Source organism: Leptospira ainazelensis, from assembly GCF_016918785.1.
Taxonomy (GTDB): Bacteria; Spirochaetota; Leptospiria; order Leptospirales; family Leptospiraceae; genus Leptospira; species Leptospira ainazelensis.
The window spans coordinates 57,672-115,342 of record NZ_JAFFPT010000019.1 but is presented as its reverse complement, the minus strand read 5'-3'; the positions used below and the strand labels follow the sequence as shown (position 1 = coordinate 115,342).

The 57,671-nt window shown below is 40.9% G+C and carries 57 protein-coding genes (2 of these 57 cut by a window edge); 20 read left to right on the top strand and 37 right to left on the bottom strand.

What is annotated here, in order from left to right; genetic code table 11:
• A protein-coding gene (locus tag JWG44_RS05165; RefSeq protein ID WP_205273904.1) for a DUF445 domain-containing protein crosses the window boundary here: on the bottom strand, positions 1–105 show its beginning. The gene continues 1,116 nt to the left of window position 1, outside the view; 105 of the gene's 1,221 nt are visible here — the first part of the coding sequence; its start codon is at positions 103–105; its stop codon lies beyond the left edge, outside the window.
• 175 nt (positions 106–280) lie between these two features.
• Here JWG44_RS05165 and JWG44_RS05160 point away from each other — a divergent pair, with 175 nt between their 5' ends.
• Genes JWG44_RS05160 through JWG44_RS05145 form a run of 4 tightly spaced genes read left to right on the top strand, consistent with a single transcriptional unit; the run spans position 281 to position 2,950 of the window.
• A complete protein-coding gene (locus tag JWG44_RS05160; protein WP_205273916.1) occupies positions 281–760 on the top strand; it encodes an LIC_10042 family TonB-like protein in 480 nt (159 codons plus the stop codon).
• Entirely contained in the window at positions 744–1,283 is a 540-nt protein-coding gene (locus JWG44_RS05155; RefSeq protein ID WP_205273903.1) for a UpxY family transcription antiterminator, read from the top strand. The genes JWG44_RS05160 and JWG44_RS05155 overlap by 17 nt, the downstream gene beginning before the upstream one ends.
• Positions 1,267–2,235: a KpsF/GutQ family sugar-phosphate isomerase gene (locus tag JWG44_RS05150; RefSeq protein WP_205273902.1), complete on the top strand. Its 969-nt coding sequence runs from the start codon at positions 1,267–1,269 to the stop codon at positions 2,233–2,235. Before JWG44_RS05155 ends, JWG44_RS05150 begins: the two co-directional genes overlap by 17 nt.
• 4 nt (positions 2,236–2,239) lie before the next feature.
• The gene (locus JWG44_RS05145; RefSeq protein ID WP_205273901.1) at positions 2,240–2,950 is read left to right on the top strand and encodes a type I 3-dehydroquinate dehydratase; all 711 of its coding nucleotides are present in this window, start codon (positions 2,240–2,242) and stop codon (positions 2,948–2,950) included.
• A 2-nt stretch (positions 2,951–2,952) separates the two neighbouring features.
• Here JWG44_RS05145 and JWG44_RS05140 read toward each other — a convergent pair whose 3' ends face one another.
• From JWG44_RS05140 to JWG44_RS05110, 7 genes are all read right to left on the bottom strand, one after another.
• Positions 2,953–4,455: a tetratricopeptide repeat protein gene (locus JWG44_RS05140; protein ID WP_205273900.1), complete on the bottom strand. Its 1,503-nt coding sequence runs from the start codon at positions 4,453–4,455 to the stop codon at positions 2,953–2,955.
• A 63-nt stretch (positions 4,456–4,518) separates the two neighbouring features.
• The gene (locus JWG44_RS05135) at positions 4,519–6,135 is read right to left on the bottom strand and encodes a GMC family oxidoreductase N-terminal domain-containing protein (RefSeq protein ID WP_205273899.1); all 1,617 of its coding nucleotides are present in this window, start codon (positions 6,133–6,135) and stop codon (positions 4,519–4,521) included.
• Positions 6,136–6,137: 2 nt separating this feature from the next.
• Positions 6,138–6,644: a hypothetical protein gene (locus tag JWG44_RS05130; RefSeq protein WP_205273898.1), complete on the bottom strand. Its 507-nt coding sequence runs from the start codon at positions 6,642–6,644 to the stop codon at positions 6,138–6,140.
• An 84-nt stretch (positions 6,645–6,728) separates the two neighbouring features.
• A complete protein-coding gene (locus JWG44_RS05125; RefSeq protein WP_205273897.1) occupies positions 6,729–8,993 on the bottom strand; it encodes a ribonuclease R family protein in 2,265 nt (754 codons plus the stop codon).
• Positions 8,994–8,998: 5 nt separating this feature from the next.
• Positions 8,999–9,679, bottom strand: a complete 681-nt coding sequence (gene tsaB, locus JWG44_RS05120; RefSeq protein ID WP_205273896.1) for a tRNA (adenosine(37)-N6)-threonylcarbamoyltransferase complex dimerization subunit type 1 TsaB — start codon at positions 9,677–9,679, stop codon at positions 8,999–9,001.
• On the bottom strand, positions 9,676–10,188 hold the full coding sequence (gene tsaE, locus JWG44_RS05115; RefSeq protein ID WP_205273895.1) for a tRNA (adenosine(37)-N6)-threonylcarbamoyltransferase complex ATPase subunit type 1 TsaE: 513 nt from the start codon (positions 10,186–10,188) through the stop codon (positions 9,676–9,678). Before tsaE ends, tsaB begins: the two co-directional genes overlap by 4 nt.
• Positions 10,189–10,195: 7 nt before the next feature.
• Entirely contained in the window at positions 10,196–11,053 is an 858-nt protein-coding gene (locus JWG44_RS05110; protein ID WP_205273894.1) for an Hsp33 family molecular chaperone HslO, read from the bottom strand.
• A gap of 199 nt (positions 11,054–11,252) precedes the next feature.
• On the opposite strand from JWG44_RS05110, the gene JWG44_RS05105 reads away from it, so the two are divergent.
• The 3 genes from JWG44_RS05105 to JWG44_RS05095 are packed head-to-tail and all read left to right on the top strand — an operon-like array spanning position 11,253 to position 15,052.
• Positions 11,253–13,229: a beta-galactosidase gene (locus JWG44_RS05105; RefSeq protein WP_205273893.1), complete on the top strand. Its 1,977-nt coding sequence runs from the start codon at positions 11,253–11,255 to the stop codon at positions 13,227–13,229.
• A 42-nt stretch (positions 13,230–13,271) separates the two neighbouring features.
• On the top strand, positions 13,272–14,183 hold the full coding sequence (locus tag JWG44_RS05100) for an LIC_10030 family protein (RefSeq protein ID WP_205273915.1): 912 nt from the start codon (positions 13,272–13,274) through the stop codon (positions 14,181–14,183).
• 20 nt (positions 14,184–14,203) lie between these two features.
• Complete coding sequence (locus JWG44_RS05095) at positions 14,204–15,052, top strand: inositol monophosphatase family protein (protein ID WP_205273892.1); 849 nt, start codon at positions 14,204–14,206, stop codon at positions 15,050–15,052.
• Positions 15,053–15,104: 52 nt separating this feature from the next.
• On the opposite strand, the gene JWG44_RS05090 is transcribed toward JWG44_RS05095, so the two are convergent.
• The 6 genes from JWG44_RS05090 to fliG all read right to left on the bottom strand — a co-directional run bounded on the left by JWG44_RS05090 (position 15,105) and on the right by fliG (position 19,513).
• Positions 15,105–15,461, bottom strand: coding sequence for a c-type cytochrome (locus tag JWG44_RS05090; RefSeq protein ID WP_408611881.1), 357 nt, complete (start codon positions 15,459–15,461; stop codon positions 15,105–15,107).
• Between the two features lie 4 nt (positions 15,462–15,465).
• A complete protein-coding gene (locus JWG44_RS05085; protein WP_205273890.1) occupies positions 15,466–16,170 on the bottom strand; it encodes a urate hydroxylase PuuD in 705 nt (234 codons plus the stop codon).
• Positions 16,171–16,314: 144 nt separating this feature from the next.
• On the bottom strand, positions 16,315–17,556 hold the full coding sequence (locus JWG44_RS05080) for an LIC10025 family lipoprotein (RefSeq protein ID WP_205273889.1): 1,242 nt from the start codon (positions 17,554–17,556) through the stop codon (positions 16,315–16,317).
• Entirely contained in the window at positions 17,528–18,019 is a 492-nt protein-coding gene (locus JWG44_RS05075) for a hypothetical protein (protein WP_205273888.1), read from the bottom strand. The genes JWG44_RS05080 and JWG44_RS05075 overlap by 29 nt, the downstream gene beginning before the upstream one ends.
• Positions 18,020–18,029: 10 nt before the next feature.
• The gene (locus JWG44_RS22615) at positions 18,030–18,434 is read right to left on the bottom strand and encodes a hypothetical protein (protein ID WP_408611884.1); all 405 of its coding nucleotides are present in this window, start codon (positions 18,432–18,434) and stop codon (positions 18,030–18,032) included.
• A 65-nt stretch (positions 18,435–18,499) separates the two neighbouring features.
• Positions 18,500–19,513 carry a flagellar motor switch protein FliG gene (gene fliG, locus JWG44_RS05065; RefSeq protein WP_069605674.1) on the bottom strand — a complete coding sequence of 338 codons (1,014 nt, stop codon included), beginning with the start codon at positions 19,511–19,513 and terminating at the stop codon, positions 18,500–18,502.
• Between the two features lie 181 nt (positions 19,514–19,694).
• Between fliG and JWG44_RS05060 the strand changes: the two genes are divergently transcribed.
• Positions 19,695–20,051, top strand: a complete 357-nt coding sequence (locus JWG44_RS05060; protein WP_205273887.1) for an arsenate reductase family protein — start codon at positions 19,695–19,697, stop codon at positions 20,049–20,051.
• Here the strand turns inward: JWG44_RS05060 and JWG44_RS05055 are convergent, their stop codons facing one another.
• The 5 genes from JWG44_RS05055 to JWG44_RS05035 form a co-directional block, all read right to left on the bottom strand.
• On the bottom strand, positions 20,052–21,737 hold the full coding sequence (locus tag JWG44_RS05055; protein WP_205273886.1) for an FG-GAP-like repeat-containing protein: 1,686 nt from the start codon (positions 21,735–21,737) through the stop codon (positions 20,052–20,054). It abuts the gene before it with no gap.
• Between the two features lie 134 nt (positions 21,738–21,871).
• A complete protein-coding gene (locus tag JWG44_RS05050; protein WP_205273885.1) occupies positions 21,872–22,480 on the bottom strand; it encodes an L-threonylcarbamoyladenylate synthase in 609 nt (202 codons plus the stop codon).
• Between the two features lie 18 nt (positions 22,481–22,498).
• Complete coding sequence (locus JWG44_RS05045) at positions 22,499–23,242, bottom strand: SDR family NAD(P)-dependent oxidoreductase (protein WP_205273884.1); 744 nt, start codon at positions 23,240–23,242, stop codon at positions 22,499–22,501.
• 6 nt (positions 23,243–23,248) lie between these two features.
• Positions 23,249–23,737, bottom strand: coding sequence for a hypothetical protein (locus JWG44_RS05040; protein ID WP_205273883.1), 489 nt, complete (start codon positions 23,735–23,737; stop codon positions 23,249–23,251).
• 18 nt (positions 23,738–23,755) lie between these two features.
• Positions 23,756–24,646, bottom strand: a complete 891-nt coding sequence (locus tag JWG44_RS05035; RefSeq protein ID WP_205273882.1) for a hypothetical protein — start codon at positions 24,644–24,646, stop codon at positions 23,756–23,758.
• Between the two features lie 60 nt (positions 24,647–24,706).
• Between JWG44_RS05035 and JWG44_RS05030 the strand changes: the two genes are divergently transcribed.
• The gene (locus tag JWG44_RS05030) at positions 24,707–25,270 is read left to right on the top strand and encodes a nucleoside triphosphate pyrophosphatase (RefSeq protein WP_205273881.1); all 564 of its coding nucleotides are present in this window, start codon (positions 24,707–24,709) and stop codon (positions 25,268–25,270) included.
• Here JWG44_RS05030 and JWG44_RS05025 read toward each other — a convergent pair.
• Positions 25,261–25,476 carry a hypothetical protein gene (locus JWG44_RS05025; protein WP_205273880.1) on the bottom strand — a complete coding sequence of 72 codons (216 nt, stop codon included), beginning with the start codon at positions 25,474–25,476 and terminating at the stop codon, positions 25,261–25,263. The two genes, JWG44_RS05030 and JWG44_RS05025, sit on opposite strands and share 10 nt — an antisense overlap.
• Before the next feature lie 86 nt (positions 25,477–25,562).
• On the opposite strand from JWG44_RS05025, the gene holA reads away from it, so the two are divergent.
• Positions 25,563–26,651, top strand: coding sequence for a DNA polymerase III subunit delta (gene holA, locus JWG44_RS05020; protein WP_205273879.1), 1,089 nt, complete (start codon positions 25,563–25,565; stop codon positions 26,649–26,651).
• Here holA and JWG44_RS05015 read toward each other — a convergent pair.
• Both JWG44_RS05015 and JWG44_RS05010 read right to left on the bottom strand, forming a co-directional pair.
• Positions 26,617–27,486 carry a sigma-54-dependent Fis family transcriptional regulator gene (locus tag JWG44_RS05015; RefSeq protein WP_205273878.1) on the bottom strand — a complete coding sequence of 290 codons (870 nt, stop codon included), beginning with the start codon at positions 27,484–27,486 and terminating at the stop codon, positions 26,617–26,619. The genes holA and JWG44_RS05015 overlap by 35 nt on opposite strands.
• A 22-nt stretch (positions 27,487–27,508) precedes the next feature.
• Positions 27,509–29,062 carry an LIC10012 family protein gene (locus JWG44_RS05010; protein ID WP_205273877.1) on the bottom strand — a complete coding sequence of 518 codons (1,554 nt, stop codon included), beginning with the start codon at positions 29,060–29,062 and terminating at the stop codon, positions 27,509–27,511.
• 138 nt (positions 29,063–29,200) lie between these two features.
• Here JWG44_RS05010 and JWG44_RS05005 point away from each other — a divergent pair, with 138 nt between their 5' ends.
• Entirely contained in the window at positions 29,201–29,764 is a 564-nt protein-coding gene (locus JWG44_RS05005) for a lipoprotein LipL21 (RefSeq protein ID WP_100763498.1), read from the top strand.
• Positions 29,765–29,893: 129 nt separating this feature from the next.
• Here the strand turns inward: JWG44_RS05005 and lenA are convergent, their stop codons facing one another.
• From lenA to JWG44_RS04955, 10 genes are all read right to left on the bottom strand, one after another.
• A complete protein-coding gene (gene lenA / locus JWG44_RS05000; RefSeq protein ID WP_205273876.1) occupies positions 29,894–30,637 on the bottom strand; it encodes a lipoprotein LenA in 744 nt (247 codons plus the stop codon).
• Positions 30,638–30,878: 241 nt separating this feature from the next.
• On the bottom strand, positions 30,879–31,835 hold the full coding sequence (gene dusB, locus JWG44_RS04995; RefSeq protein ID WP_205273875.1) for a tRNA dihydrouridine synthase DusB: 957 nt from the start codon (positions 31,833–31,835) through the stop codon (positions 30,879–30,881).
• Positions 31,836–31,839: 4 nt separating this feature from the next.
• Positions 31,840–34,344, bottom strand: a complete 2,505-nt coding sequence (gene gyrA / locus JWG44_RS04990; protein WP_205273874.1) for a DNA gyrase subunit A — start codon at positions 34,342–34,344, stop codon at positions 31,840–31,842.
• A gap of 18 nt (positions 34,345–34,362) precedes the next feature.
• A complete protein-coding gene (gene gyrB / locus JWG44_RS04985) occupies positions 34,363–36,288 on the bottom strand; it encodes a DNA topoisomerase (ATP-hydrolyzing) subunit B (protein WP_205273873.1) in 1,926 nt (641 codons plus the stop codon).
• 65 nt (positions 36,289–36,353) lie between these two features.
• Positions 36,354–36,818, bottom strand: coding sequence for a DUF721 domain-containing protein (locus JWG44_RS04980; RefSeq protein ID WP_205273872.1), 465 nt, complete (start codon positions 36,816–36,818; stop codon positions 36,354–36,356).
• Positions 36,815–37,912, bottom strand: a complete 1,098-nt coding sequence (gene recF, locus JWG44_RS04975; RefSeq protein ID WP_205273871.1) for a DNA replication/repair protein RecF — start codon at positions 37,910–37,912, stop codon at positions 36,815–36,817. Before recF ends, JWG44_RS04980 begins: the two co-directional genes overlap by 4 nt.
• Complete coding sequence (dnaN, locus tag JWG44_RS04970; RefSeq protein ID WP_205273869.1) at positions 37,912–39,033, bottom strand: DNA polymerase III subunit beta; 1,122 nt, start codon at positions 39,031–39,033, stop codon at positions 37,912–37,914. The genes recF and dnaN overlap by 1 nt, the downstream gene beginning before the upstream one ends.
• A 306-nt stretch (positions 39,034–39,339) precedes the next feature.
• Positions 39,340–40,683 (bottom strand): chromosomal replication initiator protein DnaA, encoded by a 1,344-nt coding sequence (gene dnaA / locus JWG44_RS04965; RefSeq protein WP_205273914.1) that lies wholly within the window; start codon positions 40,681–40,683, stop codon positions 39,340–39,342.
• Between the two features lie 303 nt (positions 40,684–40,986).
• Positions 40,987–41,925, bottom strand: coding sequence for a hypothetical protein (locus tag JWG44_RS04960; RefSeq protein WP_205273867.1), 939 nt, complete (start codon positions 41,923–41,925; stop codon positions 40,987–40,989).
• 6 nt (positions 41,926–41,931) lie between these two features.
• Complete coding sequence (locus JWG44_RS04955; RefSeq protein ID WP_205273866.1) at positions 41,932–42,855, bottom strand: branched-chain amino acid transaminase; 924 nt, start codon at positions 42,853–42,855, stop codon at positions 41,932–41,934.
• A 144-nt stretch (positions 42,856–42,999) separates the two neighbouring features.
• Here JWG44_RS04955 and mnmG point away from each other — a divergent pair, with 144 nt between their 5' ends.
• Together mnmG and JWG44_RS04945 are read left to right on the top strand one after the other, a co-directional pair.
• Positions 43,000–44,907 (top strand): tRNA uridine-5-carboxymethylaminomethyl(34) synthesis enzyme MnmG, encoded by a 1,908-nt coding sequence (mnmG, locus tag JWG44_RS04950; protein WP_205273864.1) that lies wholly within the window; start codon positions 43,000–43,002, stop codon positions 44,905–44,907.
• Positions 44,908–46,309: 1,402 nt separating this feature from the next.
• Positions 46,310–46,900, top strand: coding sequence for a DUF1963 domain-containing protein (locus JWG44_RS04945; RefSeq protein WP_205273862.1), 591 nt, complete (start codon positions 46,310–46,312; stop codon positions 46,898–46,900).
• 200 nt (positions 46,901–47,100) lie between these two features.
• Here the strand turns inward: JWG44_RS04945 and JWG44_RS04940 are convergent, their stop codons facing one another.
• The gene (locus JWG44_RS04940) at positions 47,101–47,829 is read right to left on the bottom strand and encodes a hypothetical protein (protein ID WP_205273861.1); all 729 of its coding nucleotides are present in this window, start codon (positions 47,827–47,829) and stop codon (positions 47,101–47,103) included.
• 154 nt (positions 47,830–47,983) lie between these two features.
• On the opposite strand from JWG44_RS04940, the gene JWG44_RS04935 reads away from it, so the two are divergent.
• On the top strand, positions 47,984–49,438 hold the full coding sequence (locus JWG44_RS04935) for a M20/M25/M40 family metallo-hydrolase (protein WP_205273859.1): 1,455 nt from the start codon (positions 47,984–47,986) through the stop codon (positions 49,436–49,438).
• 275 nt (positions 49,439–49,713) lie between these two features.
• Here the strand turns inward: JWG44_RS04935 and JWG44_RS04930 are convergent, their stop codons facing one another.
• On the bottom strand, positions 49,714–50,157 hold the full coding sequence (locus JWG44_RS04930; RefSeq protein ID WP_205273858.1) for a MarR family winged helix-turn-helix transcriptional regulator: 444 nt from the start codon (positions 50,155–50,157) through the stop codon (positions 49,714–49,716).
• Between the two features lie 180 nt (positions 50,158–50,337).
• On the opposite strand from JWG44_RS04930, the gene JWG44_RS04925 reads away from it, so the two are divergent.
• The 4 genes from JWG44_RS04925 to JWG44_RS04910 all read left to right on the top strand — a co-directional run bounded on the left by JWG44_RS04925 (position 50,338) and on the right by JWG44_RS04910 (position 53,956).
• Positions 50,338–51,102, top strand: coding sequence for an RsmG family class I SAM-dependent methyltransferase (locus JWG44_RS04925; RefSeq protein ID WP_205273856.1), 765 nt, complete (start codon positions 50,338–50,340; stop codon positions 51,100–51,102).
• The gene (locus tag JWG44_RS04920; RefSeq protein WP_205273853.1) at positions 51,080–51,841 is read left to right on the top strand and encodes a ParA family protein; all 762 of its coding nucleotides are present in this window, start codon (positions 51,080–51,082) and stop codon (positions 51,839–51,841) included. The genes JWG44_RS04925 and JWG44_RS04920 overlap by 23 nt, the downstream gene beginning before the upstream one ends.
• Positions 51,842–51,843: 2 nt before the next feature.
• On the top strand, positions 51,844–52,716 hold the full coding sequence (locus JWG44_RS04915) for a ParB/RepB/Spo0J family partition protein (protein ID WP_205273851.1): 873 nt from the start codon (positions 51,844–51,846) through the stop codon (positions 52,714–52,716).
• Positions 52,717–52,933: 217 nt separating this feature from the next.
• The gene (locus JWG44_RS04910; RefSeq protein ID WP_205273850.1) at positions 52,934–53,956 is read left to right on the top strand and encodes a metallophosphoesterase; all 1,023 of its coding nucleotides are present in this window, start codon (positions 52,934–52,936) and stop codon (positions 53,954–53,956) included.
• 116 nt (positions 53,957–54,072) lie between these two features.
• Here JWG44_RS04910 and JWG44_RS04905 read toward each other — a convergent pair whose 3' ends face one another.
• The 3 genes from JWG44_RS04905 to JWG44_RS04895 are packed head-to-tail and all read right to left on the bottom strand — an operon-like array spanning position 54,073 to position 55,952.
• Positions 54,073–54,588 (bottom strand): YaaR family protein, encoded by a 516-nt coding sequence (locus JWG44_RS04905; RefSeq protein ID WP_205273848.1) that lies wholly within the window; start codon positions 54,586–54,588, stop codon positions 54,073–54,075.
• Complete coding sequence (locus tag JWG44_RS04900; RefSeq protein ID WP_205273847.1) at positions 54,585–54,932, bottom strand: bactofilin family protein; 348 nt, start codon at positions 54,930–54,932, stop codon at positions 54,585–54,587. The genes JWG44_RS04905 and JWG44_RS04900 overlap by 4 nt, the downstream gene beginning before the upstream one ends.
• On the bottom strand, positions 54,933–55,952 hold the full coding sequence (locus JWG44_RS04895) for a M23 family metallopeptidase (protein WP_205273845.1): 1,020 nt from the start codon (positions 55,950–55,952) through the stop codon (positions 54,933–54,935). It lies immediately after the preceding gene.
• A 119-nt stretch (positions 55,953–56,071) separates the two neighbouring features.
• Between JWG44_RS04895 and JWG44_RS04890 the strand changes: the two genes are divergently transcribed.
• Positions 56,072–56,881, top strand: a complete 810-nt coding sequence (locus JWG44_RS04890; RefSeq protein ID WP_205273843.1) for a TatD family hydrolase — start codon at positions 56,072–56,074, stop codon at positions 56,879–56,881.
• Positions 56,874–57,671: the 5' portion of a serine--tRNA ligase gene (serS, locus tag JWG44_RS04885; RefSeq protein WP_205273842.1), read on the top strand. The gene runs 456 nt beyond the window's last position; only the first 798 of its 1,254 coding nucleotides appear in the window; the start codon lies at positions 56,874–56,876; its stop codon lies beyond the right edge, outside the window. Before JWG44_RS04890 ends, serS begins: the two co-directional genes overlap by 8 nt.

Below are 57,671 nucleotides of genomic sequence, written 5' to 3'. Positions count from 1 at the left end.
GATCATCTTAACGGCGATGAAGTTTGTGACCCAACCCACGAAGGAACATGTAAGTAAAATTGATAGTATCTCAACAAGTCGTGGATATTCGTGAAACCAGTCCATTGGTTAAATCCTTGAAGCCGAAGATGTTCGAAAGTATCGTAAGAATTCAGATTGAAAACGTTAAGACAACAATTTTTTATTTCGCTTGTTCGATTATAATCGAATCCTACTCTGGAAGAAGAGCATCGGTATTTGTATCCATCTCTGTCTAAACGTGGATCGAAAGAGCGACTTTGTGAGTACAAAACTTTCCTTTTTAATTTCTGGTCTTTTACACATTCTAATATTCGCATCTTTTTTATTCTACAGTCCGGATTCTTCCCTTGTGTCGGACTTCGAAATTTTTTTGAAGAAGGGAGGAAGTCCTCAACTCGTGTTCGATCTTTCGAATGAAGGGATCGGTAAGATTTCAAAACCAGCCGAGTTTGAGAATCCGAGCGATTCAGGAACCTTACAAAGAGAAATCGAAAAATTTAAAAATGAAATCCACTTTCCACAGGAAGCCCTGGAACAGAGATTGGAATCGGATTGTTCTTGGGAAGTGGAAATAAAATCTGGCGGTAAGGCAGAGGTTCTTAAAACTTTGCAACCTTGCAGATATTCGGTCTTTGAAATCGAATTCAAGAGAGCGCTGAGAACCTGGAAATTCAATCTCATAGAAGGAACGAACTTAATCATTCCCGTTTCGTTTAAAGTAGATGATAAAGAATTCTGATCACAACGAATGGTATGCGTTGTATACCAATCCCAGAGCTGAAAAAAAACTCAAAAAACTTTTTCAGCAGAGAAAGATTGAATGTTTTTTACCTTTGATTTCAAAAAAGAAAAAATGGTCGGATCGATGGAAGGTCGTCGAAGAACCGATGTATCCCTCTTATATCTTTGTAAAAATCTCATTTTTTGAAGAACGAGTTAAGGTTCTTCAATTGCCGGGCGCTCATCATTTCGTGTTTTACGCGGGAAAACCTTACGTGATACCGGATGAGGACATTCATCTTGTAAAAACTTTTTTAGAAACCTTTCCCGATAAAATTCAAGTTGAGATTCAGGAAAAACTTTCTCCCGGTAAAAAAGTTTTAATCAAAGAAGGACCGTTCGCAGGATATCACGCCGAAATCATACAAAGAAAAAACCAAGAGCAAATTATAGTCAAATTTCCGGGATTGAATTTAATGACTTCGGTGACTGTGGACATTGAAAAGTTAAGACTGGAGGAAAACGTTGGATCCAATTTTTGAAAAAATAACCAAAGCGATCGATATCGAGATAGAGTCCATTCTGCATTTTAGAAAGAATCTGGATCCATCGATTAAGGAAGCAATCGAACTCATTCTTCAATCAAAGGGAAAGCTAATCGTACTCGGCGTCGGTAAATCGGGCGACATCGGTAAAAAAATTTCTTCCACATTGTCTTCCACCGGAACTCCTTCCATTTTTCTTCATCCGGCAGACGCTGCCCACGGTGACGCCGGAATCATCGCAAATGAAGACGTAGTTATCGCCATCGGAAAGTCCGGTGAAAGTGAAGAATTGCTCAACTTGATTCCGACGATCAAAAACATCGGAGCAAAGCTCATAGCGATGACCGCTAACGCAGATTCCAGACTCGCGAAAGAATCCGACGTCGTTTTGTTGACTCCTGTTTTAAAGGAAGCCTGCCCGCTCGAATTAGCTCCGACTTCCAGCACCACAATCGCGCTCATTTTAGGCGATGCGATTGCAATGTGTCTTATGGAACTGAAAAACTTCAAAAAGGAAGACTTTGCTCTTTATCATCCTGCGGGAAGATTAGGAAAACGTCTCAGCCTCAAGATAGACGACGTTATGCGACGTGAAAAGGATTTGGCAAAGGTTTCGCCGGATTCCGACTTAGATCAAATATTAACCGAGATCACCGTGAAAAGACAAGGAGCAACGGGCGTAATTGACGCTAACGGTCAGCTCCTCGGTATTATAACCGATTTTGATATTCGCAAAAAATTAAAGGATGGAGGATTGGATTCTTCCGTCACCGCAAAAGAATTGATGAATTCGAATCCTATCTCGTTTCGTTCCGGTGAAAACGCATACGAAATTTTAAAACAAATGGAATCGCGCCCAAATCCGATTTCGGTAGCGCCGATCATCGACGAGCGAAAGGTCTTGATCGGAATCGTTTCCATTCACGATCTTTTACAAAAAGGTCTCTGAAATCGTGATTCGAAAAGAATTTCATATCGTCTTGACCGTAAGCGAGGAAGATTTTTTCAACCTGACGGAACACCCCGCTTGCGACTGGATCGAAATACGACTCGATCTTTTTTCGCCTCAAGGCTTAAAGGAAAGGCTAACTACTCAAATCGATCGATTAGGCGCGAAGTGTATCTTCACTTATAGACAAAGCGCGGATACGGACCAAACATATCGATCTCAAGAATCCGAAATTGATTTTGAAAGAATTACAAATCGACTGCAAATTCAAAATCATTATCTAGATCTGGAATTAAACCGTCCCAATGATCTATTCGAAAGTTTCGCCGAAAAAGGTTTCGGTTTGATTCGTTCCGTCCATAAATTCGACGGAATTTTATCAGAGCAAGAAATCAGGAATTGGATTCAAAACGATTCTTATCTGACCGGGAAAAAATATAAGGGAATTCTTCCTTTAAATTATAAGTTTGCGGTATTTCCAAACTCGATTAAGGAACTCGCGGATTTTCTTTCTTCTTTTCATAACGTTGCAAACGATTATGAAAAGAACGATATCCGCCTAACAGGAATTTGTATGGGAACGCTGGGAATCCTTTCCAGAGTGTATCCGGAATTTTTCGGTTCTAACTTTACTTATTGTTGTTTGGACGAGCCCAAGGCTCCCGGTCAGGTGGATCTCAAGTCTTTGTTAAAACTGAGAAAGGAAGGAAAATGATCCTAAGTTTTATCCAAAGCTTGAGAATCGAAATTTTTATCTTTTTCCGATCCCTTTGATTCTAAGAATTTTTTAAAAGAAGACTTTCCTTTAAAACGATCAAATTCCTTTTCTTCGGCTGCGGCGGCCCAAATGGAAGGTTTCATATTTGCCGCAAGTCGAATGTATTCCATCGTCTTTTCGAGATCGTCTTTGTTTGCATAACATTTTGCTAAAAGATAATAAGCGCCGGAAGACCCGCCGACTTTTTCCAACATCAGAATCGCTTGATCGATTTTTCCGGTATAAAAATACGCCTTACCGAGATAAAAACGATATTCTCTTTCCTCCTCTTCACTCGATTGGACGGAATGAAAATATCTGAGCGCTTTTTCGTATTCGCCGTGATTTGTATAATAACGCGCTAATTTTAGAATACCGTCGTTGTAAACGTCGGGAAGATTTTTGAATTCGGGATTGTCCTTCTCCAACTTGGAAGCGATTTCCTTGAGGATCGTATATCCCTCGGTCTCTTCCTTGTTCTGTATTTTGCAAAGCGCAAGATACATTCTAATTTCGTGAGTCCTTTCGCCGAATTCCAAAGCTCTTTCTGCGGTTTTGATGGAATTATCACAATCTTTCACTTCGTATTTCAATTTTGTTAAACCGATCAAAGGTTGAACCGTTGCATTTGCGGAGTAAGACTTTCTGTAGTATTTGGCCGCGTCTTCGTAACGTTTCATTTTATGGTAAGCGACGGCTTGGTTCAAGTTCGCATAATAGAGCATCTTTGAATTTCCGGAATCGATTTTACTCTCCAGCTTATCCAAAACTTGGAGCGCGTCCGGATATTTTCCGTTACGAATCAAGATCACCCCGTATTTATAAAGATAATCTTGTTTTTCAGGATGATCTTTTACGAGTCCCTGCAAGAGAGTTTCCGCTTTTTGAAATTCTTTATGATTTGAATAGATTAAGGAAAGATTCCATCTCGCGGATTCGTTTTCTGGGTCCTTACTCAGAATTTTTTGATAGTCTTCTTCCGAGTTAGGTCCGGAAGTTTCGACTTCTTCGGTGTTCCGTTTTGGTTTGTGGTGAACTACATGTCCGGAAGAAAGTCTTTCCTCGGCTGTGGCCCTAATTTTTTGAATGTGGGTTAGGTCAGGATCGATTCTCAAAACCCGATTTGAGTAAGCGATTACTTCGTGATAATCCCTTTGATAGTTAAAATAGAGAATGATCTTTTGATAACAGTTTACGAGATCTTTTTTTGGAAGATTAAGACTAACTGCCTTTTTAAAACTCTGGATCGATTTCGGATAATCCCTTCGATACTCGTAAATGTAACCCATGTACATCCAGGCTTCACCTGAGGACGGATTTCCATTGTTAAACTTTTGAAATTCATCGATCGCCTTTGCGAAATCCTTTCGGGCATAAGCCTTCTTTCCTTCTTTTAGATCCGCAAAAATCGGATCTAAAAAGAAAGTGAGAAGGATGAAAAAAAGGAGAATCGGGAAGCGCATAGGACCAGTTTCAGAGAGGAAGCCTTTTTTAAAAGTGAATTTGCGACCCCTCTCCGCCCCGGTTTATAATAAATTTCCTAATTTTTCCTGTTTTTTGGAAGCAAGCTCTTCCGAAGCCCGCAAAGCAAAACTCATCGTCGTAATCTGAGGATTGACGGACAGCCCGGTTGGATAAACCGAAGCATCGATCACAAAGATATTTTTATGACCGTACAATTCCAAACTCGGGTCGACGGCTCCTTTTTCGGGAGTATCTGCGGCCTGAATCGATCCGTGAGGATGAGCGGAGCCGACTATCAAACTTCCCGGGTTGAATTTTTTTTCCAATACCCAATCAAATTTGGTGTTTCGATCCACTTTCACGGGTTCTTCCATATCCGGAAAAGGAAAAATCAGTTCTTTAGCGCCTGCGGCCGCTTGGACTTCGGCCAGCATTTTTAAACCGCGGAGCATATTCTTCCCATCACCTGGGGTGAGTTCAAAATAAACCTTTCTAGAACCTAAGGACCATTTTACGGAAGCATTCGCTTCTCCATCGGCTCCATCTCGAACAAGGACAATCCCCGCGCTCATGTTCGGATATTTTCCGATCATTTCGAATTGTTTCGGACCATAGAATGGAATCAAAGAAGCGGCTAACGTTGGACGAAAAGGAGCCACTTCCAACCAAAAACCGTATCCCGTGTTGTCTTGATTGTGACCGTCTTTGATCACAGCCGATTGCGGCGGTCCGGAGAACATATTGATTTTTTCTTCAAAGATCGCAAAGATCGAACTCGTAGGATGCACTTTCAAGTTTCTTCCCACCCAATCGTTTCCTAAGCCGGATCTTTGTAAAAGCGCCGGGCCTTCGATCGCGCCGGCGCTTACGATTACGACGGGCGCTGAAATTTTTATCTTTTGAATCACCTGATCCGGCGCTTTTTCATACGCGTCCGGAGTAAACTCGGCGACGACAACTTTTATAGGTCCGTCATGAATTACTTTTGCCTTCATGTTTGCGATCACCGTCGCTCCCGCTTCGATCGCATCCGGAATATAAGTCAAAAACATGGATTGTTTCGCGTTGATCGGACAACCCAAACCGCACCTTCCCAAACCGATACAACCTCGATTGTTGTTGTTCAACACTTCGGGATGAAGACCTAACGTTTTACCGCCTTTCATCAAAGTATTGTTATTCGGATTGATTAGATTCTGAGGAACCGGATGTACGCCGAGTCTTTCATGAACGGAAGAAACGTAAGGATCCATATCTTGTCTGGAATATCCCTTCAGTCCGAATCTTTGATCCCATTCAGAGGTCACGTAGTCCGGAGGATACAAAGAGGTCTGCCAGTTGACGGTCGTCGAACCTCCTACGGTTCTTCCTTGAAGAATACTCAGAGTTTGTTCTTCCGAAACGATAAAACCCGCGTCGCGATAAAGTCTCGCGGAAGCCATAAATTCTTCGCTCGTAAATTGAGCCGGGGTGAAGTAAGAACCTTCTTCGATCAAAACGACTTTCCAACCGTTCCGTGCGAGCGTTGCTGCAGCGACCGCTCCGCCTGCACCCGAACCGATTACCACCGCTTCGGCTTTGAGTTCCCAAGTTCCGTCTTGAATATTTTCTCTTTCGATGATTTCTTTGTGTTTCTTTGGAGTAATAATTTTATCATTTGCCGCTGGAATTCCGCTCATCTTTACGCCTCATATCCCGCTAATTTTTGGATTCGTTTGTCTTTTGAAACAAGGAAGAATGAAATCTGTCTCATGATAGAATACGCGCCGCGTTTCAAATTGAGAGAAGAATTCTTCCAAGACAAAAGACGTTTCTCTCTTTCTTCCACGTTCAAAGAAATCATTGGGGTAAAGGAAAAATCGAGGGCCAATGCGGCAAGTCTCGAAGACGGAATCATACCTAATAAAAGAAGTACGTCTTCCGTATCGATCGGAGTCGGATGACCATAGATATAATCATCCACGGCTATTCCCAAGTCGAAATCAGAGATCGGATTTCCTCTTAAAAAAACCTCGCCGATCGATTTGAAGGAGAGATAGTGATCTTCTTTCAAACCGCGAAGACGAGGAATCGATCCCGTTGAACACGCGCTCAATCCCGGAAGAACAAAGGCCGTGATCGCCATAAATTTTAGACTCAGTTTTAGAAAACGACTCCGTGGAATCGGTTCTTGTAAAAAATTCTCCAAGTTCACCTCCCGTATGCCGAACAGCGGCCACGGTTTTATATATAACAACTGTCCAACAGTTGTACACGAGGCGAATCTCTTTGTCTATACTTTCTTCTGGAATTTTTTCATTTTCACAAAGATCTTTATTTCCTCATAATCGATTCGATCCAGTTCCACTTCGACCTTATCCCCAAGAGTATAAATCTTAGTAAACTTCTTGGAATAGAATGAAAAGTCAGTATCCATTCTAATTTCGCCCTCATCCGTAAATTCGGAAGCGAGCAAACACGCATCTACCATCGGATTTTCTAAATCCACAAAAATGAGGAAGGGTTTGCAGCCTGTGATTGTAGCTGAGAACTCTTTGATCCCGGTTTTTTCCAAATATCTGCAAGCCTTGAGCTTGTAGTAATCTCTTTCCGAATCCGTCGCTTTTCTTTCTTGGTGAGAACAATGGAGACCTGCGGTAATCATATCGTCCGGAGTGTAGAGAGGTTTTTTTCCAAGAAGAATATTTTGCAGAACACGATGACAGATAAGATCCGGATATCTTCGAATAGGCGAAGTGAAATGGCAGTAGTCCTCAAAGCCCAATCCCCAATGACCCAAATGTTCGCCCGAGTAATAAGCCTGCATAAAGGTTCTCAAAAGGAACATATTAAAAAGTCTTTCCGCGGACTTTCCTTCCAAATCTTTCAAAACTGCGCTTATGGATTCGTAACTTGAATCTTTTAGCAGTGTTTTGATTCCATTCAATTTTAAGAATGCGTTGAGAGATTCGATTTTTTCGTCGTCCATCGGTTCGTGCACGCGGTAAAGAGTAGGTTGTTTCTTTTTCCGAATAAACTCCGCCACTTTGATATTCGCCGAAAGCATAAATTCTTCGATGAGAATATGAGCCTGCAGTCGATCTTGAACCGCAATTTCGATCACGTTGTGTTCCGAATCCGTTACAACTTTATTCTCCTTAAGATTCAGATCCACTCTTCCGTTTTCCACTCGTTTCGCTCGAAGAACTTTCGCAAATTCATTCATTCGAAAAATCCAATTTTTCGTATCCCCTGATAGAATTTCGGATTCCGCTCGATTGTATGTATAACGTTCCGCGACCTTAATCACACTTTTGTAAAATTTCGCACTAGTGATTTTACCTGTCCAATCGGCTTCCATCTCCACAGTAAATGCTAGACGATTTTTCCCCGCGACAAGCGAGCAAAGATTTTCCGAAAGCTCCGGCGGCAACATCGGAACCACTCGGCTTCCAACGTAGACAGAGGTTGCACGATTATAAGCCTCTTCGTCGAGTTCGGTTCCCAAACGCACGTAATACGAAACATCGGCGATGTGGACGTAGAAACGGATTTTATTTTTCTCTTCGATAAAACTGATCGCGTCGTCGAAGTCTTTGGAATGTTCTCCGTCGATCGTGATACATTTTAAGCCCCGGAGATCGACTCTGGATTTCCAGTCTTCCACGTTACTTTCATCCACTTCTTCCGGGAGTTCGAGGGTTATATTTTCAGGATAAAGAATGCTGTAATTGTATTTCATGAGCATTCTCATCAGATCCAAATCTTCCTTTGTATCCGATTCGAATCTAAGAAACTGGACTTCGTAGAGATTTCTTTCTTGTTCCGTGTCTTCCTTTAGCTTTACGATCAAAACGTCGCCGGATTTGATTTCATCCTGAAGATCGGTAAGAATCGTTTTGCGAAGAAGGTAACCTTCTTTTTCTTCACCGTCGATATCGAGGAGTTTTCCAAAGATAAACTTAGGATCTTTTTCAGTAATGATCATACGGTAGAGGTCGCGTCCTCTTCTTAAAATCTCCGTGACTTCTCCTTCTAAGCGCCCTTTTTTACCGATACCGTAAGGTTCTACTTCCACAAGATCGCCTTGAATTGCGGATTGAGTATATTGACCGGGAACAAAAATTTCCATTCCCGAAGCCAGTTTTACAAAACCGTCGCCACGTTTGCTGATCGAAATGGTTCCTTGGAGTTTTTGATTGGAATTGACGATGATATTCTTTTTTTCTAATTCAATCAGTCCTTCCGTTTCCAGTAGTTGAAGGGCTTCCGTGATTTCTCTTTCCCTTTCTTGGATCTGCCATTTTTCTCTTTTTTTGCCGTAAGAATTTTGATTGTCGTCTCTGAGAATTTTTGCGGTTAAATCCTTGTATAAAATCACAGAGCCGGCTCTGGATTGAAGGTATTTTAGAATTCTCTTACCTACGTCGTTTTCTCTAAAACCTTCCGATCTTCCGGAAGATCTTTCTTTTTTAGGTCTATCGGATTTTGAGAAGGTTTTCTTTTTCGGTTGAGGAGTTGTCCTCTTTTGATTTGTTTGTTTTTTCTTTTTATTCATAATAACTAAACCGTCGACTTCTCGTCGACATAGGTTCCACGTACATAGTTTGGAACCAATTTCCAATAAGGATAACGATCCGGAAATCTCAGAGCTTCATCGATTCGATCTCTGATTTGACGGATCAAGGCGGAGCCCGAAGGCAAATTTTCTAAAATCGAATTTCCTTCAAAGAATTCTGGGTTGTCCGAATATTTTTGGGAAGTCAAATACGCTTGCAAACGATCTTCGGGAATTCTTTCCATTATATCATCGGGTTTTACGTCGATGGAACCGAAAAAACCTCTTCGATCCTCCATCCCGAAATAAATTTTTTTTTGCTTTGCTTCAATCGCGACAAATACGGGATCTCCCGCTTCTTGAAAATAGAAAGAAGTATAAACGTGCAGGCTATCGATCCCGATCGCGGGAATTTTCCAAAGTTGCGCCAAATTTCTAGCTGTGGCCACCGCGATTCTAAGACCGGTAAAAGAACCCGGACCAAGGGCGCAAACGATCAAATCGGGAGATTTCCAGTTAGATCGTTTGAGAACATTTTGAAGTTCTTGGATCAGAACTTTTGAAGATTCTCTGGGATGAATTCCGGAATACGAAGCGACGTTTTCCAAGTCGCCTTCGTCGGTCAGATGAAAAGATTCCGCCAAAACCCACTGGTTTGTAGCATCAAAGAATAGAATTTTCTTCATGCAGGATGTCCTTCCATTTTTATCCAAAGATCCTTTAGAATCGGATAAGAATCTACATCATCACTTTTGAATGTGATTTTTCTTTCGTCTTCGGAAACGATCTGAAAATCCACTTCGATCTTAAGATGTAAATTTCGGATATCTTCCTTCGCGATTTGCCACCATTCTATGATGGATACGCCGGTTTTTCCCCAGATTTCTTCAAAGCCAAGGTCTTCCAAATCTTGCGAACTTTTCAATCGATGAAGATCAAAATGATAAAAGAAATCTTCGCGACCGGAAATCGGATATTGATTGATCAAAGTATAAGTGGGAGAATTTACGTTAGCAGACGGAGATATTTTTTTCACCAATTTGGAAGTAAATGTGGTTTTTCCGGCGCCCATCGTGCCTGTAAATAAAAGAACCGGAAATAAACTTTGTTCCAAAGATGTTTCGATCAGGGTGGCAAGGAAATGGGCCGGCTTGTCTAATTGTTCCAGTTTTAGATTCTGAAATTCGAGTTCCAATTCTTCCTCAAAATAATTCGTTTACCCTTTCTTTTTCGAAACGGTAGACGGAAGTGCAAAATTCGCAGGTGACTTCGATCATACCGACTTCCTCTAAGATATTCATTGCTTCTTCTTTTCCAAGGGTTTGAATCAATTCTCGAATCTTATCTTCGGAGCAATCGCAACGAAACTCGGGCTGACCTTCCTCTAAAATTTGAACTGCGGAACGTGTCACTTCTCCGATTTTGTTCAAACAGTTATAAATATCCTTTCCTAAAAACTCTGTTGTATTCTCGTTAATCTCGGTGGAAAGACTTTCCATTTTTTGAATGTGTTCTTCCTTTGCTTCGGGAAGGGATTGAAGCAAAATTCCTCTTACGTCCCAGTGAAATCCGTTTTTTTGAATAAAGATCGTAACAAAACAAGTGATCTGCTCCGAACTGTTCAGATAATTTTGAAAATTCTCCTCAAAACCGTTGTTCTGATAAGGGACCACCGACTGATAGATACAAGCTCCATCCTTCCAACGAAAGACTTTCAAAATTCCCGAATAGTCTTCCATAACCTGTCCAGGTTCCACGTCTTCTTCCGGTCGCGCTCTCAAGACCGCCTTCATTCTTCCCTTACGATCGCTGTAAGCAAGAACTGAATGAATGGGAGAATCTTCGTTGAACTGTATTTGTAAACTTACCTTTGTATCTTCCTTAACTTGATCTGCTAGAAAAAAAGCTCCGATCATCGCTCTCGCTAAAAGTTCGGTGTTTGCATCGTCTAAATTGTGTAAATTGGAAGCCGCGGTGACGGAATATGAAATTTCGGTCGCGGAATATCGGAAGTGAACATCCGGTAAAATTCCGTATATCAGTGAGTCCTGGTTGTGCATGGAATCCTTCTGTGGTGGAGTAACTGAGAATTCGGTTACGCGCAGAAGTAAAATAATCTTTACGTCATTTGTATCCTCTCAGACTTTCCCGGGAAAAGACAGTATTTTTTCTTTTAGACTTCCGAGAATTACGGTTTTCTTTCTTTTCAGATTGAACCCATCCATTGAAATCTCTTTCCGGAGCGAAAAGGAGATCGGAATGATATTCGGCGCAGATTACTATCCTGAACAATGGACACAAAAAGATTGGGAAGAAGACATTCGAATCATGAAAGAGATGGGTCTTTCCTCTGTCCGACTCGCCGAATTCGGTTGGGCGCTTATGGAACCTAAGGAAGGGAAATACGACTTTTCCTTTTTTGACAATATCTTAAACCTCATTCAAAAAAACGGAATGACCGCAATCCTCGGAACTCCGACCGCCACGTTTCCACCTTGGTTAGTAAAAAAATTTCCGGACATAATACAAGAACGAGATGGAATCAAAAGAACGATAGGAACTAGAAGACAGGCTTGTTTTTCATCTCCGAATTACAGAAAATCCGCGGTGAAGATCGTGACCGCGATGGCAAAACACTTCGGGAATCACCCCGCAGTCATCGGTTGGCAGATCGACAATGAAATCGGTCACGAGGGTTCCGATATCGATCATTCGATCACATCCCTAAAAGCATTTCGCGTTTGGTTAAAAAATAAATACAATACGATTCAAAATCTGAACAAAACCTGGGGCAACGTCTTCTGGGGAGTTCTTTATGATTCTTTTGATGAAATTCCGATTCCAGGCGCTCACGTTTCCAGCAATTTTCATCCTTCCATGATCCAAGACTTCTATCGATTTCATTCCGATACGATCATTGATTTTGTGAAACTTCAGGCTCAGATCTTAAGAAAATTCTCAGTAGGACGACCGCTTACAACGAATCTTTATCCGTCTCCTTTTCTTCCGATCATCGATATGGCCGAACTTGCGACATACTTGGATTATATCTCCTGGGATAACTATCCTACTTGGGGAGAACAAGAAGAACCGTTTCCACATCCTTTTATCGCGGCTATGCAACAATACAATCGAGGTTTGAAAAATCTTCCATTCACAGTGATGGAACAAATTTCAGGATTCCAAGGACACGATCTTTTGGGTTATCTTCCTGCGCCGGGACAAACAAAACTTTGGATGAAACATTCGATCGTTCACGGTTCCAACGCGATTTATTTTTTTCGCTACCGAACCGCTCGTTTCGGTCAGGAACAACTTTGTTACGGAATTTTAGATCACGATAAGGGAAAAACTGAACGTTATTTCGAACTTCAGAAAGGAATCGAAGAAATGAGCGAACACGCGGATGACTTTGTTGAGGAGTTATTTCCGGCGCAGGTAGCTGTGGTCCACGATATCGAGAATGCGAGAAACTGGAAACATCAACCGATTTCCACGGGACTCAAGTATTCTCCGGTTCCTTGGGCTCAACTCGGATATGACGTTGAAATGGCGACTTGGTTTTCGGGAATGAATGTTCTCAACGTCAACACTCACTTTCGCCCAGCGTCCAAAATCGACTTCGAGGATTATAAGATAATCATACTGCCGATGTACACGATGGTAACCGATTCTATCTTTCAAAAACTTGAGAAGTTTGTAAGGGAGGGGGGAACTCTCGTTTTAGGATATAGAACGGGCGCCAAAGATTTAAACGGCTGGATGTATGAGTCGCAGATTCCGGGACCGTTTACGGAAATGGCCGGTGTAAAAGTTAGGAAATTCGAAGCCGTAGGAAATCAAAAAGTTAAATTCAAATTTCGGTTTCTACCCGGAACGTGTTCTAAGATCTGCGAAATCTTAGAACCTACTACTGCGGAGGTTTGGGCTCGTTATACGGACAATAGGAAGTTCTATAAAGGAGAACCTATAATTACTGCAAATTCTTATCATAAAGGAAGAGTAATTTATATCGGCGCATCACTGGAGCCATTGAGTTTTATGCTTCTCTATCGTCGTATTTTAAGAGAAACGAAGATTCCGTTTACGTTTTACGGATCGACGGTAGAAAAATTAAACCGAACTGGAAGAACACGGAATTACGAAATTTTTATCAATCATTCCGGCAAAAAGAGTTTAGCCGGTTTTAAAATTCTCAATCCCTATGAAGTTAGGATTATTGCTAAAAAGAAGTGAGATCGAACTGTTGTTGAATAGAAGTAAAAAGGAAAAAAATTGTTGGAGTTGAATCAAGTCGAAGAGCTGAACCGGATTCTTACGTCCGCTTCCGGTCAAAATCGTCCTTACGAAATCTTCGTAGATAATTTACACACGCCTTTCCTGAAGTTCGAAGAAAGTTATATTCTTCCTTCCACTTCAGTTTATGGGATTGAATTTTCAGCGGCGAAAGAATTTCTTCTGCAAGCGGAACAACTCATTCCTGAATTGATCGCCGGTTGTCAGGTGCTTCCCGAAGCGAAACCTAAGAAGAATTCGAATCAATTGTTCCTGGTAAAACCGCTTCCTTCGAACGAGGGAGAAAACGGTAAGAAGTTTATCTTCGTCGTGAGCTTTTTTCTTTCTTATCTCGGAGGAGCGCCCGCCTCGATGTTTGTAAAACAACCGGCTCAAGGAAAAACCGCGTCCGTACGCACGCAGAAAATTTATTTCCTAGCGCGAATTCTTCCCTTAGATAGTTTAGAAATCAAAAACGGACAGATTGTCGATTTTGTCTCCCGCCAATACAAAGAGACAGAATTCATGGTGGATGTGGATACCGTTCCCGCCTTTAATAAGATCCAACACACCTATTCCGAACTCTTTGACGATGTCGACTATTCAAAACAAATCTCTCTGATTCATTCGATTCTAAACATAACAAAAGACGTCTGGCAACCTGGTAAAGTTTTCGAACCGATAGACGTTGAATTTCACTCGATCAGCTCTCGATTTTTGGACGGATCTCAAGAAAGAATTTTTAGTCAATTTTCGGACATACGGCATTTGATTGATCTTTTATTGTCGCCGGAAAGCATGACTATAGATTCAGTATTACAGGAACCGTTGCATAACTGGCTTCGTTCATTCGGAACGGAAAGGGACGTAACTCCCTCGGGTAATATGCTCTGGAAAATCCTAAAACGAAAGTAATCTTTTTTGAAGAGAAACCCATGGACCAACCACTTGCCCCTCCCATTGACTTTCCTTTAGAGGAAGTCAAACGCAGGATCAAATCCGTTCAATCTGTCTCCGGAATTTTTATAGAGTCCGCGTTAAAACTTCAGAAGGATTTAAAGGCCTTTGCTTTTTCCACGGAAGCCGAAGAGAAGGATCAAATTCACAAGGCCGACGAAATGATGGGAAAATTCATCGTAGAATATCTCAGACAAAACTTTCCTTCGGATTCGATTCTTTCGGAAGACAATTATAAATACGAAGGAAACAATTCCTTTCGTTGGGTTTTGGATCCGATCGACGGTTCCATGAACTTCGTCCGCGGAATTCCTTTGTACTGTGTTTCGATCGGCTTGGAACACAGAGAATCTCCTGTCGCCGGAGTAGTTTTTGTTCCAGGCTTAAACACGAAATACTCCGCAATTCTTTCTCAAGGCGCTTTTAAAAACGGACTCAGAATCGACGTGTCCAATACCGAATCGCTTGCGCGTGCTATGCTCGTACCAAGCTTTCCTACAAACAGAAAAGAAATATTAAACGAAGTCATCTCCGACATCACCGCTTTTATCAGTTGTGGTCGATCCATGAGAAGAACCGGATCCTTTGTTCTCGACTCTTGTTGGGTCGCCGAAGGTTTGTTAGACGGTATTTGGGAAAAAGGTGTAAAACTCTGGGATACGGCGGCTAGCTCGGTGATTCTTACGGAAGCGGGCGGGAAAGTGACCGACTTCGGCGGAAAAAGATTCTTATCCGGAAACTCGGAAGTAGTCGTCTCGAACGGGAAAGTTCATTCTCAGATCGTGGATATCATGAGAAACGTAAGGGATTCGATCGGGAGAAATTAATACGAAGTCATGTATTAGGGATACTTTTTAGATATCCCTAATATACTTTTCATCAAGGAGTGTTTAAATACGCTTCAAGACTTCGAATCTGCTCGTCGTTGAGCGGAAGCCGAGTCATCAACTGGCTCGAACGTTTCGGGGTATATCCGGGTGGATAGGAGCCGCTTACGATTCTCGCCTTTAATAATTCAAAATTTGAACCTTTGATCGCCGGTCCGACGGCTCCATCCATAGCGGGATTTTGGTTATGGCAAGCCGAACAATTGGCTACATACAGACCTTTTCCCTGAGAAAGAAGCTTTTGTTCCGGACTCAGATTCTCTTCCTTACAATTCGCAATGACCAAAGTCGCAGTTACGAAGAAAAACAGGAGGCGGAAAATTCCGCCTCGAACATTCATTCTTCCCATTGAATTAGAGAAGGACCTCAAGAAGAACGTAAATAATCAGGGTAAGAACAAATCCTGAAGTAATCACACCCTTAACGGTTTTGATCGGTTTAAAGGTCGCGCTCTCCGGTGTTGCGGTTAACGCGTTTGTTTCGACCAAAGCAAGAAGAACCAGAATCACTCCTAAAAATGTATGTGATTCCGACCCGGTTACGTCTACGGAAACGGTCAAGTTTCTCGCGGCGCCCATGAGGAATAACATCGGAATGGATAACAATGTGTTCGTTCTAGAAGCAAGAAGTCCTCTTGCAGCTCTCAGGGCCGGGTTTTCTGCGGTTTCACCCTTTGCCGCTGCGATCACAACTTTTTGAGCGGGCCAGATTACGAACCAAACGTTAAACCACATGAGAGAACCTAAAAGTCCACCACCCAGAATGATAGCGAGCCATTGGCCGGAAGAAAGTGTGGTCCCGTTGTAAAGGGAAATCCCGATCATCGTCCAACCGCTTAAAAATGTAAACATCGCACCCCAACGGAACCACCAGAGAACGCGCGGAACTAATTGTTGAGTCGCTTTTTTCTTTGTATCCGCGTCGGTCTCGGCAAAAAAAGATCCTTGTACGAAGTTAATGTACCAAAGTAGGCCGATCCAGGCAACGCCCGCGAGGAAGTGTATCCACTTGAAGATGAAATACAGACCTTGATTTGTAAAGAGAGCAATCCCTTCCATAATACCTCCAATTCATCGATAGAATTTGATTTTTTAACGCTTAAAGAAATTAAGCACCAGAATTAAAAATAAATCCTGGAATTTAGACACTCAGTCAAGCACTTTAGAAAGATTCTAATTTTAAAGAAGAAATAAAATCCACTTCTAAAAGGATGAGCCCGTTTCCGGAAATTTTTGCAGATCTTCGATTAGAACCTTTTCCAAAATTTCAAAAAACGAAGGTGAATCGTCTTTTTCTCCGTTCGATTGAAAGAGTTTAAAACGTTCTCGAAAAATTTCAGCTTCGGAATTCAGAGTAACCTTCACTTTGTTACCGACTCGAAACGATTCCGAGACAAATCGATTTCCTCCGTTTCCATCGGAGCCGTTAACAAGAAGTGTGAAAAAATTATCAAAGTATTCTTCGATATTACCAGGTATAAACCAGTTCACCATTCCAGGCGGAAAAATTTGCAGGAATCTTCCGCTGATTTTCTTTTCGGGAATTTTCGAAAATTCTCCCGTCATTTTCTCATAATTCTTAGAAGAATAAAAACGAAGTCTATATCCTAAACTACGAATATCAATTTTTAAACCATAGGCTTGGATGAATAGAGAAACACGAATGTGAAGAGTCTCCGGCTTAAGCCAATATCCTGGCGGAGTATCCGGAATTTTTAAGAATGTTTTTGTCTTTTCGTTATACAGTTCGATTCCGCTCAAAAAATCTCCGGATTTAAAAATCGTAATTCGATACGATGCCTGATTTAAAAGTTTGCTCATCCTCTTATAAAATTCGGGGAATTTTTTACCGGTAGTTTCATCTAGCTCATACATAAGCCATGAGGAATTATCGGTCCGACCTATATCGCAGTTGGAAACCGAACAGAGATACTGATGTGCGACTGAGATTTTTTCAAATTTTGAAGAAAGGCCCGTGTTAGAACGGAAATAATTCTGCAACTGATCCACATGAGAAAAAAATTCATGATAACTAAAAGCGGGAAGAATCGATTCCGTTTTTCTTCTCATTCGATACGTTTTTTGATCCTTAAAGGAAGAAGGAACGTAGTCTACATGAATCTTGTAAGGCGAGTGATCTGGAGCCTTTTCGGTAGTTAAGACGGACTGAAATCCGCGATCGGTTTTACGAAGATAGAAATCGATGGAAAGAATTCCTCCTTTCTCCTGAAGAAAGGATTCGTCTGCGGATGTTAAATTTCCGTAGAGTGCGTTTCGAATTCCCCCCGAAGGGTATTCTCTCGAAAGCGCATTTTGAAAGGAAAGATATTCCTTCCAATACTCCGCTTGATTCGGCTTTTTTTGTACACAATTGTATGTTAAGAATACGACAACGATCCAGAGTAAGCCTAGGCGCTTACTTTCTTTGCTTTCGAATGATCTCATACAATTTATCCACCGTGTTATCGTCTACCGTTTGATAGTAAGATTCATAGATCAACTTCTTGTTCCCGGAAAAAATTCTTAACCAGGAAAAATTAGGTTTTATGCCGGAAGATAAAATTCCCGTTTTGTCTAAAAAAACAGATTCGTAATTTTTAGAATGATTCTCATGAATATAGGAATAAACGGCTTCGGGAGCGTTTCGTAAATCGATAAACGCGACAAATTCTACTTTGTCTTTGGACTCATCGATGAAATTTTGCATTCTCCAATAGATCTTACGTCCGTGTTTTCTACACAGAACGATATCTGAAAATCCGCATCCTAAGAATATGGAAGTTTTTCCTTTTAAACTTTTCGAACTGAGTTTAAGATCATTCTGATCCTTGATCTGAAATTCAGGAAGATCCGAAGAAAGGATAGAAAAGGAAAAGAATAAAAGCGTTAATAACAAAAACCGTTTCATTTTCGGATTCTTACTTTGTCTGATAACGAAAGATACCGTCCCAATGAAGTTCGGGCGGTTTTATCGAATAAAGTCTGCATCGTTTTAGATATATCTTAGAAAGATTATCCCTTGGTTCTTCCCGATACAATTGTTTAAAAATACTCGATGCTTGCAAAAACTTCCCGATCGGGAATGAAGTCATCTCCTTCCATTCGGCAGGAGCAAGAGATTCTTTCTCCTTATCCTTCTTTATAGATTGAGAATTGAAGACCGAACGATTTTGTTTTTCGGATTTTAGATCCAGATGTTTTCCCTGGATCGCTTTCCATTCTGCTTTTGTTAAGTCCAGAACGTTGGAATTGGAGTTATCGCCACAAAAAAGAAAAAAGGGTAAAGATAAGTAGATTATAAAGTGCTTTAGAATCCGGATCATGTTACCAGATTTTGACGAAAACAAAAACCTGCGAAGGAAATTTCTTTACTAAATGGAAAATTAAATTACATAACGAGTTCGTCTTCACCGGCACGGGCAACGACGATTTCGCCGGCGTCTTCCAGCTTACGAATGATGTTTACGATTTTTTGCTGCGCGTCTTCCACGTCTTTGATTCGGATTGGACCCATGAAGTCCATATCCTCTCGCAAGAGGTTGGCGGCCCGTTTCGACATGTTTTTAAAGATTTTTTCTTGAACCTCCGTATCCACAGATTTCAAAGCTTTTGCGAGATCGGAGTTATCCACTTCTCGCATGACTTTTTGAATAGCGCGGTCATCAAGGAGGACAATATCCTCGAAGACAAACATTCGTTTTTTAATTTCTTCCGCAAGTTCGGGATCTTCTTCTTCCAGCGCTTCGATGATGGTCTTTTCAGTTCCCCGGTCTACCAAGTTCAAAATTTCGACTACCGAATCGATACCACCGGCAGACGTATAGTCTTCCGAAGCCAAGGTTGAAAGTTTTCTTTCGAGAACTCGTTCCACCTCGCGAAGAACGTCCGGACTTACCCGGTCCATCGTTGCGATTCGTTTTGCGACTTCCGCTTGAATCGTATGCGGTAGGTTGGAAAGAATATTCGAAGCCTTTTGCGGATCCAAATAGGAAAGAATCAATGCTATGGTTTGAGGGTGTTCATTCTGAATAAAGTTTAATAAATGCTGCGGATCCGTTCTTCGAATAAAGTCGAACGGTCTTACTTGCAGCGAAGAAGTAAGGCGATTGATAATATCGATCGCCTTTTGATTTCCGAGCGCTTTTTCCAAAAGACCACGGGCAAAATCGATACCTCCGTTCGAGATAAATTCCTGAGCCATCATCAGCTCGTTGAATTCGACTAAAACTTTTTCCTTATCTTCGGGCGTGATTTTGTCAAGACGGGCGATCTCGAACGTAATCTGTTCGATCTCGTCTTCTCGGAGGTGCTTAAAAATCTCAGAAGACACTTCGCTTCCGACCGCGATCAGAAAAATTGCGGCCTTTTGTCTTCCGGTTAAGTTTGTCTTCTTATTGAGCACTTCCGAGTCTACCTGTATGAATTCTATCGGTTAAAACAGGCCTTTTCAACGAAAAGATTTTTAGGATCGGGGAAGAATTTTGTTTCAACGGAAAGACCGGATTCTCCCTTTTGCTGAAGTCTGTTCTCAGAAAACTTGACCTTTCCCAAGATGCAAAAACAATCGGAACAGGAGAATTCCAGTGAAACTCAAGGTCTATGAATATAAAAACTGCAACACTTGCCGTAACGCTCTTAAATATCTCTCCGGCAAAAAAGTAGAATTGGAAGTCCTTCCGATTCGAGAGACTCCTCCGAAAAAAGCGGAACTCAAAACGATGTTAAAATACCTCGGAAACGATTCCAAAAAACTCTTCAACACTTCCGGCGGTGATTATAAAGAATTGGGTTTGAAAGATAAGTTAGCCGCTATGCCTCTCGAAGAACAGCTGGATCTTCTTTCTAAAAACGGAAATTTAGTAAAACGCCCATTTGTCCTAGGCGAAGGTTTCGGTTTTGTCGGTTTTAAGGAAGAAGAATGGAAAAAGCAGATCCGTTAATCACAAATCCACTGAACTTCCAAAAGCGCCCGTGGCATCAGGATCGCTGAATATTTGCGGAGCTGAAGTGTACCCCGATGCCCCTGCGGAGAGATAGAGATAGGCTTTCCCCACAAACGCCCCGCCTCCGATAGAGTTTGGAGCTCCGACAAGAAAATCCGTGAAGCCGTCTCCGTTGATATCTCCGGCGCTGATCACGTTGCCCATGTTTCCTTGGTTTATGTCCTGAGTTAAAAAGTTCAAGTAAATGGACGCAAGTCCGAAAAGATTCCCATCAAACAAGAATGTCTGAGCGCATCCCTGAGCGGGAAAGGCGCTCGTGTACGAATAACCGCCGGTAAGAATATCAAGAAATCCATCTCCGTTGATATCTCCGGAGGCAACGGAAGTTCCGGATTGAGAACCTAGAAATCCGATTACAGGGCTATTGGTAACGGTGGTAAGAAGTCCGGAGTTCGAAAGATACAGATAAGTTCTCCCCGCAGAGGCCGATTCTTGATAGGCCCCTAGAACCAAATCGGCAAGACCGTCTCGATTTACGTCGGCTGTCGCCGCAGAATTTGCAAACCAAGTATTGGCTACGGAACCCGTAAATACTTGAGACTGTGCTGCGAGCAAAGTCCCCTGAGAAAGATGTACAAACAACGCTCCATTTTGACCGGAACCGACCGCACCTATCAGTACATCCGATTTCTGATCCCCATTGATATCTCCGAGAGCAATCGAATAACCGTAAAACTGGGTACTTCCGGCAAGACCCGGATTATTCATCTGTTGAACGTAACTGACTCCTTGACCAAGGGCGGCATTGGAGGTAAAAAAATAAACAGTCCCGTTGTTTCCCGCGTCGTAAGGAGATCCGACGATGATATCCGAAAATCCATCGGCATTGATATCACCGGCTGCAAGATTTAGAATTCCGGTTCCGACCGTAGTCGGAGTCAGTGCGGTGCTTGAAAGTCCCCCGACTGCACCTAAAGAAAGATAAACGGCAAAGTTAGCGGTGGTATTGGAAATAGTCGCGTCCGCATAACCATCGCCGTCGATATCACTTAGAACTACGGAATATCCAAAACCGGCCGCTCCGTTAATCGTCGTTATAGAAGTTCCGTCCAAACCCCTTTCTTGTCCCAACGAAAGATAAGCTCGCGCGCGGGCTGAATTTTGAGAACCAATTAAGGCATCGGGATAACCGTCTCCATTGATATCCTTATTCAATCCTTTTTGTAGAGTGACCGTGAAAGGAACTGATCTCCGTCCACTGGAAGTAACGGATCGAATGGTGATCGAATGCAAACTCCATTCTTTCCAAATTCCGGATTGCGGAATCGTGGATGGAACTGCCGCCGCAGGAAGTTGAAATTTCCATTGGTTTCCGGATATTTGCGCGTTGATAAACGAACCCGAATCTAAAGAAACCTCCACTCCGGTAATGGAAGAATCAAAATCTCCTGAAATAAAACCGGAATTTAGCAGTCCTCTTGGACCGACGCTCAGAAGACGGGGTTGCGCCACTCCAAAACTTACTCCGCAAGAATTTGCATCACCTCCATTTACGAAATAGCTTACGATTAGCTGTTTATAGAATAAAGAACTGCTTGCATCGCAAAGATTCTCCATCGACTTCAATGCACAAGATGACAAAAAGAAAACGTTTATAAAAATGAATAAAACACCGAATCGCATATATCGAAAGCTAGTTGATAAAATATTTACTATAATTTAAAGCGAAATCCTATCCAGATGGATGATTTTTTCGTATAGAGAAAGATACGAAAAAATTTGAGAAGATTCTACACGATCAAGAACTTCAGAGAGGATTATAAGAGGTCGGAACCTTTTCCTTCCCTTTGGATGATAAGTTCATCTCCGGTAACGTCCAAAATCGTGGAAAGTTCTACGTTAACGATCCCGCCGTCTACGATTCCTTCAACCCGAGATCCGTAGATTTCTTCTAAAGATTCTACTTCGATGATAAACTCGTCGTTTGCAAAGACCGAAGTTGACGTGAGCGGATTCGGATGAATCTTCATCAGTTCTTGCAAGTAGATTGCGTCCGGAATTCTAATTCCGATTTGTTTTTCTTTCTGATTGGAAAAGGAAACCCGAGGCAGATGTTTATTTGCCCGAATGATAAAAGTAAACGGTCCTGGAGTAAGTTTTTTCATCAGCCGAAATGCTTCATTCGGAAGATACTCGATATAATTCGAGGCCACGGAAATACTCGAACAAAGAAGAGAAAGAGGTTGGTTTTTCGGAATATTCTTCAGTTCGTATAATTTTTCCACGCCGGATTTCGATTGGGAATCCGCTACAAGCGCATAGACCGTATCGGTTGGAAATATGTAGACCTTTCCCTCCAACAGATTGTCTGAAATCTGTTGGAGTTTTCTTTTTTCCGGATTGATTGGGTGAAGAGAAACGATCATCAAAGATTAGACTCTTTTTCAGAGTCCTGCCGTAATTCCTCCATCCACAACGATGGTCTGCCCTGTGACATAGGCGGAAGCATCACTCGCGAGATAAATCGCCGCTCCGACCAAGTCTTCGGGCTTTCCCATTCTTCCCATCGGAATCGCTTTCACCATCTGTTCCATTACTTCTGGTTTTTCTTTGATCATCTCGGTCATATCGGTATCGATAAAGCCCGGGCAAATTGCGTTGACACGATAGCCGGATCCGATCCATTCCACAGCTAGAGCTCTGGTCATGTTGATAACAGCGCCCTTGGTTCCCGAATAAACGGAAGCAAACTTTGTTCCTCTCATTCCAAGAATGGAAGCGACGTTGACGATATTTCCGCCTTTCTTTTTATGAATTTTGTAATACGAAGCGCAGGTTCTAAAAACCCCTGTAAAATTCGTCTGGATGATCGATTCGATTTCGTCCTCTTTTAAAAAAGCGGCCGGTTTGTTTGCTGCGATTCCGGCGTTGTTGACCAAAACGTCAAGTTTACCGTGTTCCTTTGCGATGGATTCGATAATAGAAGTCATCGCTTCCGGTTGACGAATGTCCGCAGCGAATCCTTTGATACCTGTGCCTTCGAATTTTTTTACGGATTCTTCCGAAGAACCCGTGCCGAAAACGATGGCGCCCGCGTCCTTAAATCCTTGCGCAAAATGTTTTCCGATTCCTCGAGTGGATCCCGTAACAAGAACCGTTTTATTTTTTAAATTGAATAGATCGCTCAATTGTATTTACTCCTGATTGTATTTTGGTTTCACCGGATAACAAGGTCGTATGTTTTCTATCGATTCTTCGTCGGTCGCGCCTTCCGGACGTTTTCCACGTTCCGTATCAAAAGTGCGAATGAGTTTTCGGGAATCGATTCTGATATTCTTTCCAAAGTCCGAACTTGTATCTCGAGTTTTTTCTTTTTTAGGTTTTTTATCAGAATATGGATCAAAAATTTCGACACGTCTTTCATCTTTTTCGATCGTCAAGTCGTCAACCAGAACTTCTCGATTGATATAGTGCGCTCCGTCGCTTTCATACGTATTGTGCAAAGGATCGCAGTCAAACATATCGATTTTAGTGACGATTTTGTCGCAGAAAAGCAAGTATTCTTTACAAAGATATTGAAAACTCTGCTCTTTCACGCGGTCAAAACTTCCCCTTCTGCACGATGGAAACAAAACAAGCATGAGAAAAATCGAAAGTATTTTTTTTAAATAGGCTGAGTTCATGAGAATAAGTTTAGAATATTATGGTTTTGTACTGTTTTGTTTTTCAGAAGCGGGAAGCTGATTTTTGGATTCGTTTTCTTTTTGAAGTTTACCGGATGAAATTCCGAGTTTCCACTCATAGGATCTTAAAGTTCGAATTCGATCCTTTTTTCTTTCCTCCTCAGAGTCGGCGTGCAGTTTATCTTCTGCGTCGTCCCAATAGATCAAATCTTCGGGTTTTAAATAGTCGGTTTCTAAAATTCTATTTTTTGAAATCCGATCCGAAAGTGAAATTGAAGAATCTTCGCCTTTTCCAAGAAGAATTTTGATCTGATAAAGGGAAATCAAGGCCTGTTTTTGAAAATACAAAGCGGATGTGCGTTCTCCTTTTTCCAATTCACTTACGGAAGCCTTTGCAGTTTCGCCTGAACGAACATAGTATTTTTCTAAAACGGGAAGAATGTTTCGATTTCTATTTTTCTGGTCCAAACGAATCGCTACGATCGTCGGCGCCAATTCTTGCCCGAGTTGAATCGCTTTAGCCTCGTAATCTCTTCTTAAAACTTCTTCCAGAGGAACAAGCGCTTTATAAACGTTTTCAAATCCCTTCGTAGCCGTAGTATATTCCGCTCTGAGATAAGAAGTTTCCGCCTGTCCATAGTCCGAAGTAATCTTATCCAGATCCTGTTTTTTTCCAAAATTCAAAAGAGAAGTTCGGATCCCTTTTAGAGCAAGAAAGGCTTTTTTGCGAACGGATTCTAACTTTCCGGTCTCAATCAATTCTTTCTCGGAGCTGATCTTTGTATTTTCATTCGAATCCTTTGGATCGTTATTTTTTTCTTGGGAGAAAATCGAACCGATCGAAGCGAGAATGAGGAGACTAAAAAAAGCACGGAGACAAAGATTAGATGATTTTTGATTCTCTTTCATCCATACCAATATCGACCGGAAAACGGGTGCAAAGCAAGGCTTTTCTCAAACTGTGGACCTATGATCGTCCTTAGATCCAGATCTCCGCGCAGAAAACAGGTTTTGGAATCGTTGGATCTGGATTTTCGAGTCGAACCGGAAGACGTCGACGAAAGTTCCTTTCCAAGGGAAAGCCCCTTAGAATATCTCAAAAGGATCACACTTTCCAAACTCGGAACAAAGTCCGCATCCGAATTGCTCGTTTCTTGCGATACGATCGTCGTTTACAATCATAGAATTCTTCAAAAACCTGCCGATTTTCAAGAGGCCGTTGAAATTTTGGAAAGTTTATCGGGAACAACTCATATCGTCTATTCGGGTTTAGGAATCTACGATCGCGGTTTAGAACAATTTGCCTTTGATTCTTCCAAAGTAACCTTTCAAGACTGGAATCGAGATCAAATTCGCGAATACGTGAAAATTTATTCTCCGTTTGATAAGGCCGGGAGTTACGGAATTCAGGATACAAACGGTCCGGTCAAAGAATATGAAGGATCTTATACAAACATTGTCGGTTTTCCAATCCGAATGTTTTTTCAATACCACAGATTATGGGAAAAGTATCTGAAGGGAAATCAAGCGTAGAAATCGATGAGACTTCCGCGAGATTGAGGTTGTGCTTCCGCGGAAGGACGAGCGAAATTTTTGCCGGGAAAACTTCGATCCGGGCCAAAATTTTCTCTTTGAATACGATCCACAGCCTCGACCTTTCCTCCAAGGCGAGCGGGACTGACATAAGCCAAACCTTCTCCTGGAAAAGAAATCCTCTGGACTCCGGAACTGATGTTCATATTCTATTCTTCGGAGAATCGATTCCCTAGCTTAAGTTAAATGTTCCGATTTTTTCGGAAACGAAACGGATTCTTCCCTGAAAACAATGGCCGCAAAAACAAAAGAATATAAAAATTCGATCGAGTTTCTTTCCGACTTCGGAAAAAATCTGCCTTCCATCGTTTTCGTGGCCGCGAAAGAATCCTATGAATTCGAAATTCTCGCGGAAAAGTATAAGGAAGCGATTCGAAAAACAGGCGAGTCTATTGAAATCGTAATCTTCGTTTCGGAACCCGGAGACTTTGAAAGATTTCAATCGGAAGCTTTTAATCTCGATATGTTTTCCAACCGGAAATTGTTTATCATCAAATCAGGTTTGGAATTTTTTAAGCCGGTTTCCGGCGGAAAAGGAAAGAATAACGAATCCTTACAAAAACGATTCTCCGATTTTCCCGAATCGATTCAGCTCTTAGTTCATTACAATCACTGGGAAGTTCCGAACAAGGTTTTACAACTTTTCGGCGGAAAAGCGCATCTCATAAAAACCAAAAATTTTTATCCGAACGAAACCAAAGGCGGACTTCTCCAAGCCTGCAAAGAAATCGGCGTTCAATTGGAAGAAGATGCGATGGATGAATTTCTTCACAAAATTCCTCCTTCAATGGGCGCTTATCTGCAATCTCTTTCCAAACTAAAACTGTATCTAAGCAAAAAAGTTTTTAACAAACAAGATATCGAAGACGTCCTTTTTTTTAACTCGGAACTCAATTCAAGCGGCCTCGTTGATTTTTTTATGGAATCGGATCGGATTCGTTTTTTTAAAGAATTTAGAAAGTTTCAAAAAGGAAAAGATTCTCTTCTCCTTTTTTTTACGATCCTCAAAGAAAGAATCGATCAACTTCGAAAATACAAAATCATTTCGAGAAAATACGAGGCTACCCTTTCCGACGAAGAAATTTACGAGTATTTGGACATTCAGTCTTACAGCCCTGCGAGGAAAAATTTTGTTCGGAATCGTCTCAGAAAAGAAGCCACTTTCTTTTCCGATAAGATTATCGGTGAACTTTATGACTTTATCATCGATATGAATATTCGTATCAAAACCGGATCGGAAAAAGAAGAATCCGAATTCCAATTCAATCGGAAGATGGAAGATTTTTTTATTCTGCTTCGCCGGAAAGATCGAATTCTATAATTTTTCTATAAATCGTTCTTTCGGAAATTCCTAAAATTTTTGCTGCCTTCTCTCGATTTCCGTTCACAAGGATCAAATTTTTCTTTATGATTTCTCTTTCATAATCTCTGAGTGGAATCCCCGTTCTGACTTCTATAAATTCTTTATAAATATAAGAGGTTTCGAACATCTGCGGCGGAAGATGTTTTGTGTCGAGGATTCGAACCGGGAATAAAGAAATCATACTCTCCAAAAGATTTCTTAGCTGTCTGATATTCCCTGGAAAATCGTAATTCAAGAGCAGGTGATAGAGTTTTTCACTCAATCGGGTTTCTTTTCTTTTATATTTTTCGGAAAGGATTTCGAGGAAATGTCTGATTAAGAGCGGAATATCCTCTTTTCTTTCTCTGAGGTCGGGAAGATCCAATCTGTAATTTGAAATTTCTAAATACAAGGATTCTAATATATCTCCGGTCTCCAATTTCTGCTTCCATTCTTTACCTGACAAAAAAATGAATCTTGAATCCGTTTGATTTTCGCGAAGCCGTTTCAACAAATAGGCTTGAGCTTCTTTTGGAAATTTCGGAAAATTCTTAAATACAAAATAAATGTTAGAATCTTCTGTAAGGGCTTTTGTAAGCGCGGATTCGTTTTCAAGATTTTCGGAGTCCAAAATTCGGACCGCAGGTTCTTTTCCCGAAAGTTTTGCAATCAACTGAGAAATAAAAGTTTTCCCGGTTCCGGGTCCGCCGGTGACAAAAAGAGGCATTCGATTTTGGGAAAAAGATTTGAGGCGATCTAATATTTTAACCGAGTTCGAGGCGTTGCTGATAAAAATATGTTCGTCGGAATTCAAATGAGGATCCCTTTAGAAAAGTTTATAATCCTTTGACCTGTAGAACTCGACCTCGGACGATACAATCGAAAGAACTTTTGTTGGTATTCTGAAAATAATTTCTTACTTGGATGGGTGTACATTCCAGGATTTGAGGCGGATTCCCTTTATAAACTTCGGTAAGACCCGCAATATTACTCACTCCGTCTACCGATCCATCGGATGGAACATAAGTCGTCTGATAACTGATTTGTTCTTCGGTTTCAGGGACTTTGATTCCCGTCGGTAAAGAGACCCAAAACGCCTTCTCACCCGACTTAACCAAAATTTCAGGGCCGGTCGATTTGAACTCGTCTTTTAAAAGAACCGTGGAAAGTAAAAAACTCAAATTGTCTTTTATGGGTTCCGAGGCTAAAATCGAATCGCCCGTTAGTTCCGCATAAATTTCAGTAAAATTGAGGGGATTGATCGATTCCGATTCGGTATACTTTCCGGAATAAGAAACCTTGTTCAAAGAAGATTCGGAACCCGATTGCCCGGGCGAAAACTCGGAATAGGTAAAATAAATTTGTCTTCCTCGAAAGACCAACGTTTTCGAATCCTTCGCTGTACTCACTTTCCGAGAATAGGTAATCTCATAAAAATTACCTTTCTGAAGAATTCCTTTATAAAACTGGGACTGAGATATCGAAAAATAGGGAGCTGTAAAAAACCGAATTCCATATCCATTCGATTGCAAATCCTGAAGAATTGAAGATAAAGTCGGGTTGGGAATTTTGCCCTTCGCATTAGTAAGAACGATTATGTCTTGAAACGTTTGTGGTTTTGTTCCGGATTGAAGTAGACTTCTTTTTACATGAATCAATGCGGCGGATAAATCCTCCAAAGAGGACTTTCCACTGGACCTTAAGCCGGAAATTTGTGTTCTAAGCTCCGCTAGAGATTCCGCTTTGGCAAGAATTGTAGTCTTTCCTTCCGAAAACGTTGCAACCCGGATTCTAGTCATGGCTTCCCAAGAAGCATTCTTTACAAATTGAACCCATTCCTCTCGCTCTCTTTGAAAAGAAGGAGAGAGGTCGATAACGAAAATCAGTTCTTTCGAAGATTTCTTTAAATAGGACTGAGTTATCTGTCTTTTTTTAGAAGGAATCCAAGGAAACGATTTCTCCGTTATAGAACGCATCAGAGCGAAAAGATCGGATTTTTCCGAAAGATGAATCTCATCCAACTGCTTTTGTGTACAATTATAAACGGCGCGATCAAGAAAAATTTGATTCTGAAAACTCAGTTCGTCACGGACTAAAACATCGACGGAAAACTCTGAGCAAATTTTTAGAAAGTCTTCCTTTCCAAAATGTGCGCTTCGAAATTTTTCATAAATTTCCTTTTCCTGAATTCTTTCAGATGTGTCTACTTTGGCCCTTAAGAGTAGGTTTGCGTAAAAAGCGCCAAATTTGGAAATTTCTTGCGATCTGTCGCTGATTCTTTGAAAAGAATTCGGTAAGTTACCGTCGACCTTTCCGGGAAGGAACATTATACTCGTGGAGAGCAACGGATGAGCCAGGAAAATTAAAAAAAATAATAAATTTCGTAACATAAACAAATAGTGCGACGCAAATCTCTTTCTCATATTCATTTAGGGAAATCGATCTTTCAAAGCAACCTATTAAAAAATGTGTTGCATAAACTCGGCGAAGTATTAGATTTTTTCTTTTAGTAGATCAAGGAGAAAATAATGATCAATAGACTTATCGCTCTATCTGTAGCAACTATGATTTTTGCAGCTTGCTCCAGCACTGACACTGGACAGAAAGATGCAACGACGGTCGGTGACGGCGGATGGACATTTGAAGGATGGGGTGGAGCTCCAGAACAAAGAAACGACGGAAAAACACCAAGAGATACTAATCCGAAAGACTGGTACTATATTAAATTTTCTTCCAGAGCATCCGCTAAAGCAGTAGCTAAGAAAAGCCAAGCTATGATGCAATCAACTTGCCGTGAAGCTTCTAGACTTCAAGGTGCATCTGATGTTGTGAAGAAGATGGTTGGTGAAACTGTAGAAGCTGCTTCCGGTGTATCCGACGGTGAAGCAACCGCTTCCGTAATCGTTTCTCAGTCTCAAGGTGTTGTAAAAGGAGTTGGGGTTTACGAATGTAAAGCAACCGGTTCCGGATCCGATCCAAAAGACGTTTCTAAGGACAACTGGGAAGAATGTCAGTGTGTTATCTATGCAAAATTTCCTGGTGGAAAGGATGCTCTGGTAGCGAAAGCACAAGAAGTTTCCAACAAACAATAATCTGATTTTCCGGATTATCCGTTTAACGAACCCCGCCCTTAAAAGCGGGGTTTTTTATTACCTTTTGACCCGTTCAAATATAAGAATTTTTGAATCAAGATCCGGCCGGAATCGAAGAATGTATTTCGATCACTCCAAGGAAAGATTAAACTTAGTCGCAAGATTATTGATATCGGCGGAAAATTCATCCTGTTTTGAAGCCGCTTTTTTCAAAGCCTCGGTTGCGGAGGTTAGAAGTTTAGTTTTCTCCTCTTCCGTTGCTGAATTGTACTTCGCTAGATCCTGACTCGCTTTCTTTAAAAGTTTAATCGTTTCTCCCAGGAGGGCGTCTTTGCTCAAATGTGGAGAAGCAGTCTTAATCCACACATCATAATAATTGGTGAGTTTATCCTCTTCGAGAATGGAATCGTAACAAGTTACTTTGGAGAATTCTCCGATGACTTCCTGTTCTAAACAATACATCCCTCTTTTTAATTTGCCTTTTGTATTGGCCGTGATCGTAGGTTTTACAAAGGCATCCTCGCTGGCGTTTAGAACAAAGTATACGTTCTCCGAAAAGTTTTTTACGGGAGCAAAACCCTCTTTATTCTCCACCGTTCTAACCTTTAGAAACGTAGCGGAAACGGTTCCTTTTTTATCCTTCGTCGGAATTTGCACTTCGACAGTCTCTAATCCCGTCACTTCTTCCATACCGTAGACGAGAGTGACTTGATCTTCCTTTTTATCAGTGCCAGGAATTTTATAAATCCATTGGTCGTAATTGGCAAACCTAGTTCCGAGGATTTGCGGCGTTTCTTTTTTTTCTTCCTTTTTGCAGGCGTTAAAAACTAACAAAGCAAAAAAGAGAACTAAGAATATTTTTACATGTTTCATAAAGTAATTTCTCCGTTTCGCAAAGTTATTACGGAAGGATCTAAAATCGTCAAGAAAAACGCTTAGAATGGACTTCTAAAACTCGCGTTTACTTCATAACATCTAACGGAAAAAATCGATTTCAAAGGAGTTTTTAAACGGAAGAATTGAGATAAGAAAATTATCGAATTCTTATGGATTGAAAATTTTTTGGGAAAGGAGGAAATGAAAGATTCTTACTTTCCGAATATGGAATGCTGCATCAGCGTAATACTAAGGAACTGTAAGTTCCACGGGATATCAAAAGTTCTTCAAAACGATTGAATTCCCTGATTTCCAAGAGTTGAGATTTCCAGAGTGGGTCGAACTCCAATCCGGAAAGATATTTTACGAGATGTTTTCTAAACAGAACAAGACCGAATTCTTCTCCGAAACTTTCGACCATCCATCTAAGGTGTTCTAAGATTACCTTACTGATTTCTTCCCAGGATAATTCTTCCTTCCTGATTTCCGAAAAAACCCAGGGATTCCCGATCGCGTTTCTTCCGATCAAAACACCGTCGACTTCGTATTCACGAATTTTTTGTTGAGCCTCTTGGAAGGTCTTGATATCTCCGTTTCCGAAAACGGGAATTTTTGAGTTCGATTTCACTTCTGCGATCGCATCCCAATCCGCAAATCCCGTGTAAGCCATTTCTTTCGTTCTTCCATGGACGGTTAACGCATCGATTCCGGAATTTTCCAGGATTTTCGCAACCTCAAGATAATTGCGACTTTCAGAATCCCATCCGATTCTAATCTTAGCGGTCACAGGAACGGAAACCCTTTTTTTGATCGCCTCTATAATCTTTCCCGAATGAGCAGGTCTTCGCAATAAACCGGCTCCCGCCCCACGCAGAGAAACCTTACGCGTAGAACATCCCATGTTAAGGTCGATGATATCCGGTTTTAGTTCCTGAATGATTTCTGCGGCTTCCGCAATAACTTCGAGTCGATTTCCAAAAATCTGAAATGTAATCGGTCTTTCTTCAGGATGAAATAGAAACATTTTTAAGGCCTTCGGCGCCCTGTGGATGATTTCATCCGTGTTTACAAACTCGGTGTAAGAAAAGGAAGCGCCGAATTTTCTACAAATTCTGCGCGTGGGTGAATCGGAAATGCCCGCCATCGGGGAAAGAGAAATTCTTCCCGGGATCGTAACATTTCCGATCTGAATCATATTTTCAACTTTCTCCGAGAGCAGTAAAGTCTTGAACTTTGTCGTTGTCTTTCAAATCGACAAGACGCACACCGACTGCGGTTCTTCCCAATTTAGAAATATCGAATGCGTTGATTCGGATCGTCATTCCTTGTTGTGTGATAAGAATGATTTCGTCCTCCGCGCCGACGGAACCCGTTCCCACCGAGAAGCCGTTTTTATCTGTGACTTTTAAGTAAGCCATTCCTTTACCGCCTCTTCCTTTTGCGGCAAACTCTTCAAAACCGAGACGTTTTCCGTAACCTTCTTCGGAGACGACGAAGATATCCTCGCCTTCTTTGAATTTACTGAGACCTACGATTGCATCGTCCTCAGAAAGTCTCATTCCGGTCACGCCGCTCGCAGTACGGCCTTGAGGACGAATGATATTTCCTTCGATTCTTAACGCCAAACCTTTTCTGGAGAATATGATCACTTCGTCTTTATCGTTGATCGCCTCCACTTTAATAAGATCGTCGCCGTCGCGAAGTCCGATTGCAATAATTCCGGATTTTTTAACGTTACTGAATTCATTGAGATGAATTCGTTTGATAAAACCTTTTCGAGTTACAAGAAGAAGATCCTTATCCATATCCTCTTCCCTAAACGCAAAAATGGAGGAAATATATTCGTCTTCTCTTAAGTTTATGATTGCCTTTAAAGATTTTCCGCGCGCTTCTTTGGAAGCAATCGGAAGTTCGTAGGCCTTCATCACATAAACTTTTCCGATGTTGGAAAAGAACATGATACTGTCGTGAGTCATCGCGGCTTTCATGATTTTGATCACGTCGTCCCGTTTTTGCGAAAGACCTTGAATCCCCTTCCCGCCTCGTTTTTGTCTTTTGAACGTATCGATCGGAAGACGTTTCACAAATTGGTCGTAAGTGATCTGAATTACAATTTCTTCATCCGCGATTAAATCTTCAGCGTTAAAGGAAGAACTTTCGATACTTTCGATGGAGATTTCGGTTTTTCTTTTGGTTCCGTATTTATCGCCGACTTCTTGAAGTTCCGTACAGACGATATCGTTTACTCGGGAAGGTTTCGCGAGAATATCTTTTAAATCCACGATGAGTTTTCTGACTTCTTCCAATTCATCGATGATCTTTTGAACTTCGAGAGAAGTAAGTCTCTGCAATCTCATTTCGAGAATCGCGTCCGTCTGAACGTCGGAAAGGCTGAACTTCAGCATCAATTGTTCTTTTGCTTCGGCCGGATTTTTAGACGCGCGAATTACTTTGATTACGTCTTCGATATTTTCTAAGGCGATTTTCAACCCTTCTAAAATATGAGCGCGTTTTTCCGCCTTGTCTAAATCGAACTGCGTTCTTCTTACGATGACGACCCTTCTGTGAGCCGAATATGCGGTGAGAATTTCCTTAATATTAAATATTTTCGGTTTGTTATCCAGAATCGCGAGCATCGTGATTCCGTAACTTACCTGAAGCTGGGTCATCTTATAGAGTTGATTTAAGATGACCTGAGCATTTGCATCTTTTTTAATATGAATTTCAACTCTAATTCCCTTACGATCGGAAAGATCTAAAATTTCGGAAATTCCTTCGATGTGTTTGTCGTTAACAAGATCTCCGATTTTTTCGAGAAGGACCTTTTTGTTGACTTGATACGGGATTTCCGTTACTACGATTACTTCTCTTCCGTTTTTCTTTTCCTCAATATCAACCTTGGATCGGATTCGAATCGAACCTTTTCCGGTTGTATAAGCGGAAATCAACCCTTCGCCGCCGATGATAATACCGGAAGTCGGAAAATCAGGACCGGGAATAATTTTAAGAATTTCAGGAATCGTAATTTCCGGATTACGAATCACCGCAATCACGGCTTCGATCGTTTCCTTCAGATTGTGAGGAGGGATGTTCGTCGCCATTCCCACAGCGATTCCGGAGGAACCGTTTACGAGTAGGTTCGGGAAATTTGCGGGAAGGACATCCGGTTGCTGCTTCGTATCATCATAGTTAGGCGAGAAACTTACGGTATCCTTTTCGATATCGCGTAAGAGTTCCTCGGCGACTTTTTCAAGTCTTGCTTCGGTATAACGATATGCGGCAGGATTATCCCCGTCGATCGAACCGAAGTTTCCTTGACCGTCGATCAAGGGGACTCTCAAAGAGAAATCCTGCACCATTCTTACGAGCGCTTCGTAAACGGAAGCGTCACCGTGAGGGTGATAGTTACCGATCACTTCACCGACGATCTTTGCGCATTTTACGTAAGGTCGATCGCTTCTCCACGCGCGTTCATTCATCGCATGAAGAATTCTTCTATGAACCGGTTTAAGACCGTCTCTCACGTCCGGAAGCGCGCGTCCCACGATCACGGACATAGCATATCCGAGATATGCTTCTTTCATTTGGTCTTCGATTTCCACAGGAATAACTCGAACTCCGTTTTTCAACGCGTCCGCGATATCAGGTTTTCCTGCGATATTGTAGCTTAGGACTTTTGTTTCGTTTTCCATCTCTTGACTCATTTCTGAATTCCCTTCGGATCAAAGATCCAAGTTTGCTACCTTTGCTGCATTTACTTCGATGAACATTTTTCTCGGATGCACTTCATCGCCCATGAGGACGTTGAAAGTTTCCTCCGCTTCTACGAAGTCGTCTAACTTTACTTTTAAGACCACTCGATTGGAAGGATCCATCGTGGTTTCCCAAAGTTGCTCGGGGTTCATTTCTCCCAAACCTTTATAACGTTGAATTACGACCTTGTCGGTACCGACCGTTTTGAGGAGTTCTTCTTTTTCTTTGTCCGAGTAAGCATAAGTGGAATTTTTCCCGTGTTTGATCAAGTAAAGAGGCGGTTGCGCGACATAGAGATATCCTCTTTCGATCACGGGGCGCATATAACGAAAAAAGAATGTAAGAAGAAGTGTGCGAATATGAGAACCGTCAATATCGGCATCCGTCATAATCATAATTTTGTGATATCGAATCTTATCGATATTGAACTCGTCTTCGCCGATTCCGGTTCCCAGCGCAGAAACCAAAATTCGGATCTCTTCGCTCGCTAAGATTTTATCCAATCTCGCCTTCTCAACGTTTAGAATCTTGCCTTTTAGCGGAAGAATCGCTTGTGTATTTCGATCCCTTCCTTGTTTTGCGGATCCGCCGGCGGAGTCGCCCTCAACTAGGTAAATTTCGGAATGAGCCGGATCCTTTTCGGAACAATCGGCAAGTTTTCCCGGCAAACCTCCTCCTTCCAAAACGGTCTTTCTTCTCGTTAGATCCCTTGCCTTACGGGCCGCTTCCCTTGCCTTAGCTGAAAGAATACATTTCTCTAATATTCTTTTTGTAATGTTCGGATTTTCTTCAAAGAAGAGAGTAAGGCCTTCCGAAGTTAAGGTTTGCATGATCCCTTTGATTTCGGCGTTCACCAACTTTTCTTTTGTCTGCGAGTTAAACTGTGGTTGCGGAATTTTTACGGAAATAACTGCGGTTAATCCTTCTTTTACGTCCTCTCCGGACAAACCGGTCGGATGTTTTTTAGCCATCACAGTATCTTTTTTTAGAAAATCGTTGAGAGTTCTCGTGAGAGCCGCGCGAAATCCTTCCAGGTGTGTTCCACCTAAGTTGTTATTGATGTTATTGGTGAAACAAAAGATACTTTCCGTGTAGGTTTCGGAATACTGAATCGAGATTTCGGCGATCACATCTTCTTTGTTTCTCTCGAAGTGAATCACTTTGTGCATAGGGTGTTTGTTTTCGTTGATATGTTCCACAAAAGAAACGATACCGCCGGAAAACTGAAATTCGTTCTTTAAAAGATTCTCCCCTTCGCTCCCGCGTCTTCTATCTTCAACGGTAAGAATCAAACCTTTATTCAAAAAAGCTAATTCTCTAAATCGCGCGGAAAGTACGTCGAACTGAAAATCTACCGTCGTAAAGATGGACGCATCCGGTTTAAAACGGACGATCGTGCCCCTTTCGGAGGATTCACCCTTTTCTTCCACCGGAGAAACGGGAATTCCCTTTTCATATTTTTGAGTATAAATTTTCCCTTTTTGAAAAACTTCCACAACGAGCCATTCCGAAAGCGCGTTTACGACGGAAACCCCGACCCCGTGAAGTCCGCCGGAAACCTTGTAGGCGTCGTTTTCGAATTTACCGCCGGCATGGAGAATGGTCATTACGACTTCGATCGTGGAAATTTTCTTATCCGGGTGAATGTCCACCGGGATCCCGCGACCATTGTCTCTTACTTCGATGATGTTATCCGGAAGAATGCTGATTTTGATTATGGAACAATGACCGGCCATTGCCTCGTCCACGGAGTTATCAACGACTTCGTAGACCATTTTGTGAAGCCCCGTTTCATCCTGAGTTCCAATGTACATCCCCGGACGTTTTCGAACAGCTTCCAGACCCTCTAAAATTTTAATCTGACCGGCGCTGTAGCTTGCTTCTTCTTGGCTCATTTTTTTCAGACCTCAGGAATAGTTTTCCTGAAAACCATAGGGAGGCAAGGAAATTCATTTATTAATCAAAGATATTGAAGAATCTCGAGATATCGTTTTTTAACTTCCGGATCGGTTTCCTTCTCAAGGATGGCAATTAAATCCTCTTTGCCCTCTAATCCTTTTTTTTCTTTCGTTTCGGGTAGTTTGGAGAAGCCGGAATTCGTTAATTTCCCGATGGAAATTTCCAGAGAACGAACTACACCTTTTCCAAGAAACTGAGAAGCCTGTCTCAGAATTCGGTTTTGAAGAAAAAGCAATTCTTGTTTATAAGCGTTGTGAGAAACGATGATTCTTAATTTGCCGAATTGAATGGAATTGACTTCGGAATGAGAAGCGAAGACCGGACCGACAATTTCTTTCCAACGATTTCGGAGTGTGTTTAGGGAAATTTTTTCTTGGAGACTTTCTTCGGTGATGCCGAGTTGATTGAGGACGGATTTGAATTCGTCAGTTTCAATTTTTTTCGAAGAAATAAGATCGTCTTTCATTCTACCGAACGAACCTCTCCGTCTTTGATCATAAAGATTTGTTTCTGGTCCTCGAGTTTACCGACATAATCCTGAATTCCTTCCAAATCGGTCGTTGTGAAAAAAGCTTGGCCTGCGTTGATGACTAAGTCCACAAAATACTCTCGTCGTTTGACGTCCAATTCTCTGATAACGTCGTCTATCAATAAGACCGGCGTCTTATTTAGAATATTCTTATAATAATTAAAAGTGGCCGCTTTTAAAGCGATTACCGTACTTCTTTTTTGACCCTGGGAACCGAATTCGGTAATGTCCCGCGAATCGGTTCCTATAAAAAGATCGTCGCGATGAATTCCTGCGGAAGTATAACCGAGTCTGAGGTCGCGTCCAAGATTTCGACTGAGTTTTTCGAAAAATTCCAGTTCGTCTTTGACGTCCGGTTTGTAAATCAATGTAAGACCGTCCCTTCCGCCGCTCAATTTGTCCAAATTTGTTTGATAGAATGAATTCAATTCTAAAACGATTTCCCGCCTTTTGTTTAGAATGATCGTCCCTTTTTCCACAAGTCTCTTTTCCCAAATGGAAAGTTGAGAAGAATCCGAATTTCCCGTTTTTAAAAGAGCATTTCTATGCTTTAAGATTTTATTATATTCTAGTAGAGAATCCAAATAAAAAGGATCAAAAGAAGAAATAAACGCGTCGATAAACTTTCGTCTTTCAGCGGGTCCGCCTTCTATGATTTTTAAATCCATCGGCGTTAAAAGTACGGTGATGAATTTTCCGATCAGATCGGTTCGCTTTTTAATATCTTCCTGATTGAATTTTAATTTTCTTTTTACAGTAGGTTTTGCAGTATAACCGATTTCTAAAACTGATTCTTTTTGATTTTCTTGAATTCTGCCTCTAAGAAAATAATTCTCTGCGCCCCAGCGAATTAAATTGCCGTCCTCGGATTCCCGGAAACTTTTGAGCCAGGACAACATACAAATCGCTTCGAGAAGATTTGTTTTTCCCTCTCCGTTATCCCCTACAAAAAAAATAAGCCTGGAATAAAAGTCCAGGCTCAACTCTTCATGACTTCTAAAGTTTTGAAGTGTAAGATGTTTTAAAAACATTAAATTTTCATCGGCATAATCACCGAGATAAATTCGGGGTCGGATGGATCTTTAAAAATTACGGGCGAGCTTGAATCGGAGAATTCGATCCTAACTTCGGTATCGTCGATGGATCGAAAAATATCCATGAGATATTCTCCTTTGAAAGCGATCGTAACTTCGTCTCCGGAATATTCGATCGCCTTATTGATGCTCGCTTCCGAAGCTCCGAGAGTTTGCGCAAAGAAGTTGAGATTGTTTTTTGTAAAGGTCAGTCTTACTTGTCTAGAAGGTTCTTCCGCAGCGGTCATAACTTGTCTAAGAGAAACTTGGAATTCTTCTTTAGAAATCGAAGTGGAGAATTTAGTACTCTTAGGAATGACTTGTTCGTAGTTCGGAAAGTTTCCTTCGATCAACTTACAAAGCAGTTCTATGTTGTTTGCAGATGCGTAAATCTGACTGTCGATCAAACCGATATTACCGGTTTCCGAAGTTGCTATCATTTTTGAAATTTCACGGATGGCTTTTGCAGGAACGATGATCGATTCTTTGAATTGTAAAGGCGCCGGAAGTGTTCTTTCAATCTTGCAGAGTCTGCGGCCATCGGTCCCGACAAAAATTAATTTTGTTTCATTAGGAATCATATAAAGGCCGTTGAAAATAAATCTTTGATCTTCATGAGCGATCGCATACGAAGTTTTACGAATCATATCGTTGATCAAAGTGATAGGGAAAGAAGAAACTTGAGAAGAATTCACTTTGGATATCGTTTTGATTTCTTCAGCGTCCATACCCGAAATTTTAGATTTGTAATCGTTCTTTCCGGATGCGTCCGTAATATATGCGATCGAAGATTCTCCGTCCGATTCTTCCAAAGAAAGAATCGTTTCTTCAAAGTTGATCGTTTTAAAAAAACTGGAAAGCTGTTTTGCGGGTAAGGAAATACTTCCCGGTTGTAAAACTTCCGCCGGAACTGATGTTTTTATGGAGATCTCAAGATCCGTTGCAGAAAGAAAAACCTCTTTCCCTTCCGCTTCTATTTTAAGATTTGATAATACTGATTTAATCTCTCTTGCGGAGATAACTCCTTCAACGGAATGAATTGCTTTTAAGAACTCAGATGTGTTTACTTTGATTTTCAATTTAGATCTCCTAATATCTTACTTAATTAAATAGGTTCTTATTATTGTACAGTTGTAGGAGTAGTACCTGTAAATATGTACATAAAATCGTATTCCTATTGAATACTGAAATATGTCTCATTCTTTTTGAAAAGTGAATTTTCATTTTCGACATAATTCTTTGTAAATTTCTTCACTTGAAGCGACAGTAATTTTGCATTATGTCTTATTTACAGATTTATGAATCTTACTAAACAGGAAAAAGATAGTTTATGCACACATTATTTACAGTGTTTATAAGCCAATACCGGAAACGGATTTAGAATTTTATTGGAGTCGGTATCGAGAGCTGATTCTTTCCACCAAAAATCGCATATCTTTGCTTTTAGAAAGTAAGTCTTCTGCTTTTCTAACGCCGTGGATAACCGTCGTATGCTGGGTTTGAAAAAGTCTTCCCACTTGCGATTTATTAACTTTGAAGATAGTGTGTAGGAGATAAAAGCAAATATGCCGCGGGATGATGAGTTCTTTCTTTCTACTTTTTCCCATAATTTCAGAGGGATCTAAACTGAATTCTTTTGCGACCGCTTCGATGATTCGGTCGTGGGAAAATTCCACGTTCTTCTTTCTATAAAGTCGATTCTTTACGATTTCCTTTACTTTTTCCAAGTTTAGAAATAGTAAAGAATAGGACTTTTTATACAGATAAATATCGTTGAGCGCACCGAGAAGAAGTCTTGTATCTTCTTCGATTTGATCCGATAGAAAATCCAAGATATCCTCGCTCAAACCTAAGTCCATAATCTGAGAATGATGTGCGACGATCCCTCTTCTTATTTCCCTATCCGGATATTGAATGTCTGCCTGAACACCCGTAACGAATCTTGATTTCAATCTTTCGTGGATCGGAAGTTCGGAACTAGGTCGATCGGATGCGATTACGATCTGTCTTCTTCTTTCAAAAAGAAAATTAAATAGAGCGAAGAATTCATCCTGAGTTTTTTCAGCGTTTGTGGAAAGAAGTTGGATGTCGTCTACGAGCAGACAGTTGTAAGACTGGTACTTTATCTTAAAACTTTCGATGAGTTCTCTGGATTGAAGAGCGAAACGAAACTCATTCATAAACGAAGAGATGTCAACGTAACAAACGGTCTTCCATGGATCCTTTTTTAAGAGTTCGGATCCGATTGCATGGAGTAAATGAGTCTTTCCAACTCCGACGCTACCGAATAAGTAGAGAGGATTGATCTCCGCCGGTCTTCTCACACATTCTTTCGCGGCGGTGTAAGCTAAACGGTTGCAATCTCCTACGATGAACGATTCGAACGTATAGTCGGGATTGAACTGAAAATCTTTTTGATCGAAGGATTTTTCAAGAATGGTTTGAAGGGGGGAGACTGGTTTTGTTTCGATTAAAATTTCAACCGGAATTTTATCTCCACAGGCTTCTAAGATCGCACTTTCAATGATGTTTTGATATTTTCTTTCAACGTGAGTTTTGATCGTCGCGGAGGGAGCTATGATCGTACATTTTTCAGAGTTAAGAGTTTCTAATTTTAGGGTATCAATGAACCTTTCAAAGTATTGAGGAGATATTTTCTTGGAAACTTCCTCTAAAATTTTATTCCAAACTAGGTTCAACTCTTCCTCCAAGAAAACAAAAACAAAAATTCTCTCTTACAAGAGATTTTTACGAGTTTGATTTGGATCGTTTTCTCCAAATCGATTGAATAGGGCTATTTTTCACTTTTCCTCCGGAGTCCCGGAGCTTGATGAATGAGAATACACTATTTTTGAAAGAACTCTTGTACTCAAATGAAAATTCCGGAATCGGAATTTTCTCTCGAAAAAAGGAAGGGTTTATGCAATGAATAATAAATTATGTCTCGAAAGAACTTTGGAGTCGTTTTTTGATTTCGTCTAACGTGTGTTTTATAAGATTATAAGAAACTATATTCATAAAGATGAATATTTTTAGAGAGAAAGGTGGAAAAAGAGTCTGGAAAGGGCAAGACTTTCCAATCCGATGATTCTTTTGTGAATCTCTGACTTGAATTGAAAGATCGCTTCTATCTTTGAAAGATGATTCTCGTATCCAGTTTTAGTATATTCGTAAATTAGAAGTAGGCTTACCAGTTCTAGAAATTCTTTATAAGAAAAATTTTCTTTCCATTCGGGGTGTTCGTCTTTGTAGGAATGGATCCAGGATTCTAATTTTAATAAATCGAGCTGTGTTTCGATTCGATCTTTGATCTTTTCCTGCACTAATTCGATCACTTCCTTTGGACATTCAAAGGAAAGCATACTGCCTCCCTGAAAAGGAAGTATCGGAAGATTGAATCGGGAATGAATTTTTTGAAGAGCTTCCTGATTGAGATAATGAAACGGAACACAGATTGCCCTACTTACGATTGTCTCTTTCAGTTTATCTAAATTGTTTACGATAAAGATGAATCGCGAGAATGGAGGAGCCTCTTCCAAAGATTTTAAAAGTGCGGTCTCCGCTTCATGGCCGATCAAAGACGCATCCGGGAAAACGATAAAACGAAATTTAGATAAGTGAGGTCTGTAGTTGAGTCTGGAACGGATCAACCATCGAATCGTAAATTCTTCCGGGTTCTCTTCGTTCCCGATCGGAATGATCTTTCCGCTTTCCTCCGGAAAACGAATGTAATCCGGATGTGAATTGTGCATGAATGCTTTGCAGGAAGCGCAGACCCCGCACGAGGTTCCTTCAAAACAAAGTACTTGTTTGATAAACCTTTCCGAAGCGGATTCTTTTCCGGTTCCATCCGGTCCATGAAGGATCAACAGTGGAGGGATCATCTCGGGTCTGGAAGAATATCTTTTTAGAAAGGTAAGCGCAGTCTCTTGTCCTAAGATATCGTCCAGATGAAATGCGGAAGAACTCATTCTAATTTAATAAACCGGCGTTAACCAATGTCTGTATTTTTCTTCTTTGTTAATCACAAGATTGAAGAATAAACTTTGAATCTTTTTTGTGATGGATCCCATCTCGCCGTTGCCGACTTTTCTGTGATCGATTTCCGAAACCCAAGCGATTTGAACTCCGGTTCCTGAAAAGAAAACTTCGTCCGAGATATAGAGTTCGCTTCGTGAAATATCTCTTTCGATCACTTCGATCCCATTGTCTCTCGCGATCTGAAGAACGCTTCTTCTTGTAATTCCTTCAAGCAAAGAAGAGTTCACTCCGGGGGTTATGATCTTTCCGTCGCGGACAAGAAAGATATTTTCCGCGGATCCTTCGCTTACAAATCCGCGCGCATCCAAAAAGATGGCTTCATCAAATCCGTTTTGAACCGCTTCTGATTTTGCAAGAGCCGAGTTGACGTAACCTCCGGAAACTTTGGAAAGAGTTGGGATTACCGCGTCGTCGAATCTTCTCCAACTAGAAACCATTGTTTTTAAGCCGCGCTTCGTATCTAAGTAATCATTCAATTGAAGAATGTAGATTGCAAGTTCGGTCGGAACGTCGTGAAAACGAGGTGAAAGTTGAAGCGCCGATGTATAAACGAAAGGACGAAGATAGATGTTCTCTTTGTATCCGCACTGACGAATCAACTCGATTGTTATGTCTCTCAATTCTTCCTTTGTCTTTTCCAACTTCAACTGCATGATTTTAGTCGAGTTGATAAGCCTTTGAAAATGGTCTAAGATACGAAATAGATAGATGTTGTCGGTGTCTTTATCGTAATAACCTCGTAAGCCACCGAAGACGGTGGTTCCATATTGAAGGGCGTGCGTCTGGATGCTGATCTTAGCTTCGGATTCGGGAAGGATTTTTCCTTCAAAATAGGATAGTTTCTTGATAGATACTGCCATAGAACAGGAACCTGATAAGTGATATAATTCCATGAATCAATATGTTAGGTCTCTTGTCGATTGCATCTTGTAATCAAAGCGCTCGTTACTTGCGAAACATCTCATTCTTAAATTTGTAATCTATTTTCAGGAAGTTGAATCTCCATGGTTGAATCCAAGACCCCATCCGTTTTTCCAAATCGTTTTGATTGTATCGTGGTCGGCGCCGGTCACGCCGGTTCCGAAGCCGCATATATCGCTTCCAAAGGTGGAGCCAGAACTTTACTCATCACGATGAACCTAGATACGATCGGTCAGATGTCTTGTAACCCTGCGATCGGCGGTATTGCAAAAGGACATATGGTTCGAGAAGTCGATGCCCTCGGTGGAATTATGGGCAAGGTGATCGATCATACCGGAATTCAATTTAAGATGCTCAACACTTCGAAAGGTCCGAGTGTTTGGGCGCCGAGAGCACAGGCGGAAAAGAAAGAATATCAACTCAAAGTAAAACATACTCTTGAGGCTGAAAAGAATCTTTCGATTCGCCAAGACACGGTGGAAGAATTGTTGATCGAAAATGATTCCGTGATCGGTGTGAAGACCGGGCGAGGATTTGAAATTTATACCAATCACTTGATTTTAACTACGGGAACATTCCTGTCTTCACTCGTTCATATCGGAACTTACCAAAATGAAAACGGAAGAATGTGCGAGCCGACAGTAAAAGGATTATCCAAGTCGCTCGCTAAGTATAACTTGAAGCTGGGAAGATTGAAGACAGGGACTCCGCCGAGGATTCATAAAAACTCCGTCGACTTAAGCGTTCTTGCGATCCAAGACGGTGACTTAGTTCCTTCCCCCTTTTCTTTTTCCACGGATAAGATTACACGAAGACAAATTCCTTGTTATATCACTTACACAAATGCGGAAACTCACAAGATCATCCATGAGAATCTAAGTCTTTCACCGATGTATTCCGGACAAATTCAAAGCACCGGCCCGCGCTATTGTCCTTCGATCGAAGATAAGATCGTAAGATTTGCAGATCGAGAAAGACACCAGATCTTTTTGGAACCGGAAGGGTATGAGACGGCGGAAATTTATCTCAACGGAGTTTCAACGAGTCTTCCGGAAGAAGTTCAATGGAAGCTAGTACGTTCTTTGAAAGGATTGGAGAATGCGGAGATTCTCCGACCCGGTTACGCGATCGAATATGATTATGTGGATCCGACGGAATTAAAGCCGACCTTAGAAACTAAAAAGATAAAAGGTCTTTATCACGCAGGTCAGATCAATGGGACTACGGGTTATGAGGAAGCGGCGGCTCAAGGTTTAGTCGCTGCTTACAGCGTCTTGAATTCTTTAAAGAATCAACCTCCTCTTTTGTTCAAAAGAAGTGAATCCTATATCGGCGTTTTGATAGATGATCTTGTTCATAAGGGTGTGGAAGATCCCTATAGAATGTTTACTTCTCGCGCGGAACACCGACTTCTTTTAAGACAAGACAATGCCGACCATCGATTGATGAAATACGGTTACGAACTTGGACTCGTGGATCAAACCTCCTTTGATCGGATGAATGAAAAGTATGATCGAGTCAGTTCTGTTCGTGAAAAGATTTATCAAATTCCGTTAAAACCTTCTGAAGAATTTCAGAATCTTTTGAATCAAAAGGAAATCACGAATTACAAATTCGGGATGAAGTTAGATTCGTTTTTAAAAAGACCGGAAATCAAAATCACCGACGTTGAATTTATGATACCTGAAGTTCAATCTTGGTCGGAGTTGGACAAGGGCATTCTCGAGATGGAAATCAAGTATGAAGGTTATATCAAAAGGGAACTCGAAACAATTCAATGGAAGACCAAGTATTTGGATCTAAGTATTCCGGAAGACTTGAGTTACGATACGATCGCAGGTTTAAAGAAAGAGGCGATTCAAAAATTAAATACTCATCGACCGATGACGCTCGAAAAAGCGGCGCAGATTTCAGGAGTGGATCCAAGCGATATTGATCTGCTCCTTTATCATATCAAAGGAAGAAAGAAACAAGAGGCGGGGACTTCTTAATTCTCCCGACCTACTCTTGTCGGAACTCCGACTGCGTTTCATAGGAAACGTTTTTGAAAAGCCCGGTTCTTGCCGGGTTTTTCTTTTGGGACTCATCTTCTTAGCCGATCACCGATGATTTCTCTAAACTTTTAATTTAGAATATTGCGATCAAAGAAACCCGCCACGCATTTCGAATCTTTGTGGATTATTTTTCTTCTTCCATTGTACGGCTTTGGGAATTGAAAGAATCAGAAGATTTCATTCAAAGGAGAATTCTTTTACTCCGTTTTCTCGGAGTTCCGACCCAAACTGCAACCTGTCCTCTAGTCTACAAAGTGATTCAATCGCTGGATTAAAAAAGGAAACGATTCAAAAGTTAAATACGCTTCGACCGGTGACACTCGAAAGACGGGCAGATTTCAGGATGGATGCAAGCGATATCGATCTTCTTCTTTATCAGATCAAAGAGATAGAGAAACAAGAGGTGGAGACTTCTCAATTTTCCTGACTGACTTTTGTAGGAACTCCGTCCACGTTTCACATGAAACGTTTTTGGAAGTCCGGCGGGATTCGGGCTTTTTCGTGTGAGGGGATTGAGTTTAAATCGAATGATTACTTGTTGAGCTTTTAACATCGAAATGACTTTGGAAAAGAATTCAGATTCCCTGTTGTTTTCTCGTTCAATGAAGAGTTCCTACGTCCCAGAAAATATAAATCGGAACGAGAAATAAATCTCGAGAAATTCAAAGGAAAAGAAAACGAGAATTCTATTTTGAGAATGCTGATGAACTTTCAACTTGATGATTTCAGATTCATTCTTGATACACTCAGGGATTTTCTATTCTTGAGGGTCGAATGTTTCCGAGTGGAAAACAAGAAAGCAGAAATCGAATTTATAAACTTGCAAAAGAATTTCGATTCGGTTGGAAAAATTTCAGAGCTTTTTTTGTTCCGCAGTGCTGATCGAATCGAAGAAAGATGTTTTTGGGAATTTATCTGGAGATTCTTACCTCGATATACGGAAAATGTTTTTGAAACGCTCAGGCGAATCCTTCGATCTTTTCTTTTCGAGTATTGAAATTTCCAATGAACTGAATCAAGACATTCTTCTTAAAATTAAAAAGGCACGAGAATTTTTTCACCAAAATGTTCACGAGGAGGGCGTTATAGATAGTTAAGTCAGGAAATTCCTTTTGTATTCAAATAAGTCTTTCTGAGTTTTTACGGTTGCTCTCAAAAGATCCTAACCTTCTCTGCATTTACAAGTGGAAAGAAATGAATCCCTGCATGAAAATCAAATTCCCCATTTGTGAAGTTTGATTTAGAAAAGCACGATGTATAAGAAATTACATCGCCCTTTTTCTAGACACGCATCGATCTTTTCTTTCGAAGAACTTAAGAAACTTAAAGAGGCTTTGCTGTGAAACCAAAAAGAATTCTAATCTCTACCAACTCAAAAATTGATTTAGGAAAATCGAAATTTGGCGGTAATCCAGACCTTCCTGACGGAGTATTTTTTCCTAAAGACGATTCAGGGAGTGCTATTCCTTTTTTATGCCAATTGAATCTAAAAGATTTTGAAAACGAAATCTCAACGAGAGGACTCTTGTTTTTCTTCTGTCAACTGGACGATACAACAGAGTTTGGAAGCGTGATTTTCGTAACTGAGGAGGCTTCCTTGAAGTCAGTAGTCCCCGAAAATATAAATACAAAGTATATGGATATAGAGTATCCATTTACGGAATGTGCTATCTCTTATAAAGACATGGATGAAGTGGGAAGAAACGACAAAGATTATTTTGCAACTATGAAACTGTCACGATTTGGAGGTGAAGTTTTTGTGTCGGGTGCGGATCATTCTAAAGACGATCGTCTTTCACTTCTCCAAGTAAATACAAACGAAATAAACGCCTTGAAAGGAAACGTTGAAACCATTTTGCATTTTTTTATCGATAAAAAAGATTTAGAGCAGAAGAATTTTAGCAATGTGTTTGTGACAAGTCAGCATTGATTTTCAACAGGGGCTTCTATAAATCTTAAAGCCTTGTACTCAGATCGTAAAATTTTCAAAAGCGAAGTTTTGTGATGAGGATTCCAGTAAAAGTGAGAGGCTCCGTTTTCACCCTACAGTGGGAACAAAGTAGAAAAGCCAAAGTGAAAGTCGGGCGAGAGAACCGGGCTTTTTAACCGGTTCTCTGATCTGTAAAATGCTTATTTGTAAATGAGCTCGTGAGTTTTGAGAAGTTCCCACTTATTGTTTTGTTTCACGTGAAACGTAAAACTAATAAGCCGATTATCGGGTCCGTAATTGAGTTGGTTTTTTCGTTCTTGTTCCCCTTGGACATTGGTCCTCGTAAGAAGATTTCCTTTTTCATCATACTCAAACTTAGTCGAAGCGATTTGTTTTTTCTCTTCGTTGTATATATTTTGAATCAAGATCTTCGGATTCTTCTCGTCCCGAACCAAGGTGAAAGTTTCAACTTCCTTAGAATCAGACCAACTTGTGTTTCCCGATTTCGCGAATTCTTTTTCCCAAGCAGTGACGCTGGATTTGAGTAACAGTTTATTTTCCCGATCGAAAACTTCGATCAAATCGATCTGCCCTTTTGGATTGTATCGAAATGTTTTTGTTTCCACAAGAAGATTGTCTTTATTGAAGAGTTCCTCACGAACAACCTTTCCTTCCTTATACTGAAATTGAGTGGAACCGTCAGCCTTGCCTTCTTCATTTTGATAGGATTCTTTGGTTAGTTTTCCGTTTGTGTCGTATTCATAATTCGCAGAGTAGATTGTTTTACCGGTCGCGTTTTTAACGACTTCTCGAATCGGACCGTTCTGAGTATTTCCGAAAACGTATCTATCAATATGCGACCATTTTCCGGGAGTTACCGCAAAGAGAAATCCTGGAAAAAGCAGAAAAAGAAATATAACTCGAATCATTCTATAACCTCTACCCTTCAATCATCGGAAAAGAAATCAAAAGGTTAACCTCCAATTCCAACTGCTTTCACTAAAAAGACGAAGATCGGATGATTTAATGCCTTGAAAGGAAATCGAGACACGTTATTTTCTTCCGCACTGAGGAGAATGAAAGATGAATTGGAAGAAGATCGGCTTTGGACTTTTAGGAGTCTTGGTTCTGTTTTTACTATATACGATTTTTATTACGGAGAAAGGAATCCAATCCTTAACTCCAAAAACGAAGTTCGAAGAAAGAGACTACGGGAAACTCGCTGAAGAAGCATCCAAGGACTTGCAGTCCTATCTAAGAATCAAAACAATCCGGGGAAATGAAAAACAAGCGGCTCTATTTTTAAAGAGTCTTTTTGACAAACGAGGAATTAAAACTACGATCTATGATGTTCCGGGCAAACCGGAAAGAGCGAGTATCATGGCCGAGATCAAAGGGAGCGATCCCGAAGGCGGTTTGATTCTTACAAATCACTTGGACGTAGTGGAAGTGAATGAAAGTGAATGGATACATCCTCCTTTCGCAGGAATAAGAGTCGGTGATCGAATTTATGGTCGCGGCGCGGTGGATACGAAAGGTCTGGGGATTATGGAACTCTATGCTTTTTTCTTAATCCACGATTCAAAAATAAAACTCAAAAAAAATCTGATGTATCTTGCGGTTTCCGACGAAGAAAGTCGTTCCGAATTTGGAATGCGTTTTTTGATCGCGAATCACAGAGAGATTTTTAAAGGATACGAATTTGTTCACAACGAAGGCGGGGTCGGAACAAAGGATGTGGTTCTGAAAGGAAGTAAGATTTTCAATATTCAACACGCAGAAAAGGGCGCGGTCTGGTTGGACTTAGAAAGCGAAGACATTTCCGGTCATGGAAGTACTCCACCGGTGCAGTACGCGGCGCTCAATCTTATAGATTTTCTCCAAGAAATAAAAAAGATGAATGAGATCACAATCATTAAGGATGAAACTGCGTCCTTCTTTTATCAGATGGGCGAGGTAAGTCCCTTTCCAAATTCATTTGTGTTGAAAAGATCTAGAAATCCTTTGTTGGGAATCATTCTAAAAGGAGTGATCCAAACAAATAAACATTTAAGAGCGATGACGAGTAACTCCGTAAGCGTAACCGGAGTCGATACTCATTACGCAGGGATCAATGTCATAACTTCTAAGGCGAATGGAAGTATCGATATTAGAATTCTCCCCGGATTTAACGAGAATGAAGTTTACGAAAAAGTGAAGAAGCTCGGGGAAAAATATAAGGTCAAGGTAACTGCGAGACATTTGGAGCCGGGGACAACTTCTCCAGTCGATTCAAAATATTTTAAAGTTCTTTCCGGGATCGTGCAGCAGGTGGTTCCCGGATCTGTGGTCACTCCATTCTTATCGCCGGGGACAACGGATTCTTCTTATTTAAGAGTCGCGGGTTTTAAATGTTACGGATTGATTCCATCGTTGATGAGTTCGGAAGAGATCGATGGAATTCATGGAAAGAATGAAAGTACAACGATTGAACATCTAAAAACCGGAATTGAAATTCTTCACAAGTCGGTAATTGAATTCAACAACGTCGAAGACTGATTCCTTTTTTCTTTATTTCAAGGCGACGACCTCGCCTTGAAATACTTCTCTTTTTGGAAGCCTGCGCTTTCAGATCCGATCCATTCCTCAGTCCCTTTGATTAAAGCGGCAAAGTAAAGATTCAAAAGAAAAGGTATGTTAAGAAAATTCTTCCAAAGGTATAAATCGAAAATGTTCGAAGATCGTTTAGTTCGCTTTGAACAATTTTTGTTCACTGAGATTTTGCATTTTAGAAAAATCAATACGCTGATCCGCAATGGAAGAATTTTCGATCTTTATTGATTCTCTTCATTCATATCCTTAAAAATAAAACGGAGTTCTTTCAAAACGATCAACAATTCTTGCCGTTTTCCGACCGGAAAGTTTTGCAGCAAATTTTCGAAATGGCTCGTAATCTTTTTAGGCAAAGTTTTTTCCAATGAGCGACCGGTTTTTGTTAGAGTGATGATCGTGGCACGTTTGTCTTCGTCGGAAACTTGACTTTTTACCAACTGATTTTGAACCATTCTCGCAACCATACGAGAAGCCGAAGGAGCATCCTGCAAAGTTACGTGAATGATTTCCTTTTGAGTCAGTGATTCTTTTTCCCAAAGAGTGGCAAGAACCTGCCATTGTTCGGGAGTTAAGTTATAGTCTCGAAGACAACGAGAGAGTTCTCTTCTAAAAAGTAGAGCGACTCTATGAAGATTGAAACCGAGTTGTTGATCTAAGATAAACATTGTAATAACTTTTTTACATAGGCTCGGTTGGTCAAATATAATTGCTCGAACAAATAAAGAAGAATCCGCAAAAGCCGAACAAGCTCCGAGGAAATTTTCTATCTTTTCTTTTCACTGAAATCTTTATCCTTCGCAAAGAATCTGTAGAGACAGATGCGGTCTGGATTCTATTTTAGCATCATGCAAGATCCGTTAGAATTTTCAGTGGAATCGATTTTGGAACGATTGAAAGAAAGATTTCCGAAAGAAGCGGATGAAATTCTTCCGTTGTTTGATTGGGAATTGATCGCTAACTTTTCAAAATTCTTAAGAGAAAAGAATGAAGCGGGAGGTTTTTTTTCCAAAAGGGATTCCGAAGAAATTTTGGATCGTCACGTCTTAGAATCGATTTATCACATCTATAGAATTTCAAAAAAAGTCGGTTCTTGGAAAGGAATTCAATTGGGGGATGCAGGAACCGGTCCTGGAATTCCAGGATTCTTTTTTAGATGTTTGAAGGACCATCCGGTCGTATTTCTGATCGATTCTCAAAAAAGAAAATTGGCTCATACCGAAGAGTTTGTGAAATTAAATATTATTTCCGATGTGAAGTTTAAGTTCATTCGTACGGAAGAATCGAAACTCAATCTGAATTATGTCGTATCACGAGGTTTTATTCCTTATCCTTACAGTGCGGAAGCCGTTTGTAATCTTGTAAAGATGGGTGGAACTTATGTCCCATTTTTAGCAAAACGTGATATTCCTTTCAAAGTAGAAAAGGAGGTTCTTGCAAACTCAGGATTTGCACTGGAATCCACTGAAGATTTTCCTTCTCTTGAATTTTTAGGGATGCGACATATTAAATTCTTGAAAAAGGTTTCTAGCCCGAGGCATGGTTATCCTAGAGCTTGGAAGGATATCAGCAAGGAGAGTAAGGGCGGAAATGGGAAAAATAGTATCCATTAGTAATCAAAAGGGCGGGGTCGGAAAAACGACAACTTCCATCAATCTTGCGGCTAACCTTGCTTCGATCGGAAAAAAAGTTCTGATCATCGATATGGATCCTCAGGGAAATTCCGGATCCGGCCTTGGATTGGAAATCAACACACTCGGAAAAACTTCTTACGAACTTCTTTTGGGAGAATCTTCTGCCAATGAATGTATCCATAGAACAAACGTGAACAATCTTCATATCATTCCTTCCAACATCAACTTGAGCGGTGCGGAAGCGGATCTTCTCGCGGAGGATGAAAGGGAATATAGATTGAAGAATGCGGTTTCGGAACTTCGTACTGAATACGATTACATTCTGATCGATTGCCCGCCTTCTTTGGGAATTCTTACCATCAACGCTCTTTGCGCCGCGGACAGCGTGATGATTACTCTTCAGACGGAATACTTTGCGTTGGAAGGTTTGACTCAACTTATGAAAATTATCTCCCTCGTTCAAAAACAATTAAATCCTTCCTTGGAATTGGAAGGTGTGCTTTTGACGATGTTTGATAAAAGAACGAATCTCGCAAATCAAGTCGCGGAAGATGTGAAGTCCTATTTTAAAGATAAAGTTTATACGACGATCATTCCGAGAAACGTAAAATTAAGCGAAGCGCCGTCTTTTGGACAAACCATTATGAGCTACGATCCGGAAGGAGTCGGAGCTCAGAGTTATAGAAGTTTAGCTCTGGAAGTTGCAGGGAAGAATTAAGAATGGCGATCAAACCCAAAGCCCTAGGAAGAGGCCTTGGAAATTTAATTCCGGTCAATGAAAACAAGGCTCCGATCGACGCATCTTCCGAGGGAGCGTTGCGTGAAATTCGAATTAGCGAAATTCGACCCAATCCAAGTCAGCCGAGAAAAACTTTTTCGGAAGAATCCCTCAAGGAACTTTCTGAAACGATCAAAGCTCACGGTGTCATTCAGCCGATCGTAGTAAAACAATTAGACGCCGGATATGAAATTATCTCCGGTGAAAGACGTTATAGAGCGTGTAAACTTGCGGGTTTCGTAAAAATCCCCGCTATTGTTAAGAATGTTTCCGAAAATCAATCGATGGAAATGGCGATCATTGAAAACATTCAAAGAGAGGATCTCAACCCGATTGAGGAAGCGATCGCGTACAAAACTCTTTCTGAAAAGTTGAATCTTAAGATTACGGATATCTCCGCTCGAGTCGGAAAAAATCGGTCCACAATTTCAAATTTGATTCGCCTTCTTCAACTTCCCGACGTAGTTCAGGATTTGATTAAGAATGGAAGAATTTCCGAAGGTCACGCGAGGCCTCTTTTATCCTTAGCCGATCGGAAAAAGATCGAACAACTTGCATTTCAAATCGCAGAAAAAGGTCTTACCGCAAGACAAGTAGAAGAATTGGTTTCCAATCTAACGGATGAAAAACCGGTTACTGAAAAGAAAAAATCCCGCAAAGACGTGAACATCGTCGACCTGGAAAATAAGTTTCGAAAGAAATATTCGATGAAAATCGAAATCGGTCACAACCAAGGTTCCGGTAAAGGAAAGATGACGATCGTTTATCCGAACTTGGAAGCGATGGAAAAAATTTTGAACGCGTTGGGTTTATAATTTTCCGCACTCAGCTTTTGAATTCTAGTCAAGTATTTATTTATGTAAGGTTGTTAAAAACAAGTTCAGCCGTTAAAATCTGAAATCGATCTAAGCGCGAAAGGATAGGTTATAAAAATCCTTTCGCCCGCGTTACAAGTTTGCCTATTCTATTGAGCGCGAGATTGAAATTTTATGGCGATTTCAATTCCTTTCAGGTTGGCGTGCCGGAGAAATTATGAAAGACATTGTCATCGGCGACATTCATGGTTGCTATGATGAATTGATTCTACTTTTAGAAGAAGTAGGATATTCCGAAAACGATAGAATCATATCCGTCGGTGATATCGTGGATCGCGGCCCTGATTCCGTAAAGGTCTATGATTTTTTCAAGGAGAACCCGAGGCACATCGTGGTCATGGGCAATCACGAAAATAAACATGATAATCATGTATTATCCTATTCCCAGGAAATCGTCAAATTGCAGTTCGGAGATCGCTATCAAGAATTCTTAGACTGGATACATGACCTTCCGCTTTATTACGAAACTGAATCCGCGACCATCGTCCACGCCGCCATTGAGCCAAATGTTCCTTTGAACGAACAAAGGAAGGAAGTTTTGATCGGTAGTACTTCCGGAGAAAAATATCTTACCAATAAATTCGATTCTGAAGATTGGACTAATCTTTATAAGGATGAAAAACCGGTCATTTTCGGACATCGAGTATTAGGCGATGGCGTTCAAATTTACGGAGACAGAATATATGGAATCGAGACGGGAGCTTGTTTTGGCGGCTTTTTATCAGCGGTTACACTTCCCGATTTTAAAATATTTTCGGTCCGATCCGCCAAAAATTATTGGAGATCTGAAATGGAAAAATGGCAATTACCGGTTTTACGATCAAAACCTTGGAGAAAATACGAATTAGAAAAAATTCAAAAGGAAATTTCTAAAGTAAAAATTTCGAAACAAGAGGAGGTTATCCAATTTATCTCTAGTGTAGAGAATTGGTTTCGATCTTTAGAAGCGGTTTATGAAAAAATCAAAGAAAGTATAGAACACAAGGCGGTGCGGATTCTCGAGGAATTTGGATCCGATTCTTTTATCCAAACAGCCAAAAAATATGAATATTCTATATTTCTAATTTTAGCGATGAGGAATCGTTTGGACGTCACAAACTTAAAAAACTCACTTAAGACACCCGAACGAATATTACAACTCGCAAACCGACTCGAAATTGAAATCGAAGATCCGTTCTGAGTTTTGTTAGAATTTTTTAGTCTGAGCGATTTGAGCAAGATTGTAAATAGGATGCCGAAAAACGCCTTGATTCGCGGTTTCTCGAGTTGGATATTTTTTCAGAAGGATCTAAAATCTTATTCCTGGATATCCAAAAGTAGCCCACGAATATCCGTCAGCGATTTCAAAAGTTTAAACGCAGAATTTCCCTCGTTCATGATGAGTTCGGCGAGAATTTGAATTTTCTCATCGATGATCCTCACAACGTGATAGATTTTCTTCGCCTCCCCTTTCATTCTTCTGGAAAGGGTTTCAATTCTCATGTTCTGATCGATTACGGCTCTGGTGATTGCCTGAACGTGTTTTTGATACGCTTCTAAGTTTCCGATGGAAGGAAGGTCTAAAAAATTTTTTTCAATCTCGGGCAAATCTCTCCAGAGTGCGTTGAGATCTTTTGTGGATTCTGAACCGGATGGAACAATCTCTTCTAGGATATCGAGAAAGGAGGAAGAAACGGGAGCCTCAATGTTTTCGGTTTGATTGACGGAACTTCCTCCGTTTAAGGAAGATAAACCATTCTTCTTCCCTTTGGAAGTTTGTCTTGTTTCGGTTTCTTTACGAGGTGGTTGATAAGGTGGTATGAGTACTTTCAATTTGCAACTGGGTTGATCTTACAATTGCCTTCGAATTGTACTCCTTCTTCCATCACGATTCGAGGAGCGATAATATCCCCTTTCATTCTGCAAGAAGCGAGTAAAGTGACTCTTTCGCTGGCGTAAATATTCCCATTGATTTCACCGCCGGCGACCACAATTCGGGCTCTGATATCCGTATCGACGATTCCGGATTTACCGATTAGGACTTTTCCTTCGGTTTTTATCGAACCTCGAAAAATTCCGTCGATTCTCAACAAACCGGAAAGTTTAAATTCGCCGCTGAATTCAGCGCCTTCGCCAATGATACTATTTACGATTAGGTGTTCTTCTGTTGTCGCCATTCAGTCCTGAATTTGGTTGAGGAAAGCAAACGGGTTGATCGCTCTTGTTCCAACGTGGATTTCATAGTGGAGCATGTAATTGGGAGATGATTCTGTTTTTCCGACAAAGCCGATCACTTCGGTTTTCGAAACTTGCTGTCCTTGTCTTACTTTCAAACGATCCATATTCGAATAGATCGTTTTCCATCCGTATTTGTGAGCGACTTTTACAAAGTAGCCGGTGTTTTTTGTAAAACCGATTTCATAAACGGTTCCTGGAGCGGTTGCCATAACTTCGGAGCCTGCAAAGGATCCGATATCCACTCCGCTGTTGTATTCTTTTCTTCCCGAGATCGGATTAAAGTAAGCGCCGTAAGGATAAAGAACATAACCTTTTACAGGCCAGATCGACGGAGTTTGTTTTAGAATATTCTTTCTCTTTTTAAGAATCGAAATGATATCTTGCGTAAGTTCGTTGCTTATTTTTAAGTTGTGAACGTCTTCTTTCAATCGGAAGACAGCAGCGCCTTCCGGTAAGTCGTTTCCTTGAGGATTGGAAGATTTGGGTTCAATGATGGACGGCGGTTGTGTGGAAAGTTGTTCGGCTCCGCCGATTCCTTTGGAAACTTTTGCCGGATCCCCGCCGAGTCTAACGTAAAGTCTCGCCAATCTTCCGTAATAGTATTCAACGTATTCGTGAAGAGAATTGATCTCTTCTTTCATCTTTGCCGATTGTCTGATAAAGTCTTTGTTGGAAAGATTGAGTTCCGTAAGTTGATGTACTGAACCGCTGTGACTCAGAACGTTGATGGAGCTTATGATTAGAAGAATAAAAATCGTTCCTATAAAAATGGAAATCGCCCTATAAGAAATATGAAAGTTGATGGTTTTTTGTTCCGAGTGCGGAATCACCATCACAGTAAGTCTTTCTCTCCCTTTTCGATTGAGTTCGGAAAGTTTAAGATCGAGTTTTAGTTTGTACTCCTGATACTTATAACGGAGTCTATAATAGATAAGTGCGAAAGTTGCTTTGATATCCACGGTTTATGTCCCGAAACTTGGTTTTTAGCGAACTGCTTTCACCTGTCTGAAGTGATCCTAAAAAATCTCTTTTCAGTCAATCGAATTCACAAAAACTGACTCACTAAAACCGGATTTCTATGGTTTCAATTGCCGACACACACTGCCATCTTGATATAATACAATCCCAAGGTCTCGAAATCGCTGACTGTTTAAAAAATGCGTCGGAATCCGGTGTAAAGAAGATCGTCCAAATCGGGATAGACCTTGAGAGTTCGATTCGCGCCCGCTCTATAGCGAACGAATATTCAAATGATTCGTTAGAGATCCGTTATTCGATCGGTTGTCATCCGACGGAAACTCACGAGTTTCCGAATAAGGATGAAATTCTAAAACTCATTTATGAGAATTTAGACGATCCGAAACTTTCCGCGATCGGGGAGATCGGTCTCGATTACTACCACACAGCCGATTCAAAAAAGGAACAGGAAGAAATTTTGGAAGCTTTCTTAGAATGTTCTTCGAAGACAAAACTCCCCGTTGTTATCCACTCTAGGGATGCGAAAGAGGATACGATCTCCATTCTTAAGAATTTTCGAGATCGCGCCTTTGGAGTGATCCATTGTTTTACTTACGATTATCCGACCGCAAAAGCGTTAGTCGACATCGGTTATTATATTTCTTTTTCCGGAATCGTTGCATTTAAGAATGCGACCGACATCCAGGAAGCCGCTCAGAAACTTCCTTTAGAATCGATGTTGATCGAAACCGACGCTCCCTTTTTAGCCCCTCCTCCGTTTCGTGGAAAAAGAAACGAACCTTCCTATATGAAGTTTGTTTTGGATAAGATGTTTTCACTGAGACAAGAGTCGAATGCGGAAGTCGAAAACCGACTTTTCGAAAATAGTATTAAATTTATGAATCGTAAGGCGTACCACCACAATGCTTGATCTGCGTTATATCACTGAAAATACGGAAGACCTCAGGAAAGTTTTAGAACTTAGAGGATTTAAAGATATCGGAATTATCGATCAACTTACTTCGATCATTCATCGGAAACGCGAACTTCAACGAGAAGCGGATATTCTGAGAGAAGAAAGAAACAGAGTCAGCAAGGAAGTCGGCAAGATCAAACAATCAGGCGGTGATATTTCGGAAATTTCCGCAGCGGTAAAACTCGTCGGCGAAAAAATAAAAGATATAGAGATAAAATTCGAGATCGAGGAAACCGCTCTCAATGATCTCAATTTAAGCCTTCCTAATATTCTAGATTCGAAAGTTCCGGCAGGAAAGTCCGAACACGAGAATGTTCTTCAGTACGAAATCGGAACGATTCCGAAATTCTCCTTTACCCCAAAGCCACATTTTGAAATCGGCGAGGCATTGAATTGGATCAACTTTGAGAAGGGTGTAAAACTTTCCGGGGCAAGATCTTATACCTATTGGAAAGAAGGCGCGAAATTAGAAAGGGCCCTGATGAATTTTATGCTCAACGTTCATACGGAAGAGCACGGTTATACGGAAGTCTGGGTTCCGGCGATGGTAAACGACGAGTCGATGCAGGCAACCGGTCAATATCCGAAATTTAAAGAAGAATTTTATCGAATTGAAAAAGACGAACTCAATCTTATACCGACTGCAGAAGTTCCTCTCACCAATCTCTACAGAGATGAAATCATTCCTGAAGATCAGCTTCCTATTTCCGTGACGGCTCATACTTCTTGTTTTAGAAGGGAAGCG

What these genes read in the sequence shown, in the direction of transcription:
- JWG44_RS05105 (WP_205273893.1), top strand. Translation starts at nt 11,253, where the DNA reads ATGATATTCGGCGCAGATTACTATCCTGAACAATGGACACAAAAAGAT.
- JWG44_RS05095 (WP_205273892.1), top strand. Translation starts at nt 14,204, where the DNA reads ATGGACCAACCACTTGCCCCTCCCATTGACTTTCCTTTAGAGGAAGTC.
- JWG44_RS04900 (WP_205273847.1), bottom strand. Translation starts at nt 54,932, where the DNA reads ATGGCGACAACAGAAGAACACCTAATCGTAAATAGTATCATTGGCGAA.
- JWG44_RS05140 (WP_205273900.1), bottom strand. Translation starts at nt 4,455, where the DNA reads ATGCGCTTCCCGATTCTCCTTTTTTTCATCCTTCTCACTTTCTTTTTA.
- JWG44_RS22615 (WP_408611884.1), bottom strand. Translation starts at nt 18,434, where the DNA reads ATGATCCGGATTCTAAAGCACTTTATAATCTACTTATCTTTACCCTTT.
- JWG44_RS04955 (WP_205273866.1), bottom strand. Translation starts at nt 42,855, where the DNA reads ATGGCAGTATCTATCAAGAAACTATCCTATTTTGAAGGAAAAATCCTT.
- JWG44_RS05085 (WP_205273890.1), bottom strand. Translation starts at nt 16,170, where the DNA reads ATGGAAGGGATTGCTCTCTTTACAAATCAAGGTCTGTATTTCATCTTC.
- JWG44_RS05025 (WP_205273880.1), bottom strand. Translation starts at nt 25,476, where the DNA reads ATGAACATCAGTTCCGGAGTCCAGAGGATTTCTTTTCCAGGAGAAGGT.
- mnmG (WP_205273864.1), top strand. Translation starts at nt 43,000, where the DNA reads ATGGTTGAATCCAAGACCCCATCCGTTTTTCCAAATCGTTTTGATTGT.
- JWG44_RS05010 (WP_205273877.1), bottom strand. Translation starts at nt 29,062, where the DNA reads ATGTTACGAAATTTATTATTTTTTTTAATTTTCCTGGCTCATCCGTTG.
- JWG44_RS05055 (WP_205273886.1), bottom strand. Translation starts at nt 21,737, where the DNA reads ATGCGATTCGGTGTTTTATTCATTTTTATAAACGTTTTCTTTTTGTCA.
- JWG44_RS05075 (WP_205273888.1), bottom strand. Translation starts at nt 18,019, where the DNA reads ATGAAACGGTTTTTGTTATTAACGCTTTTATTCTTTTCCTTTTCTATC.
- JWG44_RS04920 (WP_205273853.1), top strand. Translation starts at nt 51,080, where the DNA reads ATGGGAAAAATAGTATCCATTAGTAATCAAAAGGGCGGGGTCGGAAAA.
- JWG44_RS05135 (WP_205273899.1), bottom strand. Translation starts at nt 6,135, where the DNA reads ATGAGCGGAATTCCAGCGGCAAATGATAAAATTATTACTCCAAAGAAA.
- JWG44_RS04910 (WP_205273850.1), top strand. Translation starts at nt 52,934, where the DNA reads ATGAAAGACATTGTCATCGGCGACATTCATGGTTGCTATGATGAATTG.
- JWG44_RS04980 (WP_205273872.1), bottom strand. Translation starts at nt 36,818, where the DNA reads ATGAAAGACGATCTTATTTCTTCGAAAAAAATTGAAACTGACGAATTC.
- JWG44_RS05005 (WP_100763498.1), top strand. Translation starts at nt 29,201, where the DNA reads ATGATCAATAGACTTATCGCTCTATCTGTAGCAACTATGATTTTTGCA.
- recF (WP_205273871.1), bottom strand. Translation starts at nt 37,912, where the DNA reads ATGTTTTTAAAACATCTTACACTTCAAAACTTTAGAAGTCATGAAGAG.
- JWG44_RS05125 (WP_205273897.1), bottom strand. Translation starts at nt 8,993, where the DNA reads ATGAATAAAAAGAAAAAACAAACAAATCAAAAGAGGACAACTCCTCAA.
- JWG44_RS05080 (WP_205273889.1), bottom strand. Translation starts at nt 17,556, where the DNA reads ATGAGATCATTCGAAAGCAAAGAAAGTAAGCGCCTAGGCTTACTCTGG.
- holA (WP_205273879.1), top strand. Translation starts at nt 25,563, where the DNA reads ATGGCCGCAAAAACAAAAGAATATAAAAATTCGATCGAGTTTCTTTCC.
- JWG44_RS05155 (WP_205273903.1), top strand. Translation starts at nt 744, where the DNA reads ATGATAAAGAATTCTGATCACAACGAATGGTATGCGTTGTATACCAAT.
- JWG44_RS04935 (WP_205273859.1), top strand. Translation starts at nt 47,984, where the DNA reads ATGAATTGGAAGAAGATCGGCTTTGGACTTTTAGGAGTCTTGGTTCTG.
- lenA (WP_205273876.1), bottom strand. Translation starts at nt 30,637, where the DNA reads ATGAAACATGTAAAAATATTCTTAGTTCTCTTTTTTGCTTTGTTAGTT.
- gyrA (WP_205273874.1), bottom strand. Translation starts at nt 34,344, where the DNA reads ATGAGTCAAGAGATGGAAAACGAAACAAAAGTCCTAAGCTACAATATC.
- gyrB (WP_205273873.1), bottom strand. Translation starts at nt 36,288, where the DNA reads ATGAGCCAAGAAGAAGCAAGCTACAGCGCCGGTCAGATTAAAATTTTA.
- JWG44_RS05035 (WP_205273882.1), bottom strand. Translation starts at nt 24,646, where the DNA reads ATGAAAGAGAATCAAAAATCATCTAATCTTTGTCTCCGTGCTTTTTTT.
- JWG44_RS05040 (WP_205273883.1), bottom strand. Translation starts at nt 23,737, where the DNA reads ATGAACTCAGCCTATTTAAAAAAAATACTTTCGATTTTTCTCATGCTT.
- dusB (WP_205273875.1), bottom strand. Translation starts at nt 31,835, where the DNA reads ATGATTCAGATCGGAAATGTTACGATCCCGGGAAGAATTTCTCTTTCC.
- JWG44_RS05030 (WP_205273881.1), top strand. Translation starts at nt 24,707, where the DNA reads ATGATCGTCCTTAGATCCAGATCTCCGCGCAGAAAACAGGTTTTGGAA.
- JWG44_RS05090 (WP_408611881.1), bottom strand. Translation starts at nt 15,461, where the DNA reads ATGGGAAGAATGAATGTTCGAGGCGGAATTTTCCGCCTCCTGTTTTTC.
- tsaB (WP_205273896.1), bottom strand. Translation starts at nt 9,679, where the DNA reads ATGAAGAAAATTCTATTCTTTGATGCTACAAACCAGTGGGTTTTGGCG.
- JWG44_RS05110 (WP_205273894.1), bottom strand. Translation starts at nt 11,053, where the DNA reads ATGCACAACCAGGACTCACTGATATACGGAATTTTACCGGATGTTCAC.
- JWG44_RS04925 (WP_205273856.1), top strand. Translation starts at nt 50,338, where the DNA reads ATGCAAGATCCGTTAGAATTTTCAGTGGAATCGATTTTGGAACGATTG.
- JWG44_RS05050 (WP_205273885.1), bottom strand. Translation starts at nt 22,480, where the DNA reads ATGATCGTTTCTCTTCACCCAATCAATCCGGAAAAAAGAAAACTCCAA.
- JWG44_RS04890 (WP_205273843.1), top strand. Translation starts at nt 56,072, where the DNA reads ATGGTTTCAATTGCCGACACACACTGCCATCTTGATATAATACAATCC.
- JWG44_RS04930 (WP_205273858.1), bottom strand. Translation starts at nt 50,157, where the DNA reads ATGTTTATCTTAGATCAACAACTCGGTTTCAATCTTCATAGAGTCGCT.
- JWG44_RS04940 (WP_205273861.1), bottom strand. Translation starts at nt 47,829, where the DNA reads ATGATTCGAGTTATATTTCTTTTTCTGCTTTTTCCAGGATTTCTCTTT.
- JWG44_RS04960 (WP_205273867.1), bottom strand. Translation starts at nt 41,925, where the DNA reads ATGAGTTCTTCCGCATTTCATCTGGACGATATCTTAGGACAAGAGACT.
- JWG44_RS04915 (WP_205273851.1), top strand. Translation starts at nt 51,844, where the DNA reads ATGGCGATCAAACCCAAAGCCCTAGGAAGAGGCCTTGGAAATTTAATT.